52 protein-coding genes and 1 tRNA gene (1 of these 53 running past the window's edge) are annotated in these 57,671 nt (G+C 34.4%); 26 read left to right on the forward strand and 27 right to left on the reverse strand.

Annotation, left to right across the window (positions count from 1 at the left end; translation table 11 throughout):
* Positions 1-191: 191 nt before the first annotated feature.
* The 9 genes from AC4PRO_RS09795 to AC4PRO_RS09835 all read right to left on the reverse strand — a co-directional run bounded on the left by AC4PRO_RS09795 (position 192) and on the right by AC4PRO_RS09835 (position 7,256).
* Positions 192-320 (reverse strand): hypothetical protein, encoded by a 129-nt coding sequence (locus AC4PRO_RS09795; protein WP_492117231.1) that lies wholly within the window; start codon positions 318-320, stop codon positions 192-194.
* 95 nt (positions 321-415) lie between these two features.
* Positions 416-490: transfer RNA gene (locus AC4PRO_RS09800), tRNA-Val, on the reverse strand.
* Between the two features lie 87 nt (positions 491-577).
* Positions 578-1,798 (reverse strand): bifunctional folylpolyglutamate synthase/dihydrofolate synthase, encoded by a 1,221-nt coding sequence (locus AC4PRO_RS09805; RefSeq protein ID WP_492117232.1) that lies wholly within the window; start codon positions 1,796-1,798, stop codon positions 578-580.
* 173 nt (positions 1,799-1,971) lie between these two features.
* On the reverse strand, positions 1,972-2,769 hold the full coding sequence (locus tag AC4PRO_RS09810) for an energy transducer TonB (RefSeq protein ID WP_492117233.1): 798 nt from the start codon (positions 2,767-2,769) through the stop codon (positions 1,972-1,974).
* 34 nt (positions 2,770-2,803) lie between these two features.
* Positions 2,804-3,196 carry an ExbD/TolR family protein gene (locus AC4PRO_RS09815; RefSeq protein WP_492117234.1) on the reverse strand — a complete coding sequence of 131 codons (393 nt, stop codon included), beginning with the start codon at positions 3,194-3,196 and terminating at the stop codon, positions 2,804-2,806.
* Positions 3,197-3,198: 2 nt separating this feature from the next.
* Entirely contained in the window at positions 3,199-3,903 is a 705-nt protein-coding gene (locus tag AC4PRO_RS09820; RefSeq protein WP_074724576.1) for a MotA/TolQ/ExbB proton channel family protein, read from the reverse strand.
* 239 nt (positions 3,904-4,142) lie between these two features.
* Positions 4,143-5,369 (reverse strand): Glu/Leu/Phe/Val dehydrogenase dimerization domain-containing protein, encoded by a 1,227-nt coding sequence (locus AC4PRO_RS09825; RefSeq protein ID WP_074724575.1) that lies wholly within the window; start codon positions 5,367-5,369, stop codon positions 4,143-4,145.
* A gap of 89 nt (positions 5,370-5,458) precedes the next feature.
* Positions 5,459-6,043 (reverse strand): chalcone isomerase family protein, encoded by a 585-nt coding sequence (locus AC4PRO_RS09830; RefSeq protein WP_492117235.1) that lies wholly within the window; start codon positions 6,041-6,043, stop codon positions 5,459-5,461.
* 145 nt (positions 6,044-6,188) lie between these two features.
* A complete protein-coding gene (locus AC4PRO_RS09835) occupies positions 6,189-7,256 on the reverse strand; it encodes an anhydro-N-acetylmuramic acid kinase (protein ID WP_492117236.1) in 1,068 nt (355 codons plus the stop codon).
* A gap of 220 nt (positions 7,257-7,476) precedes the next feature.
* Between AC4PRO_RS09835 and AC4PRO_RS09840 the strand changes: the two genes are divergently transcribed.
* The 7 genes from AC4PRO_RS09840 to AC4PRO_RS09870 all read left to right on the forward strand — a co-directional run bounded on the left by AC4PRO_RS09840 (position 7,477) and on the right by AC4PRO_RS09870 (position 13,139).
* Positions 7,477-8,616: an acyl-CoA dehydrogenase family protein gene (locus AC4PRO_RS09840; RefSeq protein WP_492117237.1), complete on the forward strand. Its 1,140-nt coding sequence runs from the start codon at positions 7,477-7,479 to the stop codon at positions 8,614-8,616.
* 138 nt (positions 8,617-8,754) lie between these two features.
* The gene (locus AC4PRO_RS09845; protein WP_492117238.1) at positions 8,755-9,432 is read left to right on the forward strand and encodes a Crp/Fnr family transcriptional regulator; all 678 of its coding nucleotides are present in this window, start codon (positions 8,755-8,757) and stop codon (positions 9,430-9,432) included.
* 80 nt (positions 9,433-9,512) lie between these two features.
* Positions 9,513-10,109 carry a peroxiredoxin-like family protein gene (locus AC4PRO_RS09850; RefSeq protein ID WP_492117239.1) on the forward strand — a complete coding sequence of 199 codons (597 nt, stop codon included), beginning with the start codon at positions 9,513-9,515 and terminating at the stop codon, positions 10,107-10,109.
* A 162-nt stretch (positions 10,110-10,271) separates the two neighbouring features.
* Positions 10,272-10,760 carry a DinB family protein gene (locus AC4PRO_RS09855; protein WP_492117240.1) on the forward strand — a complete coding sequence of 163 codons (489 nt, stop codon included), beginning with the start codon at positions 10,272-10,274 and terminating at the stop codon, positions 10,758-10,760.
* Complete coding sequence (locus AC4PRO_RS09860) at positions 10,748-11,458, forward strand: NRDE family protein (protein WP_492117241.1); 711 nt, start codon at positions 10,748-10,750, stop codon at positions 11,456-11,458. Before AC4PRO_RS09855 ends, AC4PRO_RS09860 begins: the two co-directional genes overlap by 13 nt.
* Before the next feature lie 9 nt (positions 11,459-11,467).
* The gene (locus tag AC4PRO_RS09865; RefSeq protein WP_492117242.1) at positions 11,468-12,502 is read left to right on the forward strand and encodes a D-alanine--D-alanine ligase; all 1,035 of its coding nucleotides are present in this window, start codon (positions 11,468-11,470) and stop codon (positions 12,500-12,502) included.
* A 4-nt stretch (positions 12,503-12,506) separates the two neighbouring features.
* Positions 12,507-13,139: a hypothetical protein gene (locus AC4PRO_RS09870; RefSeq protein ID WP_492117243.1), complete on the forward strand. Its 633-nt coding sequence runs from the start codon at positions 12,507-12,509 to the stop codon at positions 13,137-13,139.
* Here the strand turns inward: AC4PRO_RS09870 and AC4PRO_RS09875 are convergent.
* Complete coding sequence (locus tag AC4PRO_RS09875; protein WP_492117244.1) at positions 13,132-13,701, reverse strand: GNAT family N-acetyltransferase; 570 nt, start codon at positions 13,699-13,701, stop codon at positions 13,132-13,134. The two genes, AC4PRO_RS09870 and AC4PRO_RS09875, sit on opposite strands and share 8 nt — an antisense overlap.
* Positions 13,702-13,833: 132 nt before the next feature.
* Here AC4PRO_RS09875 and AC4PRO_RS09880 point away from each other — a divergent pair, with 132 nt between their 5' ends.
* From AC4PRO_RS09880 to AC4PRO_RS09895, 4 genes are all read left to right on the forward strand, one after another.
* Positions 13,834-14,511, forward strand: a complete 678-nt coding sequence (locus AC4PRO_RS09880; protein ID WP_074724566.1) for an SDR family NAD(P)-dependent oxidoreductase — start codon at positions 13,834-13,836, stop codon at positions 14,509-14,511.
* A 38-nt stretch (positions 14,512-14,549) separates the two neighbouring features.
* On the forward strand, positions 14,550-15,794 hold the full coding sequence (locus tag AC4PRO_RS09885; RefSeq protein WP_492117245.1) for a hypothetical protein: 1,245 nt from the start codon (positions 14,550-14,552) through the stop codon (positions 15,792-15,794).
* A gap of 24 nt (positions 15,795-15,818) precedes the next feature.
* Complete coding sequence (locus AC4PRO_RS09890; protein WP_492117246.1) at positions 15,819-16,418, forward strand: SprT-like domain-containing protein; 600 nt, start codon at positions 15,819-15,821, stop codon at positions 16,416-16,418.
* A 301-nt stretch (positions 16,419-16,719) separates the two neighbouring features.
* Complete coding sequence (locus AC4PRO_RS09895; protein ID WP_492117247.1) at positions 16,720-17,658, forward strand: HD domain-containing protein; 939 nt, start codon at positions 16,720-16,722, stop codon at positions 17,656-17,658.
* Positions 17,659-18,128: 470 nt separating this feature from the next.
* Here the strand turns inward: AC4PRO_RS09895 and AC4PRO_RS09900 are convergent, their stop codons facing one another.
* The 8 genes from AC4PRO_RS09900 to gcvP form a co-directional block, all read right to left on the reverse strand.
* A complete protein-coding gene (locus AC4PRO_RS09900; protein ID WP_074724562.1) occupies positions 18,129-18,890 on the reverse strand; it encodes an ABC transporter ATP-binding protein in 762 nt (253 codons plus the stop codon).
* The gene (locus AC4PRO_RS09905) at positions 18,887-19,636 is read right to left on the reverse strand and encodes an MlaE family ABC transporter permease (RefSeq protein ID WP_074724561.1); all 750 of its coding nucleotides are present in this window, start codon (positions 19,634-19,636) and stop codon (positions 18,887-18,889) included. Before AC4PRO_RS09905 ends, AC4PRO_RS09900 begins: the two co-directional genes overlap by 4 nt.
* 87 nt (positions 19,637-19,723) lie before the next feature.
* Positions 19,724-20,575 carry a glycosyltransferase family 2 protein gene (locus AC4PRO_RS09910; protein WP_074724560.1) on the reverse strand — a complete coding sequence of 284 codons (852 nt, stop codon included), beginning with the start codon at positions 20,573-20,575 and terminating at the stop codon, positions 19,724-19,726.
* A gap of 112 nt (positions 20,576-20,687) precedes the next feature.
* Positions 20,688-21,209, reverse strand: coding sequence for a methyltransferase domain-containing protein (locus tag AC4PRO_RS09915; protein ID WP_492117284.1), 522 nt, complete (start codon positions 21,207-21,209; stop codon positions 20,688-20,690).
* Positions 21,210-21,391: 182 nt separating this feature from the next.
* Positions 21,392-22,450, reverse strand: coding sequence for a 3-oxoacyl-ACP synthase III family protein (locus tag AC4PRO_RS09920; protein WP_492117248.1), 1,059 nt, complete (start codon positions 22,448-22,450; stop codon positions 21,392-21,394).
* 436 nt (positions 22,451-22,886) lie between these two features.
* A complete protein-coding gene (locus AC4PRO_RS09925) occupies positions 22,887-24,428 on the reverse strand; it encodes a DUF6770 family protein (protein ID WP_074724557.1) in 1,542 nt (513 codons plus the stop codon).
* A gap of 19 nt (positions 24,429-24,447) precedes the next feature.
* Complete coding sequence (locus tag AC4PRO_RS09930) at positions 24,448-25,794, reverse strand: M48 family metallopeptidase (RefSeq protein WP_175460305.1); 1,347 nt, start codon at positions 25,792-25,794, stop codon at positions 24,448-24,450.
* Positions 25,795-25,894: 100 nt separating this feature from the next.
* The gene (gene gcvP, locus AC4PRO_RS09935) at positions 25,895-28,738 is read right to left on the reverse strand and encodes an aminomethyl-transferring glycine dehydrogenase (RefSeq protein WP_074724555.1); all 2,844 of its coding nucleotides are present in this window, start codon (positions 28,736-28,738) and stop codon (positions 25,895-25,897) included.
* Between the two features lie 135 nt (positions 28,739-28,873).
* Between gcvP and AC4PRO_RS09940 the strand changes: the two genes are divergently transcribed.
* A complete protein-coding gene (locus AC4PRO_RS09940; RefSeq protein WP_492117249.1) occupies positions 28,874-29,686 on the forward strand; it encodes a hypothetical protein in 813 nt (270 codons plus the stop codon).
* A gap of 110 nt (positions 29,687-29,796) precedes the next feature.
* On the opposite strand, the gene AC4PRO_RS09945 is transcribed toward AC4PRO_RS09940, so the two are convergent.
* Entirely contained in the window at positions 29,797-31,824 is a 2,028-nt protein-coding gene (locus tag AC4PRO_RS09945) for a M3 family metallopeptidase (protein WP_492117250.1), read from the reverse strand.
* A 223-nt stretch (positions 31,825-32,047) separates the two neighbouring features.
* Here AC4PRO_RS09945 and AC4PRO_RS09950 point away from each other — a divergent pair, with 223 nt between their 5' ends.
* A complete protein-coding gene (locus AC4PRO_RS09950; RefSeq protein WP_492117251.1) occupies positions 32,048-32,716 on the forward strand; it encodes a hypothetical protein in 669 nt (222 codons plus the stop codon).
* A 77-nt stretch (positions 32,717-32,793) separates the two neighbouring features.
* Here AC4PRO_RS09950 and purE read toward each other — a convergent pair whose 3' ends face one another.
* Both purE and AC4PRO_RS09960 read right to left on the reverse strand, forming a co-directional pair.
* Positions 32,794-33,282, reverse strand: coding sequence for a 5-(carboxyamino)imidazole ribonucleotide mutase (gene purE / locus AC4PRO_RS09955; RefSeq protein ID WP_074724551.1), 489 nt, complete (start codon positions 33,280-33,282; stop codon positions 32,794-32,796).
* Positions 33,283-33,331: 49 nt separating this feature from the next.
* Positions 33,332-34,489, reverse strand: a complete 1,158-nt coding sequence (locus tag AC4PRO_RS09960) for a 5-(carboxyamino)imidazole ribonucleotide synthase (protein WP_492117252.1) — start codon at positions 34,487-34,489, stop codon at positions 33,332-33,334.
* 1,264 nt (positions 34,490-35,753) lie between these two features.
* On the opposite strand from AC4PRO_RS09960, the gene AC4PRO_RS09965 reads away from it, so the two are divergent.
* Both AC4PRO_RS09965 and AC4PRO_RS09970 read left to right on the forward strand, forming a co-directional pair.
* On the forward strand, positions 35,754-39,164 hold the full coding sequence (locus AC4PRO_RS09965) for a T9SS type A sorting domain-containing protein (RefSeq protein WP_492117253.1): 3,411 nt from the start codon (positions 35,754-35,756) through the stop codon (positions 39,162-39,164).
* Between the two features lie 84 nt (positions 39,165-39,248).
* A complete protein-coding gene (locus tag AC4PRO_RS09970; RefSeq protein WP_492117254.1) occupies positions 39,249-40,082 on the forward strand; it encodes a hypothetical protein in 834 nt (277 codons plus the stop codon).
* A gap of 225 nt (positions 40,083-40,307) precedes the next feature.
* Here AC4PRO_RS09970 and AC4PRO_RS09975 read toward each other — a convergent pair whose 3' ends face one another.
* Positions 40,308-40,838, reverse strand: a complete 531-nt coding sequence (locus AC4PRO_RS09975; protein WP_492117255.1) for a HEAT-like fold family protein — start codon at positions 40,836-40,838, stop codon at positions 40,308-40,310.
* Positions 40,839-40,948: 110 nt separating this feature from the next.
* Between AC4PRO_RS09975 and hpt the strand changes: the two genes are divergently transcribed.
* From hpt to obgE, 4 genes are all read left to right on the forward strand, one after another.
* The gene (gene hpt / locus AC4PRO_RS09980) at positions 40,949-41,479 is read left to right on the forward strand and encodes a hypoxanthine phosphoribosyltransferase (RefSeq protein WP_492117256.1); all 531 of its coding nucleotides are present in this window, start codon (positions 40,949-40,951) and stop codon (positions 41,477-41,479) included.
* 22 nt (positions 41,480-41,501) lie between these two features.
* On the forward strand, positions 41,502-42,074 hold the full coding sequence (locus AC4PRO_RS09985; RefSeq protein ID WP_492117257.1) for an adenylate kinase: 573 nt from the start codon (positions 41,502-41,504) through the stop codon (positions 42,072-42,074).
* A gap of 122 nt (positions 42,075-42,196) precedes the next feature.
* Entirely contained in the window at positions 42,197-43,420 is a 1,224-nt protein-coding gene (locus AC4PRO_RS09990) for a hemolysin family protein (protein WP_245744989.1), read from the forward strand.
* Positions 43,421-43,489: 69 nt separating this feature from the next.
* Positions 43,490-44,491: a GTPase ObgE gene (obgE, locus tag AC4PRO_RS09995; RefSeq protein WP_492117258.1), complete on the forward strand. Its 1,002-nt coding sequence runs from the start codon at positions 43,490-43,492 to the stop codon at positions 44,489-44,491.
* A gap of 185 nt (positions 44,492-44,676) precedes the next feature.
* Here obgE and AC4PRO_RS10000 read toward each other — a convergent pair whose 3' ends face one another.
* Entirely contained in the window at positions 44,677-45,666 is a 990-nt protein-coding gene (locus AC4PRO_RS10000; RefSeq protein WP_492117259.1) for a glycosyltransferase family protein, read from the reverse strand.
* A 231-nt stretch (positions 45,667-45,897) separates the two neighbouring features.
* On the opposite strand from AC4PRO_RS10000, the gene AC4PRO_RS10005 reads away from it, so the two are divergent.
* From AC4PRO_RS10005 to AC4PRO_RS10030, 6 genes are all read left to right on the forward strand, one after another.
* The gene (locus tag AC4PRO_RS10005; RefSeq protein ID WP_492117260.1) at positions 45,898-46,590 is read left to right on the forward strand and encodes a tetratricopeptide repeat protein; all 693 of its coding nucleotides are present in this window, start codon (positions 45,898-45,900) and stop codon (positions 46,588-46,590) included.
* Between the two features lie 62 nt (positions 46,591-46,652).
* A complete protein-coding gene (locus tag AC4PRO_RS10010) occupies positions 46,653-48,008 on the forward strand; it encodes a UDP-N-acetylmuramate--L-alanine ligase (protein ID WP_492117261.1) in 1,356 nt (451 codons plus the stop codon).
* Between the two features lie 18 nt (positions 48,009-48,026).
* On the forward strand, positions 48,027-48,485 hold the full coding sequence (locus tag AC4PRO_RS10015) for a GNAT family N-acetyltransferase (protein ID WP_492117262.1): 459 nt from the start codon (positions 48,027-48,029) through the stop codon (positions 48,483-48,485).
* A gap of 11 nt (positions 48,486-48,496) precedes the next feature.
* Positions 48,497-49,192 carry a RadC family protein gene (gene radC / locus AC4PRO_RS10020; protein WP_074724357.1) on the forward strand — a complete coding sequence of 232 codons (696 nt, stop codon included), beginning with the start codon at positions 48,497-48,499 and terminating at the stop codon, positions 49,190-49,192.
* A gap of 12 nt (positions 49,193-49,204) precedes the next feature.
* Positions 49,205-49,894, forward strand: a complete 690-nt coding sequence (locus AC4PRO_RS10025; protein ID WP_074724356.1) for a YjjG family noncanonical pyrimidine nucleotidase — start codon at positions 49,205-49,207, stop codon at positions 49,892-49,894.
* 2 nt (positions 49,895-49,896) lie between these two features.
* A complete protein-coding gene (locus AC4PRO_RS10030) occupies positions 49,897-50,655 on the forward strand; it encodes a hypothetical protein (RefSeq protein WP_492117263.1) in 759 nt (252 codons plus the stop codon).
* Between the two features lie 70 nt (positions 50,656-50,725).
* Here the strand turns inward: AC4PRO_RS10030 and AC4PRO_RS10035 are convergent, their stop codons facing one another.
* Positions 50,726-52,003, reverse strand: coding sequence for a replication-associated recombination protein A (locus AC4PRO_RS10035; protein WP_492117264.1), 1,278 nt, complete (start codon positions 52,001-52,003; stop codon positions 50,726-50,728).
* 229 nt (positions 52,004-52,232) lie between these two features.
* Here AC4PRO_RS10035 and AC4PRO_RS10040 point away from each other — a divergent pair, with 229 nt between their 5' ends.
* A complete protein-coding gene (locus tag AC4PRO_RS10040) occupies positions 52,233-53,012 on the forward strand; it encodes a rhomboid family intramembrane serine protease (protein WP_492117265.1) in 780 nt (259 codons plus the stop codon).
* Between the two features lie 55 nt (positions 53,013-53,067).
* On the opposite strand, the gene rlmB is transcribed toward AC4PRO_RS10040, so the two are convergent.
* The 3 genes from rlmB to AC4PRO_RS10055 all read right to left on the reverse strand — a co-directional run.
* Positions 53,068-53,802: a 23S rRNA (guanosine(2251)-2'-O)-methyltransferase RlmB gene (rlmB, locus tag AC4PRO_RS10045; RefSeq protein ID WP_492117266.1), complete on the reverse strand. Its 735-nt coding sequence runs from the start codon at positions 53,800-53,802 to the stop codon at positions 53,068-53,070.
* Between the two features lie 84 nt (positions 53,803-53,886).
* On the reverse strand, positions 53,887-55,464 hold the full coding sequence (locus AC4PRO_RS10050) for a SusD/RagB family nutrient-binding outer membrane lipoprotein (protein WP_492117267.1): 1,578 nt from the start codon (positions 55,462-55,464) through the stop codon (positions 53,887-53,889).
* 12 nt (positions 55,465-55,476) lie between these two features.
* Positions 55,477-57,671 carry the 3' portion of a SusC/RagA family TonB-linked outer membrane protein gene (locus AC4PRO_RS10055; RefSeq protein ID WP_492117268.1) on the reverse strand. The gene runs 931 nt beyond the window's last position, so the window shows 2,195 of its 3,126 coding nt (coding positions 932-3,126); its start codon lies off the right edge, out of view; it ends in the stop codon at positions 55,477-55,479.

Below are 57,671 nucleotides of genomic sequence, written 5' to 3' on the forward strand. Positions count from 1 at the left end.
ACATTGAGTTTTTCCTTTTTAGGCTAACTAATATATATGCCTAATTTTTGCTACTCCACAGGTTTTCGTTATGATCCGTAAGCGTTTGTCAATAGTTGAAGCTTCGTCTCCAATGGAGAACTTTACACCATTGTGACTAACAAAGCAGGTATAGGAAAAAAAAGGTGCGATAGTGGCAATGATTGCTGGTGCTATAATAGCACGGTAATGGCTGCACTTGATAGAATAGCTCTTAAGTACATGAATTTAGTTACTGAAATAACGCTCGATATGGCAGCTAATATGGGTCTGATTGCCAAGAAATGTTTTTCAAATGCCATACGGGCTAAGGATTGTTCTTGCCTCTTGATTCTTATTTTTTTATTTTTGAAAATAAAAATAAAAAAAACTCCATTATTTATAATGGAGTTTTTTGTGGGCGATGAGGGGTTCGAACCCCCGACCCCCTCGGTGTAAACGAGGTGCTCTGAACCAGCTGAGCTAATCGCCCTAGTACAATTTGTTAATTTTCATTTCCTTATTGCGAGTGCAAATATAAGTCTCTTTTTTAGATATACAAGTAAAAAATAAAAAAAAATTATAATATTTCTGCAACCACAAAGGTACTGCCACCAATGTATATTAAGTCAGTATCTTCAGCAGATTGCAGCGCTTTTTTATAAGCTTCTGTAATTGAATTAAATACTGTTCCTGTTAAGCCATGTTGGTTTGCTTTGTCCGCTAAAATGGTCGCGTCTAATCCACGTGGATTATTTGGCTTCGAAAAATAATAAATAGCGTTTTTTGGAAATAAGGGTAGTATTTGATCTAAATCTTTATCATTGACCACGCCTAAAACGATATGCAATTTTTTAAATGTCTCTTTTTTGATTTGATTCAAGACAATCTCTAGTCCGTTTTTATTGTGTGCAGTATCACAAATGATTTTTGGCGATTCACCCAGTTGCTGCCACCTTCCTTGAAGACCAGTGTTTTTTACCACATTAAAAAGTCCAGTTTTAATATCATCTTTGGTAACTTTAAACTCTGATTGGGAGTTTAGTATTGCAATAGTCTGCAAAACAGCTTTTTTATTATGAATTTGGTAGTCGCCCATTAAATCGGAAGGATAACTTTCCGAAATCAATTCGGAAGCAAAATAGATTTCTGAGTTATTTTCTTTGGCTTTAGCCAAAAAAACGGTTTTGGTTTCAGAAGTGTATTCTCCAATAACAACAGGAATGTTTGGTTTTATAATGCCAGCTTTTTCAGCAGCTATAGATTTAATAGTGTTTCCGAGAAACTGCGTGTGATCTAAGCCAATATTTGTAATTATTGATATTAAGGGAGTGATGATGTTTGTAGCGTCTAATCGCCCGCCCATTCCAACTTCGATAATAGCGATATCTACTTTCTCTTTGGCAAAGTAATCAAACGCCATACCAACGCTCATTTCGAAAAAGCTGATGTCATTCGATTCAAAAAAAGATTTGTTTTCGTTTATAAAATTACAAACGAAATTTTCTGTGATATCAGCTCCGTTTATTTTAATACGTTCTCTGAAATCTTTAAGGTGTGGAGATGTGTATAACCCGACTTTATAGTCTGCTTCTTGAAGTATGGATGCGAGCATATGGGAAGTGGATCCTTTACCATTTGTGCCAGCAACATGTATGCATCGTACTTTCTTATGGGGATTACCGAGATGATTGATTAGTAAGTGCGTATTTGTTAAATCCTTTTTATAGGCAGACGCACCCTGAAGTTGGTACATAGGGAGTTGGTTAAACATCCAATCTGTAGTTTCTTGATACTTCATTTTGTTTTATTATTGGTTGGAGTCGTAGGGCAAACACTTTTCAAATTTAGAAAAATATATTTTTTAAAACCTTTAAGAAGTTAAGTTTTATTGCTTCTTAATTTTGTTAAGTCTAAAAATCTTGAAAGTGTCGGCTCTGATTGTATAAGTGAATCTGTAAACATCAAAAGAAATTATTCTCCTAATTTGAAATTAACGGTAATAAAGCCAATTTGTGTTGCAGGTGCATTGTCATCAGGTTGCCATCTGTATTTTCTGGCTGTTGCCAATGCTGGTTCTACTAAGCAAGGATTTGTGTTTGTTGTTCCTTTAGTGTATTTGGCAGCAATAACGTTTCCACTTCTGTTTACCGTTATTTGTACAACAACAGTACCAAATTCATTACATTTTTGTACTTCTTTCCCTCTTGAACTTATGCTTCTGCCATTTAAGCCCCATCCACTACCATTTCCGGTACCGCTTCCAGATCCATAATAGCTGTTGGCGTAAGGATCGCCATTTAAACTTCCTTTATCTCCTGCAATATTGTCGTTTCCTTCTCCGCCTTTTGCTTTTCCATCTGATTTGGGTCCGTTTAAGATGCTTGATAGTGCATCAGAGGTACTTTTTGAAGGTTGAGGGTTTTTTTTCGGTTTTGGTTTAATCTCTTCTTTTGCAGTTTCTTTTGATGGTTGTACTTTTTTGGTTTGCTTCATCACGACAGCATCTTCAATATCCTGCGAAAGAATATCGTCATTACTTGATGCAGCTTGCTTTGCAGCAGTTGCTATTGGTGCAGATTGAATTGGTTCTGTCGGTTGAATATTTCCAGATCCGAACTCAGAAGTTCCAAAGTTTATCGCAATTCCGTTCTCAGGAGGTGGGTCTAAAGAAGTTAATCCTAAATAAAAGAACAAAACAAATAGAATCACAAAAATGACTGATGTGATTGTAAATGATTTTTTTTCTTCTTTTGTTTCTATATATTTCATGTAGAATAAATCTATTTTTGAAGGATAGCTGCGATTATTTAGGTCTTACCGCTAATACAACTTTGATTTGGTTTCGATTTGCAATATCCAAAACATTTACTGCTTTTTCAATTGGCACTCCTTCTTCAGCTCTTAAAATAATTGCCTTGTCCTGATCAGCCGTAAATAGGGATAACAATTTTGATTCCAATTCAGCTTCTGAAACTGGTTCTTTATCAATGAAAAATTCTAATTTTTTATTGATACTTACTGCGATGTTTTTATTACTGTCTGTTTTTCCTTTTGCTTTTGGTAGTACCAAGTCTAAAGCATTGGTGGTGACCATAGTTGATGTTAGCATAAAGAATATCAGCAATAGGAAAACAATATCGGTCATAGACGACATATTGAATTCTGCACTAACTTTATTTCTTCCTCTTAAATTCATAATTATGCTGGGTCGTTTAATAAGTCTAAAAAGTCAACTGCATTGGCTTCCATCTGATGTACAATTTTATCTGTTTTTACAACCAGATGATTGTATCCAACGTAGGCTATAATTCCTACCACCAAACCAACAACTGTTGTAGTCATTGCGGTGTAAATACCTTCGGATAGTGCACCAACTTCTATTTGCCCGCCAGAACTGGCCATCTTGTGAAAAGCTTGAATCATCCCAACTACGGTTCCTAAGAAACCGGTCATAGGTCCTGCTCCTGAAATGGTAGCTAACATGCTCACGTTCTTTTCAAGTTTGTAAATTTCGAGTTTCCCAGCGTTTTCAATTGCGGTATTAATATCTTCAAGTGGCTTACCAATTCTTGAGATTCCTTTCTCAATTAATCTGGCAACAGGTGAATTGGAATGCGCGCAAGCAATTTTTGCATTGTCAATACGGCCATTTTTAATATTTTCTCTAATTTGTCCCATGAAGTTAACGTCGATTTTTGAGGCAGCATTAATAGCCATTAAGCGCTCAAAATATAAATAAAGCGCAACAAAAAACATTAGAAATAGCGATGCCATGATAATGTTACCTGCTAATCCTCCGCTTGTTAGTAATTCGATAATGGATAACGTTTTTTCAACTGGAACCGCTTCGGCTAAATTTTCTTGTGCAACAGATAGGGTATCTGCTTGTAGAAATATACTCATACAAATTTTCTTTATTATGGAAACGCTAATATATTATAAAAATTGTTAGTTTTTTAGATTAATATACTAAACAAATATTAAAAAAGTAGGAGGGAATGAAGTGGTAAAAAAGAATTTTTGTGAATGGAATAAAAAAAATCAGTTCGACGAATTCGCTTTTTTGGGCGGTTTTGTCGAACTGACTAAATAGTATGCTTTCAAACTAATCAGGATGAAAGATTTTAAATATATTTATGTGCTTATACTAACTGTTTTAAAGCTATTTCAAAAGCAGTAGCACTAATATTGGTTTTAGAACTGTTTAAAGCGTGTGCTTTTTCAATTGCTTTTTTTATGATTTCTGAGGTGTCTTGGAAAACAGCCTCGTCTGTCATTTGCACTTTTTTCTCCATGAAATAAGCAAATACACGAGCCATACCACAATTGGATATAAAGTCTGGAATCAAACTTACCTTGTGATCTACATCTTCCATTATCGGACCAAAAAAGATTTCTTTATCTGCAAAAGGAACGTTGGCACCACAAGAAATTACTTCTAGTCCATTAGCGATTAGGCTGTCAATTTGCGATTGAGCAACTAATCTTGATGCTGCACAAGGAGTAAATATTTCAGCACCGATTGTCCATATTTTTTCATTGATTTCTTCAAAAGGAATCATGTTTTGCGCAACCAGTTTGTTTCCGTCTTTGGCAAGGAATAAGGCTTTTATTTCTTCGAAAGTAAAACCATTTTCATTTATTAAACCTCCATCTCTGTCGATTATACCAATAATTTTCGCACCCATTTCAGCCAAATAGAAAGCAGCGGCTGAACCTACATTTCCAAAACCTTGTACAATAGCTTTCTTACCTTTCACGTCACCTCCATAAGTAGCGTAATAATGACGTACCGCTTCAGCAACACCATACCCAGTAATCATGTCTGCAATGGTATATTTTCTGGAAACATCAGGTGAGAATTTCGAGTTTTCGATTACTTTAACCACACCTTGGCGCAATTGACCAATTCTGTTAATTTTGTCCGCTTCAGTAGGTTTGAAATGACCATTAAATACTCCTTCTTGTGGATGCCAAACGCCGCATTCTTCGGTCATTGGGATAACTTCATGGATCTCATCGACATTTAAATCACCACCCGTTCCATAATAACTTTTCAATAATGGAGATACCGCTTTGTACCAACGTTGTAAAACGCCTTTTTTTCTAGGATCATTTGGATCGAAATTAATTCCAGATTTGGCACCGCCAATAGCCGGACCAGAAACTGTGAATTTTACTTCCATTGTTTTTGCTAAAGACAGAACTTCGTTCATGTCTAAACCTTTTCTCATCCTTGTTCCACCACCAGCTGCGCCACCGCGAAGAGAGTTGATAACTGTCCACCCTTCGGCTTCGGTTTCGGCATCTTTCCAATTAAAAACTATTACAGGCTCTTTATTTTCGAATTTCTTTAATAAATCTTTCATTTATTGCGATATGTTTATTTTTGACAAATATAAAAAAAGAAATTATGCGGATTGTTTATTCTTCTAATAATATGAAAAAGATTGATTTATTAATATTTTCCTAATAAATCTTCTTTTAATCCTTTGTCAACCGGATTGTCTGACAACCAGATTCCGTAGAAGGCTTTTTTAAACTCATAACCTTTAATTTTTCCTTTATAATCTTTGTTTTTAGTAATCCAAAGTGATTCGTCTAAAGGGTTAAATGTTAATTCAAAAACGTCTCCCGTTTTGGTTTCCTCTGTACTTAATAAAGCTTCAAGTTCTTCCAGTTCTTTACTAAATTTTTGTATTCCTTCTTCTCCTACAGATTTCTCCATCCCTTTTGCTAACGCTTTAGATAACTTTTTTGAGCTAATTAATCCTGATGTAATGTGCAAGGATATTGCCATCTCTGTGTTGCTGTCTAATATTTCTTTTGCGTCTTCAGATAATATCGTTAAATATAAAGCTTGAACATAAAGTTCTGTCCAGAATTTTGAACGCTGACCAACACCGTTTAGCGACATTGTTTTTCCTTTAAATTCCAATGTTCTTGGGATTTCTACGCCGTTAACAATAAATTGTTGTTGCGCCGTTGCGGTATTGAACTGCAAGGCTATGATAAGAGTAAGTAATGATAATAGTTTTTTCATACTAATTTTTTTTAATTGTTTAATTATAAGATAAGTGTAACGCACAAAATTAAACGAATCTTGTTAATTAATCGTAGAATTTTTGTGATACCTATAGAATTATCGATTTTATTTGATTTTAGCTTAAAAACAGATAAAAACGAATTTAAAATTCACAAATTACTCCTGAACTATGATTTTTTGAAGCTCCTGTTACGCTTTTTAAAACGTTGACTTTATTTTTTAATCTTAAAACGCCTAAAAGACCAAAGATTAACGCCTCTTTAAATTCTAAAATTTCGTTGTCTGGAATGATAATATTTATTTCGGGCAGGTAAAATTGTATACGAGATATAAGGTGTTGATTGTAAGCGCCTCCGCCTGTAATAAATAAGCTACCTTTTCTTGATGGAAGCGCCTCTGAGATTTGTTTTGCGATATGCTCAGTGAAGGTATTTAGTTTGTCTTTTATGGTTATTTCATAGGATTCGATAATTGGTAAAACCGTTTCTTTTACAAATTCAAAACCTAATGATTTGGGATGTGCTTTTTTATAAAATTCTAATTCATTTAGCTGTTTAAACAAATCAATATTTGTATTGCCTTGTTTTGCAATTTGGCCTTTGTCATCATAATCTAAACCCAGCTGATTTGCATAATAATTCAAAACCGTATTTACTGGCGAAATATCAAAGGCAATTCTGTTGCTGTTTTCTTCAAATGATACATTTGAAAAACCACCTAGATTCATGCAATAATCATATTCTGAAAATAAGATTTGATCACCAATAGGAACTAAAGGAGCACCTTGTCCTCCTAACTGCACATCTTGAATTCTAAAATCGCAAACTACCTTTTGGTGTATTAAAGATGCAATAATAGGTAGATTACCTATTTGTAAGGTTATGCCTTTTTGTGGTTGATGCAAAATTGTATGTCCGTGAGAGCATACCGCATCTAAGTTTGTTATAGCATGCTTTTCTATAAACACATTAATTATATTGGCTAATAATAAAGTGTATTCCTTATTTAGATTTGCTAATGCTATTTCAGAAAAATTAACAGCTGATTTTAAGGTATTAATCCAGTCCTTACTGTAAGGTATAGTAGCTGTTTCTTTGATTTTAAAATGCCACACATTATTCAAAATCGAAAATTCGATATGAGCTAAATCAACTCCGTCGAGAGAAGTTCCAGACATCACCCCGATAACGTTATAGTATTCTTCTTTCATTATCCAAAAATACAAATCAAAATTGATAATTTGATAAGAAAAAAGTATCTTTGACTACGTTTTTTAAACAATAGGCAAGACAAATTAAACAACGTGTAACAAGAGTCTATTCTAAACCCAAAAACAATGTAAACCAGGCTCGGATTTCATTTTAAATTCGATATTTTGAACATTTTGTTTTGTCTTTGGAATTAAATAAATTAATAAAAGAAATACAGTTATGGATTTTAATCTAACAGAAGAACAGTTAATGATTCAACAAGCCGCTAGAGATTTTGCTCAAAACGAATTGTTACCAGGGGTAATTGAGAGAGATGAATTTTCAAAATTTCCAACAGAGCAGGTCAAAAAAATGGCCGAACTTGGATTTATGGGTATGATGGTTGATCCTAAATACGGTGGCTCTGGATTAGATAGTATTTCTTATGTTTTGGCAATTACTGAAATAGCTAAAATTGACGCTTCGTCAGCAGTTATAATGTCTGTTAATAATTCATTAGTATGTGCAGGATTAGAAAAATACTGTAACGAAGAACAAAAAATGAAGTATTTAGTTCCTCTCGCTAAAGGAGACGTAATTGGTGCTTTTTGTTTGTCTGAGCCAGAAGCGGGATCAGATGCCACTTCTCAAAAAACAACTGCTATTGATAAAGGAGATCATTATTTATTGAATGGTACTAAAAACTGGATTACTAACGGTTCTTCGGCATCTACTTATATCGTAATTGCACAAACGGATGTCGAAAAAGGGCATAAAGGAATTAATGCTTTTATAGTTGAAAAAGGTTGGGCTGGTTTTGATATTGGAATAAAAGAAAAGAAAATGGGAATTCGTGGATCGGATACGCATTCTTTAATGTTTTCTGATGTGAAAGTACCAAAGGAAAATAGAATTGGAGCTGACGGTTTTGGTTTTGCATTTGCTATGGCCGTATTAAATGGTGGTAGAATAGGGATCGCTTCTCAGGCATTAGGGATTGCAACTGGATCTTATGAATTAGCATTAAAATATTCTCAAGAGCGTAAAGCTTTCGGAAAGGAAATTTTCAAACATCAAGCTATTGCATTTAAACTAGCTGATATGGCAACTCAAATCATGGCAGCTAAAATGTTATGTCTTAAAGCAGCTGCCGAAAAAGATCAAGGAATGGATATTTCTCAATCTGGTGCTATGGCAAAATTATTTGCTTCTCAAACGGCGATGGATACCACAATTGAAGCGGTTCAAATTCATGGAGGTAATGGGTACGTAGCAGAATACCATGTAGAACGTATGATGCGTGATGCTAAAATCACCCAGATATATGAGGGAACTTCAGAAATACAACGCATTGTAATTTCGAGAACTTTGGTTTCCTAGCATTCGAAATAAGCATTCAAAATAATTTAAACCATTAAGGGATTAAGAAATTAAGTAGTAAGTTACTTAATGACGCTTAACCTTTTAATGGTTTTTTAGTTGTAAAATAGCGCTACATTTACCGTCAAACTGTGTTTTATGGATGAAGATTTAAAATATTGGTATTTACGAGATCATAAATTGTTTAGAACTTTAAGTTTTAAACAAATGAAGCAGTTGTGCATCATCATGGGGTTTAAAGAAGCAAAAAAAGGGGAGATTATTTATTTTTCCTCTTCGGATGTACCAAGAATTTTTGTCTTGAAAAAAGGAAATATCAAAATCGTAGCTGTTGATGAAGATGGTAATGAAACAATTAAAGATATTATTAAAAAAGGAGATTTGTTTGGGGAACTTACTTTAGAAACAGATGGCGAAAGCAATGAATATGCTAAAGTACTTTCTGATGATGTAGCAATTTGCAGTTTTCTCCTTTCTGATTTTGAAGAGGTGTTATTAAAGAATCCTGGTTTAGCGTTGTCTTATACTAAAATTGTAGGATTGAAAATGAAGCGCATCAAGAACAGCTATTCTAATCTGATTTCGAAGGATGCTAAAACCAGATTGGTTTTATTTCTAAAAGATTGGGCAGAGAAAGAAGGAACGCAAATAGGAAATAAAGTGATTATTGAAAATTATCTAACACAAAATGATATTGCCCAAATCATTTGTACCTCAAGACAAACAGCGACACAATTGCTCAACGAAATGGAAGCAAAAGGGACGTTGCTCTATAATAGAAAAGAAATTATTATAGCAGATATTACCACATTATAAATTTTTTATGGGAATTGTAATCTAGCCGACATTTTAATTCAGAATTCAATAGTAGTTTTGTGATATAAAATTATAGAATCATGAAAAAAATACTAAGCTTCGTTTTATTAGCAATTGGATTAATGGTAAATGCGCAAAATGACTTGCCAAAGTCAGCTACAGATGCAGCTCCATTATTGATTGGAGAAAAAATTCCGAATATCACATTAAAAACAATCGACAATAATTCCGTTAGTTTAGAAACGCTTTTCAGCAAAAAGAAAACTGTTTTGGTTTTTTATCGTGGAGGTTGGTGTCCTTATTGTAACCTCCACTTGGCAGCATTGGCGGAAGCCGAAAAAGAATTATTAGATTTAGGATATCAGATTATTGCCATCAGTCCAGACTCGCCAAAGAACTTAAAAGCAACTGAAGAAAAGGATAAGATAAACTATCTTTTATTGTCAGACAGTACTGGAGAATTAGCAAAAGCAATGGGTATTGCTTTTCAAGCTCCTGGAAACTATAAGACTATTTTGGCAAAAGGATCAGATGGCATGAACAGCACTTTTCTACCGATTCCATCTGTTTTTATTGTAAATTTGGCGGGGGAAATTGATTTTGAGCACATTACGCCTGATTATAAACATAGAATTTCTAATGATTTATTGGTTGCGGCGGCAAAGTCTTTAAAATAGAGCGTGACGCTATTGTGTTACATCTTTTTGTCCTAGGAATTGAAGTCCAAAACGATGGAGGGACACTTTTTATTCTGGCATTGATTACCTTTCTTTGTCGTTCTATTTTAGTGTATCAAAACAGGAATAAAATACCCAATTTATTAAAATTAAAAATATAAGATGCTTATTCCTTCCATAAAAAATAGTTTGAACGAACTGATTGATTTACTCGAGCAGCTGTCAAATGCCGAGTTTTCTAAACCTTGTCAATTGTTAAGTAATTCCACCATTGGGGAGCATACCAGACATATTGTCGAAATGTTTCAATGTCTAGAAAATAATTATTGCTCTGGGATTGTAAATTATGATAAAAGACCAAGAAATATTCTAATTCAAACAGATGCTACTTTTGCAATTTCGCAAATTGTAACTATTCAGCGTTTATTGGAAAAAGAAAATAAAATAATCGAGTTGCAACAAATTATTGACAACGAAGAACTTAGAATTCAAAGTAACTACTTTAGAGAATTACTTTATAACTTGGAACATTGTATTCATCATCAGGCGTTAATAAAGGTAGCCGTTTTACAAAGTGAAACTATATTTGTAAATGAAAATTTTGGTGTTGCCCGTTCCACTATTGATTATAGAAATCAATGTGCACAGTAAGTTTTATAAAAACCGATACTAAAATTATCATTACGTCAAATCGGGACGAACAGTTAATGAGACCTAGTGCACTTCCTCCAAAAAACTATACGGTAAATGGCAAGAATGTTATTTACCCGAAAGATCCCAAAGCGGGGGGGACTTGGTATGTCGTTGATGAAAATGGTACGGTGCTGGTTTTGTTGAATGGAGCTAATGAAAAGCATGTCGCGGGCTTTAACTACAGGAAAAGCCGTGGGTTGATTGTTTTAGATATTATTGGTACTAGATCGCCACGAGATTATTGGAATACAATTGATCTGGATCGTATAGAACCTTTTACCATAGTGTTATTTCAGGATCAGGAACTTTTTCAACTTCGCTGGAATGGAGCTGATAAAGAAGCCATAAAGTTAGATGTAAACGAAAAGCACATTTGGTCTTCTTCCACTTTGTATCCAAAGGAAATCAGAGAAGAACGCGCTGATTTATTTCAAGCTTTTTTAGAAAAAAACAACATGTTATCAGAGGTCGAAATGTATGGTTTTCATCGGTATACTGAAGAGGGAGATCAAGAAAATGGCTTGGTTATTAATAGAAACGAAGGATTGAAAACCTTAAGTATTACCCAGACTATAATCGAAAAAAATAAAGCGACTATAGTACATCATGACTTGATTACCCAAGAAGATTTCAGTATCTCATTTATCACTATTTAATCTACGACATTGAAATTACTACTACATAAGGTGACGCATTGGGAATATTGGCCTTTTCAGGTTGTGTATATTCCTATTTATTTTCTTTGGGCTTTTTATGCTGTCAAAGCAAAATCCATTTTTTTCTTTAATGCATCCAATCCGACGATCAAAAACGGAGGATTTATTATGGAATCAAAAAAAGCAATTTATGATTTGATTCCGCAACAGTATTACCCAAAAACGGAACTTATAAAAGAAGGAACTGCCTTAGAAGAAATTAAGATAATAATCAAGAAATCGAATATCCACTATCCTTTCATTGCAAAGCCAGACGTAGGTTTGCGAGGTTCAGGGGTAAAGAAAATAAATACCCTAGAAGATTTACAACAATATGCATTAAAGGCAAATTTTGATTTTGTGGTGCAAGATTTGATTCCGTTTCAAAATGAAGTGGGAATCTTTTATGTTCGGTATCCCAATGAAAAAAAAGGCAAAATAACGGGTATCGTTTCTAAGGAGTTTCTAATTGTAACCGGAAACGGGGTTGCTACAGTTGAAGAATTGATAAAATCGAATCCGCGTTACGAATTACAGTTAAAAGTATTGAAGCGAGAATATGGTAACAGGCTTTTAAAGGTTTTACCAAAAGGTGAAAAATTAAACCTTGTGCCATATGGTAATCATGCCAGAGGAGCAAAATTTTTAGATGGGAGCCACTGGATTACTGAAAAGTTGGAAGAAACTATCAACGGAATGTGTTTGCAGATCCCAGGATTCTACTTTGGGAGAATGGACGTGATGTACAAGTCTTTTGACGAATTGGAAAACGGTAAAAACTTCGCTATTGTAGAATTAAATGGGGCAGCAAGCGAGCCAACACATATTTATGACCCAAGGCATTCTTTGTTTTTTGCCTGGAAGGAATTAGCGCGACACATTACCTATATGTATGAGATCAGTGTAGCTAATAATAAAAGTGGTGTGCCTTATTTAGAACATAAAGCGGGTATGAAAGAATATCGCATGCATCTTGAACAAAGCAATAAAATTGTAAATTTCTAAGAGAATGAAGGCAATCAAGAATATTCTAGTCGGTTTTATAGTGAGCTTTATAGGCTCGATTCCGTTAGGGTATTTAAATATTATTGGATTTCAAATCTACGCTGAATTTGGAATTGAAAACGTAGTTCAGTATTTGTTAGGGGTTATTTTTGTTGAAGCTTTCGTAGTTTACTTCACGCTAATTTTTGCAAATCGGTTGGTGAGTAATATCAAATTAATGCGGGTAATTGATGTTTTTGGTGTTTTCTTTTTATTATTTTTGGCGTACTCGTTTTACTCTTATTCGAATCAAACTGCAGCAAATTCTAATTATTTGCAAAAGTATATGATTTATTCTCCTTTTTTAATTGGACTGTTATTAAGTAGTATTAATTTTCTGCAAGTCCCATTTTGGACGGGATGGAATTTGTATTTGATCAATGGAAACTACATTACAACTACATTTAAATTTTATTACGTTGGCGGCACATTGGTGGGGACTTTTGCCGGAATGATGGGATTTGTCTTTTTTTTAAATACCATTGCTCAGAGCGGAGCTCATTTTTTAAAATGCCTATTCGCAATAATAATACCTTTAGTTTTTATTGTTTTGGCTTGTTTGCAAGGGTATAAAGTGTACAAAAAGTATATTAGATAGCTTTATTCATATCGTAAGCCAGTATGTTGTATTCATTGTTGTTAAATTGAAATTCGCCTATAATTGTCCAATTCAATTTTTCGGTATGTGCTTTTAAGGAAGGAATATTCTTTTTGTTGATGAAAGTCAAACCCAGCGAGAATTTGGCGACCATATTACTTCTCATTAATTCAAATAGTGGCCGTATTAAACCCTTTCCTCTATAATCAGCATGAATACAAATAGGACCATATTGAAAACTATTGGTTGTGGTGACGATTTTAAAATGTTCAAAAGAAAGAGTTGGAAATAATGTACACATATAAGTAAAAATAGGCCATTGATTAAAAAAGGTCCAACTTTCGGCAAATATATAAGCGATCACTTTGTTACCGTCTTTGGCTATAAACAAGCCTTGGTTGGCCATTACTTCTGTTAATTGTGCAACAGTAAAAGGTGTAGTTACAAAACCAGCTTTTTTTTCTTCGTCCGTTAAATTAGAAACAAGATACAATTCTTGCAATAACAAAACACTTTCAATGTCTTGAAGTGTTGCGATTTCTAATGCTATGTTCTCTATCATTTTACGGTTATGGATCAAGGTTGGTTTGTTCGACAAAATTAAAAATAATTTAATACGTTTGTCTCTTTCGATAAAAATAATAATCCCAAGTTTTAAGTAGTGGGTTTTAATGGTTTTGTTTATTTTTGCTAGATGAAAAAGATTATTATAACGGGAACAAGTAGAGGAATTGGCTATGAATTAGCATTGAAATTTGCTAATGCAGGATATCAAGTATTGGCCATTTCTAGAAAAACACCAAGGATACTAATAGAACATGAAAACATCAGCTGTATTTCAGTTGATTTATCAAGTGAATCCGACTTAGCGAAAGTCGAAAACGTGCTGTCTACATCATGGAAAACCGTAGATGCCATTGTACACAATGCAGGGAGTTTCTTGTCTAAACCATTTGCGGAGATCACGCAAGAAGATTTTGAAAATGTATATAAAGTCAACGTTTTTGCCGTTGCCAATCTAACCAGAATTTGCTTGCCTTACTTACAAAAAGGAAGTCATGTTGTAACTATAAGTTCAATGGGCGGGATTCAAGGCAGTTTGAAATTTCCCGGACTTGCTGCGTATAGCTCGAGCAAAGGAGCGGTAATCACCTTGTCAGAGTTGTTAGCCGAAGAATATAAAGAAAGAGGCATTTCATTTAATGTGTTGGCTTTGGGAGCAGTACAAACAGAAATGTTAGAAGAGGCTTTTCCAGGATACCAAGCGCCAATCAAAGCAAACGAAATGGCAGATTACATCTATGATTTTACGTTAACGGGGAATAAATATTTCAACGGAAAAGTATTGCAGGTTTCTTCGACAAATCCGTAATTTTGTAGTATAATTGTATTATTTATAAATTTTGAAATATGTTAAAAACAAGTAAAGTTTTATTTTTTTTATTTTTTAGTTCTTTAAGTCCTGTCTTATTGGCTCAGTCAGCAAAGTCTAATAATTTAAGTTTTTTTAATTATAGTTATCCTGAAGCGTATATACCACAACCATATGATTCTTATGAAGTTGATGTGAATTTGTCTAATAAACCCAAAAGTATAATTGTGGACGGTTTGCAAGTGCGCACTATTGAAGCCTTAAGTTTTAATACTTTTTTTAAAAAATCGCAGTTGTTGTTCTCTGTTAGAAATCTGGCCTTAAAAGATTATACAATTAATATAGTTCAGAAAAAGAACGCAAGTAATTTTATAGTAGATGTTTTGGTAGATAATGTTGCTTTTGTCGGAAAAATTAATAAAAGTGATTTAAGGGAGAACCCATATGCTTATAATGTTTCTTATCGATACGATCTTATCTATACTTTAAAAAACAGTTTAACAGGTGAGATTTTTTTATCAAAACAAAAAACAATTGAGAATAATTTTAATAGTTTTGACGTTGGAGATAATACCATTGCATCCTTTAAAACTGAAACTGAAGCCAAAGATTATTTGAGTAAATATTTAGACAAGAGTCTTATGGGGAATGATTTAATTCATTCAATTGAACAGAATGTTTCAGCGGAGCTTACTCAATGGTTAGACGTTAAATTTTATAATAGAAATTCTTCTTTTACTTTTTATAAAATATCTAAAGAAACAAAGCACCCAACGTTTGTCAAAATAAATACAGAGATTGATTTGTTAAAGGAAAAATCAAAAATTGAAGAAAAGATTCAAGAGGATTTTTCAAATAAAAAAAATAATATTAATTATATTGATAAATATAAAACATTAACGGGGTCTACTACAGATATGGTCAAAAACGAAAATGAAACTCAAGGTTTTCAATATACCACAAAAGTAACTGTGATTATGAAGGATTTTGTTTCAAAGATGAAAGAGTATGCTGCTGAATTTGATATTAATGACGATAAGCAAATTGTTGGAACTTGGGCTTGCTATATAAATATTGCATCAAGCTATCAAGTATTAAATAATTATAAAGGCAGCCTAGAATATATTCAAAAGGCTAAAGATTTAAAAATTGAAGAAAGAATTGTAAGACAGTTAGAAAATGGGGTTTTAGATAGCAGTAAGAATCATGATAATTTTTTCGATAAATTTGGTGTTCTTAAAAGTGATGTAAATGAGCGATATGGAAAATATTTAAAATATTAATTTTATCTCACAATATTTGTAAAATTGAGCGAAACCTTAATAAAATATCTTCCTGGTCACGCGGTCAAACCCGCTTTTGAACTGATTGTGACCCATGCGGTACATTTAAAAATAGTTAACGAACGTGCTACTCGTCATGGTGATTATCGAAAAGCCATGAACGGGAAACATGAAATTACCGTAAACGGAAGTTTGAATAAGTATCGTTTTTTGATTACGCTGATTCATGAAATCTCGCATCTCGTTGCTTTTGAAAAATTTGGTCGAAATATCAAACCCCATGGTAACGAATGGAAATATACCTTTCAGCAATTGATGGTTCCATATATCCGTCCAGAGATTTTTCCCAATCAACTTTTACCTTTATTGGCAAGACATTTCAGGAATCCTAGCGCCAGTAGCGATACAGATGCTACTTTGGCTTTGGCATTGAAACAATTTGACGCCAAGAACGACAAAAACTACATCTTTGAGATTCCTTACGGCAGCGTTTTCAGAATCGAAAACGGAAAAATTTTCAAGAAAATAGCGGTAAGAACCAAACGCTTTGAATGTCTCGAAATCAGCTCTGGAAAAATGTATCTTTTTAATCCAAATGCTGAGGTAGAACTGCTACCCAATTAATTAAAATTAAAGCACAGCCTAATAATTTTCAGGGCCTATTCCCTCCATTCACTGTAGCCCTCCTTCAAAAAGCTTTTTTTGCTAGGTTGCAGCAAGAGCTTCCTTTGGTCGCTTTGCTACTCCCGCAAAAAACAGCTTTTCTTCAGTCAGGGCTGTCGCTACTGTCAGGGGCAATTTCGGGTTTTGATTTCATATATAATTTAATTACCAGAAAAAACTTAAGGTTTATTGTGTTAAACATTGGGAAAGTTGCATATATTTGATGTTATGTACAAGTTGTGCGTAATTTTACAGAAACACCGTGCTAAAAGAAACATACATAGAACTTTTGACAAATTACTCAGACGACAATCGTTTAAAAAATGAACTATGGAATGAAATTGAACTGAATTATTTAGACAAAAAAAGACACTATCACACCCTTTCACACCTTGAAAATTTATTAAATGAACTTCTTGTAGTGAAAGACAAAATTGAAAATTGGAATACGATTTTGTTTACATTATTTTATCACGATATAATTTATAACGTTTTAAAATCAGACAACGAAGAACAAAGTGCTAAACTTGCAGAAAAGAGAATGAAACAATTAAATGTACCAAATCCAATTATTGAAAACTGTACATCTCAAATTTTAGCAACAAAAAAGCACGAAGACAATACTGATTTAGATACAAACTATTTTACCGACGCAGACCTTTCAATTTTAGGAAAACAAGAAGAAGTTTACAAAGATTATAGCAAAAATATTCGTTTGGAATTCTTATACTACCCTAGTGTAATTTACAATAAAGGGAGAATTGGAATTTTAAATCATTTTTTGAATTTAAATCAAATATTTAAGACAAAATATTTTCATTCTAAATTTGAAATTCAAGCAAAGCAAAATATTTTAAATGAAATAAATAATCTAGAAATTGTAAAAGATTCATATTATTTATCCCATTCAAATCAATGGAAGTTTAATATTGAAGAAGATGGAGATTATAGTGAGTTTTTAAATTTTGGAGCAGAACTATTAGATGAAACTTTAAATGTCGAAAAGATAACATATTATCCTGGATTCTTTGATTCTGGTTATTATAGATTCAAATTTAAAAATGTAAAACTTCATTTAGAATGGGAAGGTATGTTAGGTGTAGACTTGAGAACAGAACCGAATCCAACGGAGAACGATATAATTGTTGCGAAAGAAATTTATGAAATATTAAAACAAGTAAGAAATAAAAACTACGCCTAACAGCTAAGGATTCGTTGGGCTTGAAAAGCCAACAATGAAGCCGCGGTTGAACTGCCTGTCCCACTTTTCGGGAGAACCGCTTTACTTCCAATCCTATGGAGTTATCGTGAAATAATTTGAAGGATTTCAAGAGGATTTGGAGTCCTCTTTTTTTTTGGAGTGTACGTCAGGCCCATTTTATTGTGTTAGCTTTTACCTTTGCGCATACGTGCCCAAACTATCGCAAGCATCTTGCTTGTGACTCCAAAGATTAGTACCTATATATATCAAAAAGTACAGTCGTTTCTATTGCGCACTGTACTTTTTTATATTTTATTCTGGAAATGAAAAGTTGTTTTTAGCCCCGATAGTAGAGAAAATCCTTTTATCCTGATAAATAATTCGGGAGTCTAATATCGTTCCGGATAAAAGATTGTATCGAATAGCGGGAGGGAAGTTCTTATGACTTTAATAACGTGCTGCTCCTAAACTTACTCCTTTAAATACGCTTCTCTTACTTTCTTGAATAAATTAGAAGAATAAACAAAGTCTACAACCGCTTGATTGTCTGTTCTAAAAATTTCTTCTTTGGTTCCTTCCCAAGCTTTTAGTCCGTCTTTAAGGAATAAGATGCGCTCGCCTATTTCCATAACAGAGTTCATATCGTGCGTGTTAATTACGGTCGTGATATCGTATTCTTCGGTGATTTCTTTGATCAAATTATCGATTAATATTGCGGTATTTGGGTCTAAACCGGAGTTAGGTTCGTCACAAAACAAGTATTTAGGCTTGTTAACAATGGCACGAGCAATCGCGACACGTTTTTGCATTCCTCCAGATATTTGTGAAGGCAATTTATTATGAGCGTCTGTTAATGCCACTCTTTCTAATACAAAGTCCACTCGTTCTTTGATTATAGCTTTGTTGTCATTAGTGAACATCTTTAATGGGAATGCTACGTTTTCTTCGACGGTCATGGAATCAAATAAGGCGCTTCCTTGAAAAACCATTCCGATTTCAGTTCGCAGTTCTCTTTTTTCATCTGGTTCCAGTTCAGAATATACTCTGCCATCAAAACAGATTTTGCCAGATTCTGGAGTATGGATTCCTAAAAGACTTTTTAGTAAGACCGTTTTACCGGATCCACTTTGTCCAATGATTAGATTCGTTTTTCCAGTTTCAAATACAGTTGAAATGCCTTTGAGAATCATGGTGTCTCCAAATGATTTTTCTATGTCTTTTATTTCTATCATGATCCCAGTAACAATTGCGTTAATATATAATTGAATAATATTATAGAAACCGATGTCCAAACAAAGGCCACTGTACTGGCTTTACCTACTTCTAGAGCGCCACCTTTCATATAATACCCATGAAAAGACGGGATGGTTGCTAGTAACATCGCAAAAATTAAGGTTTTCAGGAAAGCATAAACAATATGAAAGGGAATAAAATCCATTTGGGCTCCAGTGACAAATTCAGCACTAGAAGTAAAACCTCCATATACGCCTGCCATCCAGCCTCCTAAAATTCCTAAAAACATACTGATACCAATTACAAACGGATACAATAACAAGGCGATGATTTTTGGGAAAACCAAATAATTTAAGGAGTTAACACCCATTACTTCCAGGGCGTCGATTTGCTCTGTAACACGCATCGTACCAATACTAGAAGTGATAAAGGACCCCATTTTTCCTGCCATAATCACCGAGATAAATGTAGGCGCAAACTCCAATATTACCGATTGTCGTGTAGCAAAACCAATAAGATACTTCGGGATTAAGGGATTGGTAAGGTTTAGTGCAGTTTGAATCGCGACCACTCCTCCAACAAAGAAAGAAATGAAGGCTACGATCCCAAGGGAATCAATGATTAAGTCGTCTATTTCTTTGAAGATTAATTTTTTCATAACAGACCATTTAGTCTGTTTGATGAAAATTTCTCTAAGCATCAGGCAGTATCTACCTATTTGCGTTATGTATCTAATGAGCATCATATGTTTACAAATATGGGCTAAATTAATAATTAGTAGCCAATTTACAGTTTAGAGTTGGTAGTTTTTTACTAAAAACGAAAATTCAAATTACTTAAAAAGCTTTTCTTTCATTTTCTCAATGCGATAATCTCTTATGAATTTAGCTTGTGTTTGGGTAACTAATAAAGGAATGTTAGCTGCTTTAGCTTTTAGGAAGCCTTGTATATAGTCAAAAAACAACAGTGGTTTCTTTTTCATGAAAGCCAATTTAGCCGAAGCGATTGCCGTAATTGTAAATCCATAACCCAAAGTATAAAAAGCTTCGCCTTGTTTGTAACGTGCTGTTTTGTTGTAATTAGCTCCGGTTGGTTTTAGGTGTTTTACAATTAGCGAAGGATCAGTAATTACTTTCCAGCCGTAGAATTTAGATAGTAATTCGTCTACAGTGTCCCAACCCATTGCCGCTTTTAATCCACCCATTTGTTTAAAGCACGCTTTGCGATATGCTTTAAAAGCACCACGAATATGGTCTTTGTCGGTTAAGTTTTCTAAGATCCACTCTCCATTTTTCTCAATGTAAGCAAATCCACCAGCCATTCCCGTTGTTGGATTTTCTTCGAAATGTTTCACAATAGTCTCAAAATAATTATTGGGTAAAATTAGATCGGCATCTAGTTTTACAATGATATCATAATTATCGTCTAGTGTTTCAAATCCTTTTTGGAAAGCCTGAATGACTTTACTTCCGGGTAAATGGATGGCACTTGATTTTTTTTCTACTAATGAGATAAACGGATTGTCTTTGGCGAAAGCCAGAACAATTTCGGAAGTTTTATCAGTAGAATTATCATTGACCACAACTACTTTTGAAGGTAAATGGGTCTGCGAAATCAAAGATTGTAGGGTTAATGAAATAAATGCCTCTTCATTGTGTGCTGGTATAACTATGTAGTAGTTCATGTTGTTTTGAATAAAATTCCAATTTTTAAAATTCTAAATTCCAAAATGGAGTTAGTTTCAAGTTGGAATTTGGAATTTATTTTTTGATATTCATCTATTGTGGAATTTGCCTTTAGGCTCTTTCCGCATATACGATGTAATACCTATTGGTAAAGTAACGTAATAAAGGACGAATACCAATTTTCTTAACGGGATTAGTCCATTTTTGGCGATCAATAATTTTCCAGCCTGCTTTTTCTAACAGCCAGTCTAATTGCCAATCTTCAAATTCATGATAATGTCTGTCCCACATGTCCGTTTTACTTCGGTAAGCAGGAGAAAACCACAAACGCATCGGAATAGAGATGAAAAGTTTGTCTGATTTTATTTCGCTTAAAATAGTGTAGGGATTCAATAAATGTTCGAAAATTTCAAAAGCGGTAACCACATCCGTTTTGGCTGTAGAAAATACGTTTTGATTTAGGTCTAAATCTTCACCGCTTGTATTTTTTACTGAGAACCCTTCTTCTTTCATGATTTTAGAAAAGGGGTTTTCGACACCTAAGTCTAAAATAGTTTCAGAGGTTGAAATGTGTTTGTTTAGAAATTCTAAAGTGTGTTTGAATCTTTTGTTAGGAAACGTTTTTTCGTACATAGTCATTGCTAGGAACGAAGTAACCCCTCGTTCATTATAGTTTATAAAGGTACAAAGATACAAACATATGGTTCTCATTTCACAGATTTATATGTAGATAGAAACGAAAAAACCACAGTTTAAAAAGGTGATTTTTTAACTGTGGTTTTATGCTGTAAAACTTGATTCTCTTGTCTAGAAACTTAGTATCTGTAAACAAATGCATTGACATTCATTCCACCTCCAACAGAAGCAAATAGTAGAACATCGCCTTTGCTGATTTTTTGATCTTTTATTTCGCCTCTAATTAATAGGTCAAAGAGAGTAGGTACTGTCGCGACGCTGCTGTTTCCTAACTCATGAATACTCATGGGCATAATGTCTTGAGGAACGGGTCTGTCATAAAGTTTATAAAAACGTTGTATGATTGCTTCGTCCATTTTCTCATTGGCTTGATGAATAAGAATTTTTTTGACATCGTCAATGGCAACACCACTTTTGTCCAAACAGCTTTTCATTGCAGCAGGAACTGTAGTTAATGCAAATTCATAAATTTTACGACCGTGCATTTTTATATATCTCGTATCGGTGTTTATTTCTGGGTTGTATGATTTTCCAAAAAATAAATAGTTAGCTTCCTCCATAGCATAAGTACCACTTTCATAGGAAAGCAATCCTGTTTCATCATCAGAAGCTTCTATAATGGAAGCACCAGCGCCATCTGAATAGATCATGGAATCTCTATCGTGGTCATCCACCACTCTTGATAAGGTTTCAGAACCAATAACCAAACAACGGCGTGCCATTCCTGATTTAATGTAGGCATTTGCTTGAAGCACACCTTCAATCCAGCCGGGGCATCCAAAAAGGATGTCATAGGCAACGCACTTTGGGTTTTTTATTTGTAATTTATTCTTAACTCGGGTAGCCAAGCTTGGAAGTGTGTCAGATTGGGAAGTACCATACTTTACGTCGCCAAAATTATGCGCAAAAATAATGTAATCGATAGTTTCAGGGTCGATAGCTGCGTTTTCGATTGCTTTTTTGGATGCCAAAAACGCTAAGTCAGACGAGTTCAAATTGTCGTTGGCATACCGCCTGTGCTCAATTCCAGTTATGCTTTTAAATTTTTTTATGACCACGTCATTCGGATAACCAAAAGGTGTACCATCTTCATTCAAAAAAACGTGATTACTAAAGTCTTTATTACTTACTTTTTTCTCAGGAATGTAACTTCCTATTCCAGTTATTTTTATTTTCATCGGTTTGTTTTCCAAAAAATTTATGCTAATTTAATGATAAAAAAATGATTATAGGCATGTTATTTACTATGCATGCATATAATTATAGAATAATAATTATTTGGCTAAAATACTGATGATTTTTTAATAATTATTCGAAAATACCATAGTTTTTTTAGTATTGATTTAGGGTCGGTTGATTACTGTTTTTTTTGATAGAAAAAACATGTGATATTTATAGGCGGAAAAATAAAAAAATAAAATGCCTCGATAGTCTCGAGGCATTTTATAGTTATTGGTAATGCTTGATACTACATATACGCTTCAATAGGAGCGCAGCTGCAAACTAAATTTCTATCTCCGTATGTTTCGTCTACTCGACGAACACTTGGCCAGAATTTAGTATTGGCTACATAGACTATTTGGAAATAACATAAATATAGTTCCTAAAGTACTATTATTTTATATTCAGCTTTTCTAAATGTAATAGTATTTCTTTAGATTTTTTATTGTATTCCAATAGCAATACATTTCCGATTTTAGCAGGCAAAATGCGAAAATTAGAATCGTTATTGCTTAAATATATTTTGTCTTCGGTTAATTTTCCTTCATCATAAATAATTGTTTTAAATGCATTTTTATTTTTTTCGCCTTTCAATCTTTCATAATCGATGAAACACGCGTAAAAACGATCGTTTTTTTTGTCTAATTGAGTGTATTCATAATCAAATGCACCGTAAGCTTTTAATGCGTGTGCGTTTAATTGAGGACTTCCAAAATCAGATAAACTAGGAGCTCTTGATTTTCCTTTTTCGAATTCTTGAATTCCAGTAAGTTTAAAATCGACATTAAATTTAAATATTACAGAGTTAGTTATAGTCAATTGTGTAACTGATGCTCCACCACCGCCACCACCTAAAACGGATAGCGCGGTAAGTGCTATACCACCAGCGCTTGCTGTTCTTTTGTAGAATTCTCCAATGGCATAATAATCGTTGCTTTTTGTTCTTACAATATTATGAAAATAGACATATCCTTTATCATCAATGTAATTACCATCTACCTTTGCGATTTTTGCAACATCTTCTTTCCAGCTAGTGAAGTTTTCTTTTAATGTTTGTCCTGAGGAATTTATAACTTCTGTAAATAATCCTAAACTTTTATCGTCAAAAATATTATCACCTTCTTTGAAGTACTCACCCATTAAAACAATATTACTGTCTTTGTCTAGAAATGCATTGTTTATTATCCTAGGCTTGCTAATTTTACTGTACTCTTTTTCGAATAATAATTTACCTGTTTTTACATCTATTACTTTAGTTTTTATTGTAAATTTCCTTGATAAAATACCTGGTTTGGATGCTTCTAAAGCAACAATTACTTTATCGTTTACTTCGATAGGATTTATGGATAAAATTTCTTTTGAGTCTTTTGGGGAACTATACTCCCATGACTGTCCGCCATCAGTAGGGTAGTATGCTAAAGAATAACCTATTTTTTTATTGTCGATAACTCTATTGAAAATGAATCCTTTATTTTCTACAGGAAATAATACGTTAAAATCTCCAGATTGCTGCATCGCTAGAATGTAGCGAATTTCTATAGATTCGAGAGGAATTTCAATGGTTGGCTTTTGTTCTGCTTTTTTGTCAAAGGTCAACAAGGTTATTTTTTTTTCTTTGATATTTGCCATAGCAAATATCATTGCTTGATTGTTAAAAACACTTTTCATTAAAAAAGTGTTTTTATTGTCAATGTATTTCTTTTTAGCAACTTCAACTAGATTTTTGTCTAAAATTTGAATTGCAAATTCGCGGTCTCCTTTTTTTAGTTTATCTAATTCATAGAAGAAATAATAACCATCAACATCTTTTTCTTTATCTAAAATTGAACCTGAATTTTTGACGATAAATGTATTGACCTGTTCTATTTTGCTGGTCTGCGAAAATGTTAAATTAGCCAAAATGCCTGTTAACAGTAGAGTAAGGGTTCTTTTCATAATTTGTTTGTTGATTGTATTAGTTTTGATTTAAATTTTTGAAGAAATTATAACTGTCCTGAAATTCAGGGTCGTTTTTAGATAGCAACTCGTTTTTTTTGCAAAAATAGTAGCCTATTTTTTTTATGTTTTTAAGTTCAAGATTGTTTAAAAATAGTCGTATTTCATTAATAGAATTTTCTTCAGAGAAAGAGTTTAATGGACTAATATATTTGCCAAAAAGATGCTTTTCTTTTAGATCATATAATTTTTTTAACAAGTTGGCCACCTCATTAATGTATTTTTTGTCATCTAGTAGGCCTTTTTCGTGAAGTGACAATAATTGGTATAAAGTGAAATCTAATTTTAAGTCGTCAGAAAATATTTGGATACTATTCTCATACGTTCTTTTTTGAATTGATTCGATTTCATTTGTATTGGAATTAGATGCAACAATTATATTATTCCGATTCAGTTTTTCAATTCTTAGGGGAATGTCGGGATGTGTTTTTATGGAATCTTTATCTATTTGTAAATCATTTGCACTTTCAGAGAGGTTAAATATCTTATCCTCCTTTTCTATCCAGGATTCTTTAAATGGGTATTGTTCAAAAGAAAAGTGAGTCGTTAAATTAGTTGGGTTATTAAAAATCATTTCGTCAGAAAGATCTAGCTTTTTAAGGATATCTACTGAAGCATGTTTATTGTATTTGGTCTTGTTAAACAAAATATATCCGAGAGAATCAGCTTGGGTCTCTGCAATTCTACTTCGCTTCATGAAATTAAATTTTAAGTCTTTCAGTAGCGATGTTATAGCTGATCTCCGACCGTATTTTTTATTGGAGGCCGTATTGATTTGTTGTTTGACGTCCTTAGAGCTGAATGTTTTGATGTAATTCTCAAGGGATTTGTCATTATGTTTCAAAATATGATGTGATAATTCATGACAAATAATATAAGCCATCTCGTCATCAGTTTTAATAAGATTGAACATACCTAGGTTAACAGTGTAGATGCCATTCCCATAACATGCAGCATTAGGAATTAGGGATTTGTTAATCAAGAAATAAAAATCCTGGGTTTGTATTTGGGGGTTAGAATGGTATATTTCTGCAAGAATTTTATTTAAATAGGTATGGATTTTTTCGTCAAAAATAAATGTACTGTCTTTAATGCTTTTTAAAAAATGAGTTTTTCTTTCTAGAAGTATTTCCTTTACCCTCTTTTGTTGCTTAATTTCGAAACTAAGTATTTTATTATTAGTTACCTTATTAAGGTAGTTTTCTATTGAGTCAACATTATTTGGGGAGTAACTAAAATCTTTTTTCTGCCCTTGAATGGAGCAAAACCATAAGATAAATAATAAGCAGCTTAGATTTTTTTTCACAGCGTTTTGTAAGAATTGATTTGCCAATGCAAGTGTAATAAAAAAGTCCCGATTTCTCGGGACTTTTTTAATTATTTATTTTGGGAATGTTAATTTAGTTTTACATATACGCTTCAATAGGAGCGCAGCTGCAAACTAAATTTCTATCTCCGTATGTTTCGTCTACTCGACGAACACTTGGCCAGAATTTGTTATCTGAAACATAGTCTAGTGGATAAGCTGCTTTTTCTCTTGAATACGGTAATGTCCAAGAATCAGCAGTTAACATCGATAAAGTATGAGGTGCATTTTTCAACACATTATTTGGTTCGTCTGCTGATGCTGCTTCAATTTCTTGACGAATTGAAATCATAGCGTCACAAAAACGATCTAATTCAGCTACATCTTCAGATTCAGTTGGTTCAATCATTAAAGTTCCTGCAACTGGGAAAGAAACGGTTGGCGCATGGAAACCATAATCCATTAAACGTTTTGCAATATCCGACACTTCAATACCATTTTCTTTGAAACTTCTACAGTCTAATATCATTTCGTGGGCTGCTCTTCCTTTTTCTCCAGAGTACAAAATTGGATAATGTGCTTCTAAACGTGCTTTCATATAATTTGCATTTAGAATCGCGTATTTAGTAGCGTTTGTAATCCCTTCAGATCCTAGCATACAAATGTACCCGTAAGAAATTAAACATACTAAAGCAGAACCATAAGGAGCGCCAGAAACAGCAGTAATCGCTTTTTCTCCACCTACATGAACTAATGGATTACTTGGTAAAAACGGAACTAATTTTTCGTTTACGCAAATTGGCCCAACTCCCGGTCCACCACCACCATGAGGGATAGCAAAAGTTTTGTGTAAGTTTAAGTGACAGACATCAGCGCCAATAGTCGCTGGATTTGTTAATCCTACTTGCGCATTCATGTTTGCACCATCCATATACACTAAACCACCATTATCATGAATGATTTGTGTGATTTCTCTAATAGCACTTTCAAAAACACCATGTGTAGATGGGTAAGTTACCATTAAGCAGGACAGTTGATCTTTATATTGAAGGGCTTTTTCTCTTACGTCTTCTACATCAATATTACCGTTTTCCATCGTTTTGGTAACGATTATCGTCATTCCAGCCATCGCAGCCGAAGCAGGGTTTGTTCCGTGAGCCGAAGCGGGAATTAAACAGATTTTTCTTTGGTCATCCCCTCTTGAAAGGTGATACGCCCTAATAGTCATTAATCCGGTATATTCTCCTTGCGCACCAGAGTTTGGTTGTAATGTAGTGCCGGCAAAACCTGTAATTACATTCAATTGATGCTCTAGTTTTTTAAGCATTTTAGTGTACCCTTGCACTTGATCTAATGGAGCAAATGGATGGATAGTATTCCAGTAAGGCATACTTAAAGGCAGCATTTCAGCAGCTGCATTTAACTTCATGGTACAAGAACCCAAAGCAATCATTGAATGGGTTAACGACAAATCTTTACGTTCTAATCTTTTGATATAACGCATCAAACTAGTTTCAGAATGATGATTATTGAAAACATCGTGTTTTAAAAACTCGGTTGTTCTGTTTAAGCTCGTTGGATAGTTATTTTCAATTGTGTATTCACTTACTTCAAAAGCTTCTTTCCCTAATGCTTCAGCAAAAACAGTAATTACTTCGTTAATATCTTCAAACAAAACCGTTTCGTTTAGCGAAATAGAAATCGTTTCGTCATCTATATAAAAGAAATTGATTTCGTTTTTTTCTGCAATTGCTTTAACTTTTTTAGCATCGGCTTTTACCACAATGGTATCGAAGAAATAGGTGTTCGTTTGTTGAACGCCTAATTTATTTAGCGCATCAGCCAAAGTCACTGCCATTGAGTTGACTTTGTTTGCAATGTATCGCAATCCTTTTGGTCCGTGATAAACAGCAAACATTCCTGCCATTACAGATAGTAAAACCTGAGCAGTACAAATGTTAGACGTTGCTTTTTCACGTTTGATGTGTTGTTCACGGGTTTGTAATGCCATACGCAAGGCACGATTTCCGTCAGCATCTTGTGATACACCAATGATTCTTCCTGGCATAGAGCGTTTGTACTCGTCTTTTGTAGCAAAATAAGCCGCGTGTGGTCCACCGTAACCCATTGGTACTCCAAAACGTTGCGTGGTTCCAACTACTACTGCAGCTCCCATTTCACCTGGAGGGGTTAACTTTACTAATGATAAAATATCAGCAGCAACAGCCACTTTTATGTCATTTTCAGCCGCTTTTTTGATAAAGTCAGCATAATCGTAAACTTGACCGTATTTTCCAGGATATTGAAGGATTGCTCCAAAAAATTCATTTGAAAAATCAAATTCCTGGTGATTCCCAACTACTAATTCTACGCCGATAGGTGCAGAACGGGTTTGTAAGACGGATAAAGTTTGAGGTAATATTTCTTCAGAAACGAAGAATCTATTAACATTTTTTTTCTTTTGATCTCTTGAACGAACATCAAATAATAAAGCCATTGCCTCAGCAGCGGCAGTACTCTCATCTAATAAAGATGCATTGGCTATTTCCATTCCAGTTAACTCAATAACTGTAGTTTGAAAATTTAAAATTGCTTCCAGTCTTCCTTGAGCAATTTCTGCCTGATACGGTGTATAAGCAGTGTACCATCCCGGGTTTTCAAAAATATTTCTTTGAATTGCCGGTGGGACAATTGTGGGGTGATAGCCTAAACCTATGTACGATTTGTAAACCTTGTTGGTGCGACCTAATAATCTAATATGATTAGCATATTCGTATTCAGTCATAATATGCTCCAAATCCAAAGGTTTTTTCAAACGAATATCAGATGGAATAGTTTCGTTAATTAGTTGATCTAAAGTTTCAACACCTATGGTTTCTAACATTTTAGGTAAATCGTGATCTCTTGGTCCTAAGTGTCTTAAAGCAAATGAGTCTGTTTTCATGTAAGTGTAGTAATGTTGTGTTTTCAGTAGTGCAAAAATAAGTATTATAAACAATCTAAATCAGGTTTTGGACTGATTTTTTATGAAATTTTCAACTAAATGGTGTATTTGTTTATAATTGATTAATTTTGTTTAATGATCAGTTTTAAAAAAGTATTTGATTTTTATATCAGGAGTAGCATTCACGTGGCTTTATCCGTGTATGCACTAGTGCGAATGACATATTTTATGTTCCACATTTCTGCTGATCAAGGCATGGCTAATTTTGCTTTTTTTGGAACGATAGTGGGTTATAATTTTGTGAAGTACGATGCTTTGGCAAGAGCCCAAAAAAAACAAATGCGAAATGAGTTAAAAATCATTGCCGGATTGAGTCTACTTTCGTTAGTGGGAGTAGGGTATTATTTTTTTCAATTGCAGTTAATAGCGCAACTGGTTTCTTTTGGTGTTTTAGCATTGACACTGTTGTATACACTGCCTTTTTTTCCAAATAGAAGGAACGCCCGAAATTGGGCAGGAGTGAAGATTTATATTGTGGCTTTGTGTTGGGTAGGGGTTACATTGGTTTTGCCTTTGGTTAATGCACATATTGATTTAGGACTCGATTTCTATCTCAAATGCATCCAACGTTTTATTCTCGTTTTTGTGCTGATTCTAATTTTTGAAATTCTTGATTTAGCTAATGATGATCCACATTTACAAACGGTACCACAGCAAATAGGAGTGAGAAAAACAAAGATGGTTGGTTTGTTATTACTGATTCCTTTCTATTTTTTAGAGTTTTTGAAAACTAATTTTATAAAAGAGCAATTAATCGTAAATGCAATTCTGGTTCTAATACTTTCTTTGTTTTTGGCTTTCGCCAATGAAAAAAGGTCTAGGTATTATTCTACTTTTTGGGTCGAAAGTATTCCTATTTTTTGGTGGTTGATGGTGGTGTTTTTTTAAGAAAATTGATTTGGTAGAGAATGATCTGTTTCATGACGTTTTTGAAATAAAAAAACCGAAGCATTTCTACTTCGGTTTGTATTAAAAAAAAATAACCTACTTGCTTAAATCTATAAAAGACCCGCTCTTTTCAACAAAGCGTCTGGACTTGGTTCATGACCTCTAAAGCGTTTGTATAAAATCATAGGATGTTCAGTTCCTCCTTTAGAGAGGATATTGTCTTTAAATTTATCAGCAACTTCTTTATTGAAAATTCCTTTTTCTTGGAAGAACTCAAAAGCGTCAGCATCGAGAACTTCAGCCCATTTGTAGCTGTAATAACCAGCGGAATATCCTCCTTGGAAAATATGAGAAAAAGAGGTGCTCATTGCATTTTCTTTTACTTCAGGATATAGTTTAGTGTCTGCAAATTGTTCGGTTTCAAAAGCTTTAATATCGGTTATCACCGAAGGATCTTGTCCATGCCATCCCATATCTAATAAGCCAAAGCTCAACTGGCGCATGGTTGCCATACCTTCTTGAAAATTGGAGCTTTCCTTTATTTTTTGAACTAATTCAATAGGTATGATTTCGCCCGTTTGGTAATGTGTTGCAAACAAAGCCAAAGCTTCTGGTTCGTAACACCAGTTTTCCATTACTTGGCTTGGTAGTTCTACAAAATCCCAATAAACAGATGTTCCGGATAGACTTGGATAAGTTGTGTTGGCTAACATACCGTGTAATCCATGTCCAAATTCGTGAAATAAAGTAGTCACCTCATTAAAAGTCAATAAGGAAGGTTTTGTCTCTGTAGGTTTCGTGAAATTACATACGTTTGAGATGTGCGGTCTTTCGTTAATTCCGTTTTTTACAAATTGTGATTTGTACGAAGTCATCCAAGCACCATTACGTTTTCCTTTTCGAGGGAAAAAATCGGCATAAAAAATAGCAACTAATTCGTTTTTTTCATCCGTTACTTCATAAGTAGTCACTTCTTCGTGGTACTTGTCGATATCAAAAACTTCGGTAAACGTTAAGCCGTATAATTTACCAGCGATAGCAAAAGCACCATTAAGCACTTTTTCCAGTTGAAAATATGGTTTTAATTTTTCATCATCTAAGCTGAACAGTTCTTGTTTTAGTTTTTCGGAGTAATATGCGCCATCCCATTTCTCTAGTTCTTCTAATCCATCTAATTTTTTGGCGAAAGCCGTTAAATCAGCAAATTCTTTTACCGCAGCGGGTTTTGCTTTTTCCAATAAATCCAAAGAGAATTTTTTTACTTTCTCCGGACTTTCAGCCATTCTTTCTTCTAGTACAAAATCAGCGTGAGTAGCATATCCTAAAAGTTGTGCTCTGTCGAAACGCAATTTGGCAATTTTAAAAACATTTTGTTGGTTGTCCAATTCATTGTTTTGAAAACCTTTGGCTCCAAAAGCAATCGCCATTTTTTTACGCAACTCCCTGTTATCAGCATAAGTCACAAATGGAACATAGCTAGGGTAATCTAAAGTGAAAATCCAACCTTCTTTTTCTTGGCTTTTCGCCAAAGAACGAGCGGCTTCTATGGTGCCTTCTGGTAAACCTGACAAGTCTTTTTCATCCGTAAGATGCATTTGAAAAGCTTGGGTTTCGGCTAATACATTTTCACCAAACTGCAAACTTGTCTTTGATAGTTCCTTGTCAATTGCACGTAGTTTGATTTTTTTGTCTTCGGTTAGATTGGCTCCATTTCGAGAAAAACTTTTATATTTTTCGTCCAATAAAGTAGTTTGCTCCGGGTTGAGGTTCAAAGTTGCTTCTTGTTCGTGTACAGCTTTAACTTTAGCAAATAACTCCGCATTCAATCTGATATCGTTCCCGAAATCGGATAATAACGGAGAAACTTCTTGAGCGATTTTTTGAATTTCGTCATTGGTTTCTGCTGAATTCAAATTGAAGAAAATGCTTGAAAGACGATCTAGTGTGTAGCCACTAAAATCTAAGGCTTCAATGGTGTTTGTAAAAGTAGGGACCTCTTCGTTTTGTACAATCGCATCGATTTCGGCTTTTGCCAAGGCTATTCCTTCGGTAAAAGCGGGAAGAAAGTCCTCGTTTTTTATTTTAGAAAAAGGTGCTGTATCGTATTTGGTATTAAATTTCGTCGTTAATATTTTCATTAGGTAGTCATTAATTTAATTCGTTGAAACGGAATGTTTCTAATTGCAAAGGTAGCGATTTATTAAAAAAAGGAGATTACAAAGCAGCAGTGTTTTCAAGCTTTAAGCTACAAAGGTTATGTTATAGAAATGTTATTTATTTTTCTAGGCACTTTAAAAAGCCTAAATTGTAAAATTAGATAAGGTTTTGAATAAGCTAATTAGTAACAATAATATATAAGTAATGAATTATCAAATTATAATAAAGCGCATTGATACTGTAAACGAAGTGGAAGGGTATTGGTCAGATGAAGATTATATCCAGTTATTAGAGAAATTTAATTTTCCAGATGCAGCTACAGCCGAAAAAAAGAATTTACCAGAATTACTAGAAATGGCCATATCTGATTATGAGCCAAATGAAGCTGCTGAAATTTTACTTGCTTACAAACTGGGGGAAGAATTAAATGAGGGGCAAATTGAGCAAATTTCGCATAATATGTTAATTGATAAAGTATGTGAAGAATATCCTGAAATTCATATGCAAGCAAGATTGTTTCATATCAATCAATTGCTTTATAAAGCCTATAACGGAAAATTTCCTAACACCAAAGCGTCTGTTGTTCATTTCTCAATGACACCAACTGATGGTGAAGTCAAAGAACTAACGGCTGAAAACGTATTGAAATTATTGAATAAAGGGTTATCTGATAGAAATTTAATCAAAAGATTATTTGAAGACCAGATGACTAAAAACATTCCTTTTCCTACTGCCGAAGGTATTGTTTGGGAACTAAACACAGCCGATAATGTAAACTTCAGCTTGGTTACCTCAGAGAATTGGATTAATAATGAAGATATAATAGCATCTGAATTTGAAAGTGTTCTTGAAGAAATTGAAGAAGAGGACTAATTTGAGGCAAAATATAAAACGCTTTAAAAACAACAAAGGCTTCCATAATAGGAAGCCTTTGTTTATATAAGGAAGTGTTATTTTTTTAGTAAACTTTCGGATGCAATAATTACAGATTCTTTTAGTCCTAATTTATATTGTATCACTTTTTCTAAGATTGCTTTATCATGGCTTCCTATGATCTGGGCGGCTAGTATTCCAGCATTTTTAGCGCCGTTTAAGGCTACAGTAGCTACGGGAACGCCTCCAGGCATTTGAAGGATTGATAAAATACTGTCCCAACCATCAATAGAATTACTTGATTTTACAGGAACCCCAATTACGGGTAATGGTGACATTGAGGCGACCATTCCAGGTAAATGAGCTGCTCCTCCAGCGCCGGCAATCACAACCGAAATTCCTCGAAGATGTGCGTTTTGACTAAAATCGAATAACTTTTCGGGTGTTCTATGTGCCGAAACAATATCTACTTCGATTTCGATTCCGAAGCCTTTTAATACTTCGATGGCGTCTTGCATTACGGGCATATCAGAGATACTTCCCATTATTATGGCTACTTTGCTCATTGTGTTTTTTGTTTGTAGTTTATTGTGTTTAACCGCTGCTGTAAATTGATTACTGCAAACTAATCACTCTAATTGTATTCTTTACCTCTTCGGCAATTCTTCTTGCTTCTTTAATATCGCTATTTACGATAGTTACATGTCCCATTTTTCTAAAAGGGCGTGTTTGTTTCTTGCCGTAGATATGTGGTGTAACCCCATTCCAACCTAATATTTTTTCGATGTTTTCGTAAATAACATTTCCAGAGAATCCTTCCGCACCCACTAAATTAACCATAATTCCGGCTACTTTACTATCTGTGTTACCCAAAGGTAAATCAAGAATCGCTCTAAGGTGATTTTCAAACTGTGAAGTGTAGCTAGCTTCAATGGAATAATGTCCTGAATTATGAGGTCGTGGTGCGACTTCGTTTATTAAAATTTCATCATCTTCTGTTTGAAACATTTCAACAGCCAATAAACCTACATGATTGAATTTCTCAGAAACTTGCAAGGCGATTGCTCTTGCTTTTTCGGCTACTTTGTTATCAATTCTTGCGGGACATATCACATATTCTACTTGATTGGCTTCTGGGTGAAATTCCATTTCGACCACCGGATACGTTCTGATTTCCCCTGAAGGATTTCGACAAACAATAACAGCCAATTCATTTTTGAACGGAACCATATCTTCGGCAATACATTGTACATTGGGAAGCTGGTCTATATCTGAGATTTGTCGGATCACTTTTACCCCGTTTCCGTCATAGCCAAATTCAGTACATTTCCATACAAAAGGCATTCTTAATTTAGAATCTAACATTTCAACAACTAGGCTTTTTAAATCATTAAAACGCTTATAATTTGCTGTTGGGATTGCATGTTCGGCATAAAAATCTTTCTGAGTCCCTTTATTCTGGATTAGTTTTAGTGTTTTTGGCGAAGGATATACTTTCAACCCTTCGTTTTCTAATTTTACTAAAGCGTCTAGATTAACGAGTTCAATTTCGAACGTTAAAACATCGACTTTTTTTCCAAAATTGTAAACGGTATCAAAATCCATCAAATCTCCTTTGAAGAATTGATCACAGGCAATTTTGCAAGGCGCTTCATCACTTGGATCCAAAACATAGGTTTGTATATCAAATTTTCGGGTATCAAACAAAAGCATTTTGCCCAGTTGACCACCACCTAATATTCCTAGTTTAAAATTAGAAGAAAAATAATTCATTTGTTTTAGTTATTGTTTGTTAACGGTCAAATGCAGTCGCTACGCTCGTGTCATTGTGTAGTTGTTTTTTACTGGCAAAGATACTTTATATACACCAAATGCGAAAATCCTATTTTATTTTCTTTAGTATTCTAGTTTTATCAATTATAGCCAGCGGATTGTTTATGGTAGGTCATAGATCATAGGCTTTTTAATTTTTAAGTTAATTAAATAGCTTGTGGAGTTTAAAAAAAGGTATTCATAACTGATTTAAATGAGTAGGTAGTTAATACTTTTGTTCGAAAGTCTAAACTAGTAGTTGTGTTGAAAATTTTGGTACACCTAAGAAATGATTGTTTTAAAAAGTGTAAATTTTAGTGTTTAAAAAGAATAGCAGTGCAATAATAAAGTTTTTACTGTTTTGGTAAGACGTTTGATAACAAAATAAGTTTCATGACAATAAATAGCCGTTTCGTAACATTTTTTTTCCTAGTCCCTCAACTGCGGTTTAATTTTGATTCATAAAATAAGACAAAAGTTCTTTTTTACAATAATTAAGCGTGTTTGATTTAAGAATACACTAACTACATTATTGTCAAGGTGATTTAATAGGTAAAAAAATATAATTTTTGAATTGAAGTATTTGATAAAAAGTTCTGTTTTGAAAGGGTTTTACACCAAAAAGAGGTGTGTTTTGTGAGAGGGTAATAGTGTCGGTGAAATAGGACTATGAAACTTCGAATAGTTGCCGCATTTTTAATGAAAGACAAACGCTACAATACGATAAGACGTCGGTGGTGAGGTTGTACTTGAAAAAGCAAGTATTAGCATGTCAGACTACTATAATTTAATAAACTTAAATTCATCTATTTAACAATAAGTTAACACAAAACGTATTTAATCAGTTTTATAGGTACTTTAACGATAATGTAGTTAAGTTAGGATAAGTTTTATATTATATGTAACGAATTGGTATAAAAACAAGAAAAAAATTACATATTTTTGTTATTCGAGATTTGTAAATTCATAAAATAAAAAGCTATGGCGCTACTAAGTTGTAAAAGTTTTTACTTTAAATACTATTCATTATTGATAGAAGTTAGAAGGCTGTTTTCTTTGAAAAAATTAGAAGAATGTTAAGCACATTCTCTTTTTGACAATTTTAATCTGTAATAGAGTGCGCGAATCTGGCTTACATATTTAAAAACAACAACAAAAAAAGTGTTATTCCTTTTTGTTGCTTGAAACAAAGAAGGAATGACAAGAAATAACTAAAAAAATTACTATGAAAAAAAAATTACTCAAAAAATTATTGATTGTATTACTGCTATTTATGGGAATGCCTGACATAGATGCTCACGGAGTACAAGTGGTTTATCGCGAATTAAGCAATGGGTATGTTCGACTTTACATCGAACATTGGCATGGACCTTTGGATTTCAGTATGTTAAGTGCTGCTGATGGTATGAATATTACTACAATGTATGGGTCTAATTCGAGTACTGCAGATGTTGCTCCTTCAGGTGTTGCTAATAACACGCCTTTTGCTAGTTTACCGGGTACAGGTACTGCGCTTACTGTATTAAGTTCTTGCGCCGTTGAAGCAAATAGTAATAACAATTGGGTTTATTACGATTTTGCTCCAGCTGTTTGTGGAGTTCAAATCACGATCACTTTAAATTATGGACTTAGTGCGACTTTACAAGAAGCGTGTGCTAATTTGTATCCAGTTTCTTTCAGTAAAACTTTTGTTGACGTGCTTCCTCCGGTAATAACTAGTCCAGATGTAATAGTGGATAGTTGTATCCCTGCAAGTGCGGTCTATACTGCAAGTGCGATTGACGCTTGTGATGGAAGTCCAATTATAACATACGATTTACCTTCAAGTTCGATATTTCCATTGGGAATAACTCCTGTTACAGTAACGGCTGAAGATAATCTCGGTCATAGATCTTCTAGTATCTTTAATGTTGTTGTTGGTGATATATCTGCTCCAGTGGCAAATTTAGTTACTTTAGGAGACATAAAAGCAGAATGTAGTGTAACAAGTTTAGTTTCACCAACAGCCACAGACAACTGTTCAACAGCTACCATATTAGTAACAAACGACGCTGTTTTCCCAATTACAGGAGAAGGAACAACGACAGTTGTAACATGGACTTACGATGATGGAAACGGTAATAGGAGTACACAAACTCAAAATGTTATTATTAATGATATTACAGCTCCAGCTCCAATTTTGCTTTCTGGAAGTGTTACACTTACACCAACTCCTGGATCAACATCTGGTTGGTCACCATATGTTTGGAGTTTTGTAGATCCATTACCTGTTGGGGCAGTAGTTGTAGGAATTGATATTGACTATACTGCGGTAGACCAAGGGTGGGGAGGTACTGGTTTGTATAGCAATTTGAATGTTGCTGGACAATATATTGGTGGCGGACAACTTTTTCATACCGCTAATAGTTTTAATTTAAGTTATTCGGGTTCCGTTAGTGCGTATAATTATGGAGGGACAAATTCTTTAGAAATGTACTTTGTTGGTTGGGGAGGCTGGAGAGCAGATTGGTTAAGTGGAACAATAACGATTCACTATATTTATAGTCAATTACCTACAATATTATCAGAATGTAGTGTTGTAAGTTTAGTAGCTCCAATACCTACAGATAATTGTACTGCGGATGTAATAGTTACGAATAATGCTGTTTTTCCAATTACGGCACAAGGAACGACTGCTGTAACTTGGACTTATGATGACGGAAACGGAAATACAAGCACACAAGTTCAAAATGTTGTTATTAATGATGTTACTGCTCCAGTTGCGGATGTTATGATATTAGGAGATGTTATCGCAGAATGTAGTGTGACAAGTTTAGTGGCGCCAACAGCAACTGATAACTGCTCTGGGATTGTGTCGGTATCCCACAATGCGGTTCTGCCTATGACATTGCAAGGATCAACAGTTGTAACTTGGACTTATGATGACGGAAACGGAAATACAAGTACACAAGTTCAAAATGTTGTTATTAATGATGTTACTGCTCCAGTTGCTGATGTTACGATATTAGCAGATGTTATCGCAGAATGTAGTGTAATAAGCTTAGTTGCTCCAACAGCAACTGATAACTGCTCTGGCATTGTTTCGGTATCGCACAATGCGGTTCTGCCTATTACATTGCAAGGATCAACGGCTGTAACTTGGACTTATGATGACGGAAACGGAAATACAAGTACACAAGTTCAAAATGTTGTTATTAATGATGTTACTGCTCCAGTTGCGGATGTTACAATTTTAGCAGATGTTACCGCAGAATGTAGTGTTACAAGCTTAGTTGCTCCAACAGCATCTGATAACTGCTCTAGCAATGTGATGGTATCACACAATGCAGTTCTGCCTATCACATTGCAAGGAACAACGGTTGTAACTTGGACTTATGATGATGGCAATGGTAATACAAGTTCACAAACACAAAATGTTGTTATCGATGATATAACTCTTCCTTCAGTACTGGGACAGAGTATCACTGTAGCTTTAGATGCTACAGGAAATGTGACGATTGCCGTAGCAGATATTGATAATGGTTCAACGGATAATTGTGGAATCAGCCGAATTGAACTTGATAAAACTGCTTTTACATGCGCTAATATTGGAGATAACACCGTTACTTTAACTGTTACCGATAATAGCGGAAACGTTGCTACTCAAACAGCAATTGTAACGGTTGAAGATAAAGTAGCGCCAGTAGTTCTTACCAAAAACAGTACAATTCAACTAAACGCCTCAGGAAACGCCTCTATAACTGTAGCTAACGTAAACAATGGCTCATCTGATGCTTGCGGCATTACTACTTTGACATTAGATAAAACAACTTTTACTTGTGCTAATGTTGGCGCTAATACAGTTATATTAACGGTTACAGATAAAAACGGAAACGTTGCTACTCAAACAGCAATTGTAACGGTTGAAGATAAAATCGCTCCAGTAGTGTTTACTAAAAATATTACAGTTCAACTAGATGCTTCATCAAATGTATTGGTAGCTGCTGCCGCAGTAAACAATGGTTCAACAGACAATTGTGGTATAGCTTTATTAGAACTTGATAAGTCTTTATTTAGTTGTTCCGATGTTGGAGTGAATACGGTTACTTTAAAAGTTACTGATAACAGCGGGAATATTTCTTATGGAACAGCTACGATAACAGTTGTAAATAGCCAACCTAATTTAATTAGAAAACATTTTGATGATGTTATCTTTTTTGATAATAGTTCTAATAGTTTTAAAGCGTATAGCTGGTATAAAAATGGAGTTTTAGTTTCGGGTCAAACGGCTCAATATTTTAAAGATAACGGAGTTTTAAGCGGAACATATTATGCCATGGCTACAAAAGTTGATGGTACAGTAGTTACTACTTGTCCTTTGACATTCTCTCCTTCAGTAGAAGTAGAATATTTAAAGATTGCACCTAACCCTGTTAGAAGTAATTCAGTGTACCAACTTATTGCTAACGTTGAGGCGGCTAAATTGCAAAATGCGCGTGTTACGGTGTTTAATATACTTGGAACGCTAATGATAGATACGGTTGTTGATAATAACACAGTAGAGATGGTAGCGCCAAGTGTTGAGGGGATTTATATTGTAAAACTAACCTTAGCAAATGGTAAATATTTTACAAAAAACCTTTTAGTTAAAAATTAAAAAAAATCAAGTTATTAAGAGTAAGAAATCCTCATTTTATAAGAATGGGGATGGATTATTCTAATAGTAAAAATAGAAAAACATATGAAATTTGATGTTAAGTATATAGTAGGAGTTGCGGTAATTCTATTCTCTACGGGAGTAAAAGCGCAGTTTTATGTGGGTGTGCAATCTGGAGTTGCAAATATTCAAAGTGATGTAAAAGGAGTTACGGCAGCGCATGAAATTGGAGGAGCAATAAAAGTAGGGTACATCTATTCATTGACAGATCACATAGGGATTGGATCAGGAGTAGAGTTTGCACAATACAAGCAAAAAGTATCTTTAAATCAAGGATCAACAACATTAACCAATTATGAAGTTGATCAAACGGGCTCTGCATTTGCTTATAGTGTGACAACAGGGAATTATAAAGAATCTCAAACACTGCAAGCTATTCAGATTCCGCTTTTTTTGCAGTACAAAAAGAATATCAACAAAGGAGTTGATTTTAATTTTAGAGCAGGTGTTAAGTATTTTCTACCTGTAAATTATAAGATTGAATCTTCGGCAGTATCTGTAAAAGGGAGTGGGTATTATCCTGATGTTAATTTATACATTGATAATTTGCCTGAATATGGTTTTGGGAATCAAACTAATTATTCTGCATCTGGAGAGTACAAAACCAAAGGTATTTTGATGAGTACTTTTGAGTTGGGGTTTACGTTTGAAATGGGCGCAAAGAATGCTTTGTATGCTGCGATGTTTTTGGATAGCGGGTACGGATCAATCATTGACCAAAAACAAAATGAGTCCTTTGTAGGTTATAATCCAACATCAGCCACTGATAGAAAAGCAAACGGATTGTATAGCACGGACAAAGATGCAACTGTTAAACCTGTTGCATTTGGTTTAACATTGGGATTGAATTTTCAATAAACAAAGTGTTATTATTTAAAACAAAGTAAAGCTAGAAACGCGCCAAAGAATTTCTAATTCATTTTAAGTGTTAAACGAGTGATTGTTTTGGAAATAGTTTTTGTTTTTATTTAAAAATATTTAGAGGCTACCTGTTTATTCGGGCAGCCTCTTTTTTTGAAGTAGTTTCTCAGGGTAGTGTTTGTTGGTTAAACGTCTTTTTATACCCTTCGGTTAGGGAAAATCCTATTTTATTTTCTTCAAAATTTCTCTAGCAACGGCTTTGTAAGCAGCAGAATGTTTGTGGTAGTCTTCAATAAGAATGCGCCGTAATTCAGGATAAATCCAATCGTATTTTTTACCTTGTAAGTACAAAGCCCTAATGGAGTAGGCTTTTGTAGCTACTTTGCGGTCTTGGCTAATCAGCCAGTCAAAGCAGCTTTCGGTAATTTGTTGTTCTTGCGTATTTGTTAAAGTAAGGTGCGTACACAAGAACATGCAAATTTTTGAAACAGCACGTGTGGCACTTTTATTTCTAAATTTTAAAAGACTAAGACAAAATAGAGGAAGATGATTCGTAAGTAGATGGGGTTCTTTTTCGAGAACTAATTCTAGAATCCAACAGGCTTTGTGGTGGTTCTTGTCGGCTACGTTTAAAGCCAGTTCGAGTAAACCAGGAAATAAGTCGGGATTGGCTAAAATGTGTTGGGCATTTTCGTCTCTACTGATCCGATAGGCAGAGCTATTGGCTATATTTTTATAAAGTTCGTTATTCATCTTAGGGTAAAAACATATTATTTTCAAATGTACGGTATTCTTCTGGTTCTAAATCTGGATTCTCAACTCAGAAATTCCTATATTTGCGAATTATTTTAAATAGGATAATAATGATTCAACTTCACGATAAACAATTTGTTCCGTTTATTTCTGCTAAAGAAATAGAGTTTGCAATAACAAAAATGGCAGCGCAAGTAGAAGCCGATTTTGGCGATGAAATTCCTGTATTTGTAGGGGTTTTAAATGGTGCTTTCATGGTTGTTTCTGACTTTATGAAAGCCTATAAAAAGCCCTGCGAAGTTAGTTTTTTAAAAATGGCTTCTTATGAAGGAACCTCTTCGACAAATGAAGTAAAACAGCTAATCGGCTTGAACCAAGACTTGACAGGACGCTCTGTTGTTATTATCGAAGATATCGTTGATACGGGTAATACATTGGTGGAATTAAAAGAATTATTCAAAGCGCAAAATGTAAAGCATTTTAAAATAGCAACTCTTTTCTTTAAACCAGAAGCCTACAAAAAAGATATCAAAATCGATTATGTTGGAATCAGAATTCCAAATAAATTTATAGTAGGTTTTGGTCTTGATTATGATGGATTAGGAAGAAATTTACCAGAAGTATATAAACTAAAACAATAACTACAACTACTCAACACACATTATGATCAACATTGTCTTATTTGGAAAACCAGGAGCGGGAAAAGGTACTCAAGCAGAATTTTTGAAAGAAAAATATAAATTAACTCACATTTCTACTGGTGATGTTTTTCGTTTTAATTTAAAAAACGATACGGAGTTAGGGAAACAAGCCCGAGTTTTTATGGATGCAGGAGATTTAGTGCCTGACGAATTGACAACTAAGATGCTTATTGATGAGGTGAACAAACACCCGGATACGAATGGTATTTTATTTGATGGATATCCAAGAACGATTTCACAGGCTACTGCTTTAGACGAGTTTATGAAATCGATTAATTCTAAAGTTACTGCTACGGTAGCATTAGAAGCTGATGATGAAATTTTGATTCAACGTTTGCTCGAAAGAGGAAAAACAAGTGGAAGAATTGATGATCAGGATGAAGATAAAATTAGAAATCGTTACCAAGAATATAATGAAAAAACAGCGCCTTTGATGCAGTATTACAATGAGCAAGGGAAGTTTTATGCCGTTAACGGAATAGGAAGTATTCAAGAAATTACGGAGCGTTTAAGTACCGTTATTGATAATTTGTAAGAGGCATTTCCCGCTGTACGCTACTCTCGACCTAAAAGGCGAGATTCACTGTCATCTGTGCCAAAAAATATATGGAGATACTAATAATACTTTTTCTAATTCTATTGAACGGAGTTTTTTCCATGTCGGAGATAGCATTGATATCTGCCAGAAAGAATAGATTAGAAACATCAGCAAAAAAAGGGAGTAAAAGTGCTCAAGCCGCATTGGATTTGGCTAATGCTCCCAATAAATTTTTATCTACTGTACAAATAGGAATAACCCTAATAGGGATTCTTACGGGTATATATAGTGGAGATAAAATAACGACAGATGTACAAACATTCGTCGCTGGTTTTGTAATATTGAAACCGTATGCCGCTTCTATAGCAGTAGGAGTTGTAGTAGTAGTATTAACTTTTTTTTCATTGGTTTTAGGGGAGTTACTTCCTAAAAGAATTGGGCTAAACCATCCAGAAGCCATTGCTAAGAAAGTAGCGATGCCTATGAAGTATGTTTCAATTGTTACGGCGCCATTTATTTGGTTATTGACGCATTCAACAGAGTTTTTATTAAGGGTATTGCAAATAAGACCGACTGCAGATGGTAAAGTAACCGAAGAGGAAATTAAAGCCATCATTAAAGAAGGTACTGAAGGTGGAGAAGTTCAAGAAATAGAACAAGACATTGTAGAGCGTGTTTTTCATATTGGTGACCGAAAAATAAATTCATTGATGACTCACAGGAAATCAGTTGTTTTTATACCGTTGCATTCTGGAAAAAGCGAAGTAAAGAAAGCCATGCTTGAGGAGTTACACTCGATATATCCTGTTTATGATAAGGATGATGATGATATTGTAGGGGTTGTAAACTTAAAAAATATCTTTGCTCATATAGATGATGAAGATTTTAATTTAAAAGATATTATGACTGATGCTCCTTTTATGATGGAGTATACCACTGCTTATAAAGCGCTGGAGAAGTTTAAGAAAACGGGTATTCATTATGCCTTTGTATCTGATGAATATGGTGTTTTTCAAGGGGTAATCACTTTAAACGATATTCTGGAAGCACTAGTAGGAAACGCATCTGATTTTTATAAAGATGATTTTCAGTTGGTAGAGAGAGAAGACGGAACTTGGTTAGTGGACGGACATTATTCGTTACATGATTTTCTTACGTATTTTGAATTGGATGATTTGGTAGGGGATTATGATGTAACTACCGTTAGTGGTTTAATCATGACGGAACTCTCGCATATTCCAAAACAAGGAGAGAAGCTAATTTGGCAAAAATTTGAGTTAGAAGTCATTGATATGGATGGCATAAAGATTGATAAAGTAATGGTGAAATCATTGCGAATATAAAATAGTTTGCAGTGTTTAAAGTGTTAAAAAAGTGCTGAATACTGCAGCTCAACATTGAATATTTAAAAGATGACAGAGGGAAATTTTGTAGATTACGTAAAAATATTTGTTTCATCCGGTAAAGGAGGAAAAGGATCTACGCATTTACATAGAGAGAAATTTATTGAAAAGGGAGGTCCTGATGGAGGTGATGGAGGTCGTGGGGGACACGTATATCTAGTAGGAAACAAAGGACTTTGGACTTTATTTCACCTTAAGTTTGCACGTCATATCAAAGCTGGAAGCGGCGGTGATGGTAGTGGGGACAGAAGTACAGGAGCTGATGGTGAAGATAAATTCATTGAAGTGCCCTTAGGTACTGTTGTAAAAGACAAAGAAACTGGTGAAACCTTGTTTGAAATCACTGATGATGGAGAGAAACAAGTCTTGTCCAGAGGGGGTAAAGGAGGTTTAGGAAACTGGCACTTTAGAAGTTCTACAAACCAAACTCCAAGATATTCGCAACCTGGATTACCAGGAACGGAGATGGACGTAATTCTAGAGCTTAAAGTTTTAGCAGATGTAGGTTTAGTAGGTTTCCCAAATGCAGGAAAATCAACACTATTGTCTGTTCTAACATCAGCTAAACCAAAAATTGCTGATTATCCGTTTACAACTTTAAAACCAAATCTTGGAATTGTAGCCTACAGAGATTTTCAATCTTTTGTAATTGCAGATATTCCGGGGATTATAGAAGGTGCTGCAGAAGGAAAAGGATTAGGACATTATTTCTTGAGACATATCGAAAGAAATTCAACGCTATTATTCTTAGTTCCTGTGGATACGCCAGATATTAAAGGAGAGTATGATATTTTGGTAAACGAACTAACAAAGTACAACCCAGAAATGCTTGATAAAGAACGTATGGTTGTTATCTCTAAATGTGATATGCTGGACGATGATCTAAAAGCAGAACTGAAAGAAGAATTAGACGTTTCCTTCAAAGGTATTCCTTATATGTTTATTTCCTCTGTTGCCCAGCAAGGATTAACAGAATTGAAAGACAAACTTTGGAAAATGTTGAATGATTAATCTAAAGTCTGATTATATTAAAAACCACTAATAAGTATTGACTTGTTAGTGGTTTTTTTTTTGGATGAGGGATAGTAGTGAAAATCCTTTTTTAAGGGCTTTTTTTGCCCTAAAAAAGATTGTAGCGAATAGCCCGACCCGCTTTTTAGCGGGACAGCCCCAAATAAAAAGTAGTCGGGAGTTTCTTAGTCTTTGTAAGTGTCAAATAGATATTGCAATGTTTCAGGAATGTTATTGGCTTTTATTTGAGGGTTTAAAGTTTCAGTGTTTAGCCAGTTCTCGATTATTAAATTAAAGTCATCGTCTACCTCATAAACAACTGGAACGCCCAGTTTTTTTAATGCCGCGGCATTGCATTCTTGTTCATAGTGATTCCTTATGGGGATGCTAAGTATTTTCTTCTCGAGGTATAATGCCTCAGCCGGAGTTTCAAATCCGCCACCTGTTATTATACCGTGGCAGCTTATTAGACTTTTATTGAAGCTTTTTTGATGTACGGGGTAATACGTGATATTGCCAATGGTATGCGTGACTGTAACATCACTGAGAAACCAATGAAATTGTACGTCGCTTACTTTATTGAACGCTTTTTCTAAACAATCTTTGTCAAACGAGGGAAGGTAGACGGTGAGGTGATTTAAATTTGTAGGTGTAGCTTCTATTATATTGTCTTTTATAATGGGCGGAAGGATAAAGGAGTCGTATTTTTTAAAGTGTAATCCAATATTTTTGGACGAAGAAGCGTAGTGTTTTAGTATCATTTCCCCCATCAGACTTTTTTTCTCCGGTCTAGGTGTTTCTTTAGAAATAAAACTGGCTTGATGTCCAAATTGTACCGAGTGTACATTTTGTAATTTACAGGCAAGGGAAGTAATGGAATCAAAATCATTGATAACGACGTCATACGCTTTTAAAGGAAGTGCATCAGCTTCTTTATACATTTGTCGAGGTCTGATATTTTTTACAATGTCCCAGTAATCGAGACCGCCACATTTGCTGTAATGAAGGCTACATCCTTTGCTTTTAAATTTTATAGGCAGCTCAATGTCTAAAGTTGCATTATTGCCACTTAAAAAAAAGTCTACAGATCCGAATTTCTTTAAATAAGGGTACAGTTGTATAGCTCTACTTATATGTCCGTTACCGGTAGCTTGAATTGCGTAAAATATTTTCATATATCGTTATTGTAATAAATTAGATCAAAATTTCAGGTTAGGTAAGTATGCGTTATTGAAATGTTTTTTAGATCTGTATTAGGACAGATTTCGGTTGTAAATTTACATGCCCCATGTTATCTTAGGATTGTTTTAAGTTTTCCATTTCATTACAATTTCAATTCGGGCAGCCTATTTTTATAAGTTTGTTAAAACTTTTCTAATCCTTTAAAATTTCCTTATTTTTGAAAAATGAAACAAATTGTATTACTCTTTTTATTCTTTCCAATGATGATTTGGTCGCAATCTAATTTTGACAAAGCAGAAAAATTATTCAAAGAGGAGAAGTACGAACAGGCGCAACCCATTTTTGAAGTATTGTTAAAAACGGATCCAACTAATTTAAAAATAATTGAGTATTTGGGTGATATCGCAGGAAGTCTTAAGTCGTGGGAAGAAGCAATCCGTTATTATGAAAAACTGAAGGATTTAAAGCCTACGGAGGCAAATTATTTTTATAAATATGGAGGTGCAACTGGGATGCGTGCTTTGGAAGTAAATAAATTTAGAGCGCTTGGAATGATCGACGAGATTAGAGAATCTTTCGAAAAAGCAATAAAACTGGACCCAGGACATATTGATTCCAGATGGGCTTTGGTTGAATTGTACATGAAATTGCCAAGGATTGTGGGAGGAAGTGAAGGTAAGGCTATACGATATTCGAATGAATTGTTAAAGTTGTCGCCAATTGATGGTTATATGTCAAGAGGCCGTATCGAAGAATATTATAAAAGATATCATTCAGCAGAGTTACAATACAAAAAAGCAATTGCTATTGGGGGCTCTGTAAGAAGCTATCAAATGCTCGCTGACTTATATAAAAATAAGATGAATCAACCGGAAAGAGCCAGAATAACCTTAGAAGACTTAAAGAAGAGAAATTAGATCAGTAAATAATATTTTATCTGATTAAATTAAAGTACAAACGCATAATCGAATTAATATAAATGAGAACACATTTCATCGCCATAGGAGGGAGTGCTATGCACAACCTAGCATTAGCATTACATAACAAAGGATATAAAGTAACAGGAAGTGACGATGCGATCTTTGAACCCTCTAAATCACGTCTCGATAAAAAAGGAATTTTACCAGCTGAATTGGGTTGGTTCCCAGAAAAAATCACAAATGATATTGAAGCAGTAATTTTGGGAATGCACGCTAAAGCGGATAACCCAGAGTTATTGAAAGCACAGGAATTAGGACTTAAAATTTATTCCTATCCTGAGTTTTTATATGAACAATCCAAAAACAAAACACGTGTAGTTATAGGTGGTTCTCATGGTAAAACAACCATAACATCGATGATTCTTCATGTGATGCATTACCATGATATTGCTGTTGATTATATGGTAGGGGCACAATTAGAAGGTTTTGATACGATGGTTCATCTTACCGAAGAAAATGATTTTATCGTTTTAGAAGGAGATGAGTATTTGTCTTCGCCAATTGATAGAAGACCAAAATTCCATTTGTACCAACCAAACATCGCATTGATATCAGGAATCGCATGGGATCATATCAATGTCTTTCCTACATATGAGAACTATGTAGAACAGTTTGAGATATTTGTCGAAAAAATTACCCGTGGCGGTATTTTAGTTTACAATGAAGACGATGCAGAAGTGAAGCGTGTAGCTGAAGCAGCGATAAACCCAACTCGAAGATTACCCTATACTACTCCAAATTATAAAGTAGAGAACGGAACGACTCTGTTAGAAACTCCCGAGGGAGATATGCCCATTGAAGTTTTTGGTGCTCATAATCTAAATAATTTGGCTGGAGCCAAATGGATTTGCCAAAATATGGGCGTTGATGAAGCTGATTTCTATGAAGCGATTGCTAGTTTTAAAGGAGCTTCAAAACGATTAGAAAAAATTGCTGAAAGTAAAACTACAGTAGCCTATAAAGATTTTGCCCATTCACCAAGTAAGGTGGCCGCTACGACTAAAGCGGTAAAAGAACAATACCCAGATAGAACATTAGTAGCTTGTTTAGAATTGCATACCTACAGTAGTTTGAATTCAGAATTTTTAAAAGAATACGAAGGAGCATTAGAATATGCAGATGTTGCCGCTGTTTTCTATTCTCCAGATGCGGTAAAAATCAAACAACTGGAAGAAGTGACTTATGATCAAATTGCACAAGCTTTTAATAGAAAAGACTTGATTATCTATACAAATCCAAAAGATTTTAAAGACTATTTATTTAATTTGAATCTGGATAATTCAGCATTGCTATTGATGAGTTCAGGAAATTATGGCGGATTGAATTTTGAGGAGGTAAAAGGACTGATTGAGTAATTTTTCAAGGTACTACAAATGAAGAATGACATAAGAATCAGTAGAACGACCAGTGAAAATACAGATTTCATAAGTTTAGTAGCAGTATTAGATGAAAGTCTATGGGAACGGTATCCAGAGCTAAAATGGGATTATTGGGGAAATAACATTTTAGAAATCAATCCTAATGTAGTCATTATATATATTGATAATAAGGCAGTTGCTTGTGGGTGTTTCAAGAAAAAGAACGAAAATACAATTGAAATAAAGCGTATGTTTGTTTTGCCAGAAGCTAGAGGTAAGGGTTTTGCCCAAAATATCTTGCGGGAACTAGAACTATTAGGTGTGGAGTTGGGTTTTTCTTTTTCAGTTTTAGAAACCTTATACAAGCAGACAGAAGCTATTGGTATGTATGAGAAATGTGGATATACAATAGTTGATAATTATGAGCCTTATGTGGGTTTGAAAAATAGTATTTGCATGCGGAAACAAATTTAAAGAATTAGCCAATGTCTGAAAACGCTTTTTTCCCTATTACTAATTGGTCCGAAGACGATAAACCACGTGAAAAGCTAATGCTGAAAGGCAAAAGTGCGCTGAGTGATGCCGAATTAATCGCTATTTTAATTGGTTCTGGAAGTCGGAATGAAACGGCGGTAGATTTAAGTAAAAGGATTTTAAAGAGTGTGGACAATAATCTGAATGCATTAGGGAAGTTGTCTATTTCTCAATTAATGAATTTTAAAGGGATAGGGGAGGCCAAAGCCATTTCTATTATTGCCGCTTTAGAATTAGGGAGGAGAAGAAGGTCAGAAGATGCGGTCGAATTGATTAAAATTACTTCTAGTAAAATGATTTTCGAGATTATGCAGCCTATAATTGGTGAATTGCCGCATGAGGAATTTTGGATCGTTTATTTGAATAATTCAAATAAGATTTTATCAAAAGCGCAATTGAGTAAAGGTGGAATAACAGGAACTTTGGTTGATGTACGATTGGTTTTTAAAACAGCACTTGAAATGGGAGCAACTGGACTAATACTATGTCACAACCATCCGTCAGGTACTTTGGTGCCAAGTGAAGCAGATAAGCAAATTACCAAGAAATTAAGAACTGCCGGAGACAGCCTAGAAATAAAAGTATTGGATCATTTAATAGTGACTGATTTTGGTTATTTTAGTTTTGTTGACGAAGGAATATTTTAAAAAAAAAGTATAATGAAAATTACGAATATAAAAGATGTCTTTTTTGACTTAGATCATACACTTTGGGACTTTGATAAAAATTCAGAGATGACCTTTGAAGGGATCTTTCAAAGAAATCACCCCGAAGTAGAAATTAAGATATTCATTGAAAAATACGTGCCCATAAATCAAGCTTGTTGGAAGTTGTATCAATACGATAAGATTTCACATGAGGAATTGCGTTACAATAGATTGAAGCATTCTTTTGATGCAATCAACTATTCCGTTTCTGATGCGCAAATTGAAAGTATTGCCGAGGAGTATATTCAATTATTGCCAGAGAATAACCATTTGTTTGATGGGACTTTTGAAATTTTGAACTATTTAAATGAAAATTATAAGCTGCACATCATCACTAATGGTTTTGCAGATGTGCAACATAGAAAAATCAAAAATTCTAAGTTGCATGACTATTTTCATACCGTTACAAATTCTGAAATGGCCGGAGTTAAGAAGCCAAATCCTATTATTTTTGAATACGCATTAGATTTGGCCAAAGCCAAAAAAGAAAATAGCATCATGATTGGCGATTCTCTGGATGCAGATATACAAGGAGCTCTGGATATGGGACTAGACGCTATCTTTTTTAATGAAAATAAGACGCAGGTTGGTGATGATATCAAGCAAGTTAACCATTTATTAGAACTAAAAAAATATTTATAATTATGAAAAAGTATATTCTTTTTATTGCATTATTTGTTACAGTGTGCTCTTTCGCTCAATCTGTGAATGATTACAAAGCGGTTATTGTGCCTTTGAAATATGAGTTTATGAAATCAGAAAATCAGTACCGTCTTACAACCTTGTCAAAATTCAATTTAAAGAAAGCTGGTTTTGAAGCTTTTTATAGCAATGAAACAACGCCAAAGGGGTTTAGCGAAAGATGTGATTTGTTGTATTTTGATTTGGAAAAAGAAAGTGGTTTTTTAGTTACTAAACTTTTCATTACTTTAAAAGACTGCAATGGAAAAATCATTTTTCAATCAGTTACCGGAAAAAGCAGAGAAAAAGATTATGAAGCGGCTTATGCAGAATGCTTAAATCAGGCTTTTGCTTCTTTACAAGCTTTAAATTATAAATATAATGACAGTAAAGCTGCATCGAAGGCCGTAGTTAAATCAATCGCAGAAGAAGTAATCGAAGGAAGAGCAGTGGCAGTAGAGGAAGTTGCTGTTGGTGGTAAGGAAAATCAATCAGATACAGGAGTCAAATACCTATACGCGCAGCCCATCGTTAATGGATATCAATTAGTAGATAGTACACCAAAAGTGGTCATGAAAGTGTTTAAAACATCGAGTCCTAGTTGCTATATTGCTGAGAAAGGGGAAGATCAGGGAGTTTTAATTGCTAAAGGTGCAGAGTGGCTTTTTCAATATTATAAAGATGAAAATTTAATTTCAGAAAAAATCCCAGTTAAATTTTAAATACATTTAAAATCAAATAAATAAGGTTCTAAGAAGTACATCTAAGTGGTACTTCTTAGAACTTTTTTCATTAATAACCATATTTGTCTTTCCAACGGTTTTTTAAAAATTCTCTGGTTGTGTTTTCTCTGGAATTGTTACCAGGAACATATATGGGAGTATTTTTGACGGCATCAGGTAAAAATTCCTGATCGGCAAAATTATTAGCAAAATCATGCGAATATTTATACTCGTCACCATATCCTAATTCTTTCATTAGTTTAGTAGGTGCATTTCGCAAATGGATAGGAACGGGTAGGTCACCAGTCTGTTTAACGAGTTGTTGGGCAGTTCCAATGGCTAGATAAGAAGCGTTACTTTTTGGAGAAGTAGCTAAATAAACCGCACATTGGCTTAGGATGATTCGGCTTTCTGGGTAGCCAATGGTGGCAACTGCTTGAAAAGTATTGTTAGCCATTATAAAAGCAGTAGGGTTTGCGTTTCCAATATCTTCACTTGATAGAATAAGCATACGTCTGGCTATGAATTTGACGTCTTCTCCACCTTCTATCATTCTGGCGAGCCAATAAACAGCTCCATTAGGATCACTTCCCCGAATTGATTTTATAAATGCCGAAACGATATCATAATGTTGTTCGCCACTTTTGTCATATAGAACGGTATTTTGCTGTACCAGTTCAAAAACCCTGTCATTGGTTATGATGATATCATTCTCAGCGGAGGCATTTACGACCAGTTCAAATATATTCAATAACTTACGTCCGTCGCCGCCAGAAAGTCGCAATAGCGCCTCTGTTTCCTTTAATTTAATGTTTTTAGACGCCATAAAAATATCCGTTTTCAAAGCGCGTTGTAATAAAGACTCTAAATCGTCCTTTGTAAAAGCATTTAAGATATATACTTGGCAGCGCGATAATAAGGCAGGAATAACCTCAAAGCTCGGGTTTTCGGTTGTGGCACCTATTAACGTGATCCATCCTTTTTCAACGGCGGCTAATAAAGAATCTTGTTGTGATTTGCTAAAACGATGAATTTCATCTATAAATAAAATCGGATTCTTAGTAGTGAAAAGACCGCCGCTCTGTTTCGCTTTTTCGATGACATCCCGAATATCCTTCACCCCTGAATTGATGGCGCTTAAAATATAAAAAGGACGTTTTGATTCTTGCGCAATGATTTGTGCTAAGGTCGTTTTCCCCGTTCCCGGTGGTCCCCATAGTATTAGCGAAGGGATGATTCCTTTTGCTATTTGTTGCGTCAATGAACCATTTGGCCCCACAAGATGGGATTGACTGATGTAATCTTCTAGTTTTTGCGGACGTATGCGTTCTGCTAATGGTGCTTCCATCGTGTAAAATTACTATTTTTATTTGAAGCTATTCCAGCTCTTCACTATATCTTTTGTTTCGTTAAGAAACGAAACAAAAGGATGCCGTTTCGATCTGGGCTAGTTTTGTATAGTGTATTTCAAGAGCTAGTGTATTTCATTTTTAGATAGGTTTCCACATTATCTGACAAAATAGCATTAAATTGCTTTTGGATATATATTTGAGTTAGGTTATGGATATAAAAATACTATGATAGACAATCAATTTAAATTTACTAATGCTGTTGTAGGCGTGCCACTTTTTTTTGTGCTATTCCTTTGGTTTGTGTATTGGTTGGAAATACGCTTTGGTTTCGATTTTGATAAAAACGGAATCTATCCGCGTACCTTATCTGGATTGCAAGGTGTCTTTTTTAGTCCATTCATTCATTCAGATTTGAACCATCTTTATAATAATTCAATGCCCTTGCTTGTGCTGTTGGCAGCTTTGCAATTTTTTTACGCAAAACAATCATATGCAGTCATCGGCTATGGCATTTTATTTAGTGGAATCCTTACGTGGTTGATTGGTAGGTCAAATTATCATATTGGTGCCAGTGGGTTGGTATATGTTTTAGTGGCGTTTATTTTTTTTAAAGGAATTTTGAGCCAGTATTACCGCTTAGTAGCATTGTCGCTAACTGTTATAATACTATATGGAGGTGTTCTTTGGTATGTATTCCCAAAGGTAGATGATACTATTTCGTGGGAAGGACATTTAGCAGGATTGATAACAGGAGTAGTGCTTTCCTTTGTTTACAAAACGCCTGAATATACGAAGCCAATAAAATACGATTGGGAGAAAAGCGATTTTAATCAGTCAGAGGATAAGTTTATGCAACGATTTGACGAAAACGGTAATTTTGTGAATCTGCCAAAAGTAGAAGAAGTGGAGGAGCCACAGTCAAATCTAAGCTATTTTACTTCAAATTGTGCTGTTGCGTATACTGTCGTAGAAAATAAAAAAAACGAATCAGAACCAAAGTCCTAATTCGTTTATATATTACTCTACTATTTGCTAGTTCCCCTAGGGGAGCTAGGAGGAATTAAATTCTTTGTCGTACCGCTTCGTATAAAAAAGCACCACAAGCAACCGATACATTTAAAGAACCTATGGTTCCAAACATGGGTAATTTTGCTTTTTCGTCGACAATTTTCAAAACAGATGGGTTTACTCCACGATCTTCGGATCCCATTATGATGGCTACAGGCTCGTTTAAAGAGATGTCATAAATAGTGGTATCTGTCTTTTCGGTAGCGGCAACCGTTTTTATTCCACTTGCTTGCAAAAGAAAGATGGCGTCTTTTATATGTTCTACTTTACAAATCGGGATGTTAAACACCGCTCCTGCTGATGTCTTTACAGTATCTCCATTTACGGGTGCCGATCCTGCTTTTTGAACAATAATTCCGTTTACCCCAGTACATTCAGCTGTTCTGATAATAGCACCAAAATTACGTGCATCTGATATTTGATCCAAGATAAGGAATAATGGTTTTTTTCCGTTTTCAACCACAGTATCAATCAAGGTCTCTAGATCAAAAAAAGAAATAGGAGAGATACTTGCTACGGCGCCTTGGTGGTTGTTAGGTGTTAATCTGTTTAATTTTTCTACAGGAACATAGGAGAAGTTTACATTGGCACGCTTCATCACTTTCATTAAGTCTTTCATCAATTCGCTGCTCGCTTCTTTTTGAATATAGACTTTGTCTACTGTTGTCCCCGCTTGAATAGCCTCGATTATTGCTCTAATCCCAAATATTTGATGTTCTTTTTCCATGATGCAAATATAGGTATAATGTTTTTATAAAAAAAAACCACTCCGATTGAACGGAGTGGTTAATATTTTAATTTGAGTTATAAATTATTGTTTAGCCCAGATTAATTTTGTGTCTAATTTATCACCTCCAATTGCAGTAGCTGCAGCAGCAAGATTGTCGCCGTTTAACTGCGATAAGTTAACTGGGTAAGTGAATCTTGCAGGAATAGCTGTTAAGTTATTTAACGCCTTGAAAGTGTACGTTGTTTCACCGTCAACTGCATTGTTAAATTTGTAAGTTCCTTCTGGTTTAAGAAGAGTATTTGGATAACCAGTTCTTCTGTACTCAGAAAATGCTTCGTAAGGTTGCATGAATAAAGCAATGTATTTTTGAGTAATTACATTCTCCATGTTTGCAATAAGCAAAGTGGCAACATAAGTGTTAATTTTTGCAGTAGCAACGCCCCAACGTTCCATAGAAGCTCTTACTCCTTTTTGGTAGTTTACTAGGTTCCAACTATTGTTTTCAGATAACAAAAACTCTACTTCAGCATATTCCATCAAGATCTCAGTATAGTCTTGTTTTAAAACATTTGAACTCCAGTAAGAAGTACCTGTTCTTTGACTAGCTGCCTGAGCACTAGTAATACCGTAAGGCATACCAACATATTGTGTCAAATCATCAGTTTCCACATATGTTTTTGCTTTAACTGAAGCTTTACTAGCGGTTTTTGGTGCTGCATACTTTTGTAATCTTGGATCAACTCCAAAAGTACCTAGCTCTCCCTTTAGTAAGTCAACAAAGGTATTTGCTATTGCAAAATCAGTTCTGTTTGTAATAAAGAAGTCTCTGTAAAATGGACTAGGGTTAATATCAGTTGCTTCATATTTAACACCAACATTGTCAGCGTTAGAAGTCATAACTCCGCTAGCAATAGCATCCGTAATATGCGCCTCAGCTCCTGGAACTACACCTTTAACTCTATTTGCAATACGCAATCGTAATGAATTTGCGAATTTTTTTAGTTTTGCAGGAGTTTTAAAAAGTTGGTCACCTGTAGTAAAAACTTTTGCCTCTGTCGTTACAACCATTGCAGCTGCTTCTTTCAATTCTTTCATAAGATCTGTATAGATCTTTACTTGAGAAACAAATTTTGGTTTTTCAAATTGTGCCAATTGCAATGCTTGAAAATCTGCGTCATTGTTTCCGTAAGAATAATAAGGAACATCGCCATAAGCCTCTACTAATTGCAAAAAAGTATAAGCTAACATAACTCTTGCCGCAGCAATTTGGTTGTTGTTATTTCCGTAGGTTGAATTCACTTCTTTTGTAGCAGGATTCGTATTTAAATCAATTACAGTTTTAAAGTCTTTTGCCAATAAATAGTAATCTCTGTACAAGTTTGAGTTTGTTCCTTCTCTAAATTGGAACCTATCTTCCTCCGTGTAGTTTCTTTGAGCAGAATATTGCACCCAAGGTAACGCCATTCTCCCAGAAGAAAAGCTTCCTCTTGAGTCATCTGTCAGAGAGACTGAAGCATCATTGAAGAATGCGTATGCTGGAATACTGTTAACAGCAGGAGAGTTAGGATTTATGTTAAAGTCTTCTAATTGATCACTACAACTTACAGTAGTTGTAAGTAACGCTGTAATCGATAATATCGATATAATTATTTTTTTCATCTTGATTTTTTTTTAGAATTTAAATTCTAGATTCATTCCGTATGTTCTAGTTGATGGTAAAGAACCACCTTCAAGACCTTGAGTATTACCACTACCATAAGATGCCATCTCTGGATCCATTCCGTCCCAAGCTAATCCCCATGTAAATAAGTTTCTAGCAAACAAAGAGAATCTAACATCAGTAAATAATGAACCAATAATATTTTTAGGTACGCTGTATCCAAGTGTAACTTCTCTTAATTTTATGTAATCAGCATCAAATACGTTCATTGCATCAAGTCCGTAATGTTGTTGAGCCCAAGCTTGGCCAGGTAAAACAGAAGTGTTTTTAGTTCCATCTTCGTAAACTGCATCTACAATGATTCCGTTTTCTCTAATTCCATTAGCAGCTGTTGCTTCTAGCATACCTGCGTAAGAACCCCACATGTGAGTAGTAGAAAAATAACTACCTCCTTTTTGGATGTCAATTAAGAAGCCGAAAGTTAAGTTTTTGTATTTGAAGGCATTTCTAATCCCCATGTTGTAATCTGGCGTAATTGTACCTAATGATTTTCTAGCTGTAGGAATGTAAGCTCCATCAGCATCAACTACTTTATTTCCGTTAGCATCATAAGTAAAGTCAGTTCCATAAATTTGACCATATGGTTGTCCTGTTACTGCTAATAATGTTGCTTGAAATGGAGCTGAACCAATGATTAACTCGTTAAGTCCAGGAGATAATTCAAGTAATTTGTTATTGTTTTTGGCAAAGTTCCAAGTTATATCCCATCTAAAATCTTCTGTTCTTACTGGATTAAGAGTTAATGAAGCTTCAAAACCTTTGTTTTGTAATTGACCAGCGTTTTTAAGTGCAAATATACCTCCAACTGCCGGGTCAACTTGAACAGGTGTAATTAAATCAGTTGTAAGTACATCATAGTATGAAAAGTCTAATCCAACTCTTCTGTTGAATAAGCTTAATTCTAATCCAATCTCTTTAGTCGTTTTTAATTCAGGAACTAAATTAGGGTTAGCAGCTGTATTTGGAAAGCTGTATCTGATGTCACCGTTATAAGGAGTGTCAGCTAGTCCGTTATCAGATGTTCTGTATGGAAGAGTAGCATTACCTGCTTGAGCCCAACCTCCTCTAATCTTACCGTAATTTAACCAAGATATATCAGTTAATTCTGAAAAAATAAAACTTCCAGTTACAGAGGCGTAATTTACATCTTTATTAACGGTACTAAACCAGTCGTTTCTATCAGTTACCTCTAAGAATAAGAAATCATCATACCCTAATGAAAGGAAACCGTAAACACTATTTGTTCTTGTTTTCTCTTCGTAATTCGTTGATTGTGCAGCAGTTGAACTATTCGATAAGTTGTAGATGTTAGGAAGAACTAATCCTCCAATAGTTTCTCCAGTAACTCTTGTTAAGTTATAGCTTCTTCTGTTAACTCCAGCAAATGCATTTACACTAAACTTATCTAGTCTTTTGTCGAAATGCAAACGACCTTCGTAATTAAAATCTGTTAAAGTTCTTGCTGTAGTTGAAAAGCTAGATGTCGCTTGAGAACCAATTGCAACTCTTTCGTTGATGTTTAAAGAGTAAGTGTCTCCATATACGTTACCTACTGCGTATAAATCAGGTGTGATGGTATAAGTAAGTTTTCCATTACCATAAACTCTGTTTCTTGTATCAGCAGAAGTGTTCTCATTTATAATCCAATATGGATTATCTGAGTAGTTTGGAATAGCGTTGTCAAAAGCAATTCTATTCCATGATCTTTGTGATCCATTAGATAATTTGTAGTCTTTCAGAACGTTGTAGTCTAGTTGTCTTTGACCCCATTGAAAGAATTTTTGAGCTAAACCATTATCACCGTATCCAACTTCTGGTCTGTTAAAACCTCTTGTTTGAACGTAAGTCATCATCCCTTCAACTTTAAGCCTATCTGTTAATTTTGCGTTAGCATTAAGAGAAAATGTGTTCTTAGTTAATGTAGAATTTGGAATAATACCCTCTGTTTTTTGATTGGCATAAGAAAATCTAACGCCTGAATCTAGAGCTGCCTTCGTGAATGATACAGAATTGTTTCTTGTAATTCCTGTGTTGAAGAATGATTCAACACCGTTCTTTGGAGCTACCCAAGTGCGTTCTTTTAAATAATCATCAGCAAACTCTGGATCAAAAGCATTCCAAGGTAAGTATTTTAAGTTTGTATCAT

It is taken from the genome of Flavobacterium sp. DW-iso2 (assembly GCF_058725285.1).

Excerpts from the sequence above, each read along its gene's own strand:
- AC4PRO_RS09795 (WP_492117231.1), bottom strand. The coding sequence starts at position 320 with ATGGCATTTGAAAAACATTTCTTGGCAATCAGACCCATATTAGCTGCC.
- AC4PRO_RS09805 (WP_492117232.1), bottom strand. The coding sequence starts at position 1,798 with ATGAAGTATCAAGAAACTACAGATTGGATGTTTAACCAACTCCCTATG.
- AC4PRO_RS09810 (WP_492117233.1), bottom strand. The coding sequence starts at position 2,769 with ATGAAATATATAGAAACAAAAGAAGAAAAAAAATCATTTACAATCACA.
- AC4PRO_RS09815 (WP_492117234.1), bottom strand. The coding sequence starts at position 3,196 with ATGAATTTAAGAGGAAGAAATAAAGTTAGTGCAGAATTCAATATGTCG.
- AC4PRO_RS09820 (WP_074724576.1), bottom strand. The coding sequence starts at position 3,903 with ATGAGTATATTTCTACAAGCAGATACCCTATCTGTTGCACAAGAAAAT.
- AC4PRO_RS09825 (WP_074724575.1), bottom strand. The coding sequence starts at position 5,369 with ATGAAAGATTTATTAAAGAAATTCGAAAATAAAGAGCCTGTAATAGTT.
- AC4PRO_RS09830 (WP_492117235.1), bottom strand. The coding sequence starts at position 6,043 with ATGAAAAAACTATTATCATTACTTACTCTTATCATAGCCTTGCAGTTC.
- AC4PRO_RS09835 (WP_492117236.1), bottom strand. The coding sequence starts at position 7,256 with ATGAAAGAAGAATACTATAACGTTATCGGGGTGATGTCTGGAACTTCT.
- AC4PRO_RS09840 (WP_492117237.1), top strand. The coding sequence starts at position 7,477 with ATGGATTTTAATCTAACAGAAGAACAGTTAATGATTCAACAAGCCGCT.
- AC4PRO_RS09845 (WP_492117238.1), top strand. The coding sequence starts at position 8,755 with ATGGATGAAGATTTAAAATATTGGTATTTACGAGATCATAAATTGTTT.
- AC4PRO_RS09850 (WP_492117239.1), top strand. The coding sequence starts at position 9,513 with ATGAAAAAAATACTAAGCTTCGTTTTATTAGCAATTGGATTAATGGTA.
- AC4PRO_RS09855 (WP_492117240.1), top strand. The coding sequence starts at position 10,272 with ATGCTTATTCCTTCCATAAAAAATAGTTTGAACGAACTGATTGATTTA.
- AC4PRO_RS09860 (WP_492117241.1), top strand. The coding sequence starts at position 10,748 with ATGTGCACAGTAAGTTTTATAAAAACCGATACTAAAATTATCATTACG.
- AC4PRO_RS09870 (WP_492117243.1), top strand. The coding sequence starts at position 12,507 with ATGAAGGCAATCAAGAATATTCTAGTCGGTTTTATAGTGAGCTTTATA.
- AC4PRO_RS09875 (WP_492117244.1), bottom strand. The coding sequence starts at position 13,701 with ATGATAGAGAACATAGCATTAGAAATCGCAACACTTCAAGACATTGAA.
- AC4PRO_RS09880 (WP_074724566.1), top strand. The coding sequence starts at position 13,834 with ATGAAAAAGATTATTATAACGGGAACAAGTAGAGGAATTGGCTATGAA.
- AC4PRO_RS09885 (WP_492117245.1), top strand. The coding sequence starts at position 14,550 with ATGTTAAAAACAAGTAAAGTTTTATTTTTTTTATTTTTTAGTTCTTTA.
- AC4PRO_RS09900 (WP_074724562.1), bottom strand. The coding sequence starts at position 18,890 with ATGATAGAAATAAAAGACATAGAAAAATCATTTGGAGACACCATGATT.
- AC4PRO_RS09905 (WP_074724561.1), bottom strand. The coding sequence starts at position 19,636 with ATGATGCTCATTAGATACATAACGCAAATAGGTAGATACTGCCTGATG.
- AC4PRO_RS09910 (WP_074724560.1), bottom strand. The coding sequence starts at position 20,575 with ATGAACTACTACATAGTTATACCAGCACACAATGAAGAGGCATTTATT.
- AC4PRO_RS09915 (WP_492117284.1), bottom strand. The coding sequence starts at position 21,209 with ATGTACGAAAAAACGTTTCCTAACAAAAGATTCAAACACACTTTAGAA.
- AC4PRO_RS09920 (WP_492117248.1), bottom strand. The coding sequence starts at position 22,450 with ATGAAAATAAAAATAACTGGAATAGGAAGTTACATTCCTGAGAAAAAA.
- AC4PRO_RS09925 (WP_074724557.1), bottom strand. The coding sequence starts at position 24,428 with ATGAAAAGAACCCTTACTCTACTGTTAACAGGCATTTTGGCTAATTTA.
- gcvP (WP_074724555.1), bottom strand. The coding sequence starts at position 28,738 with ATGAAAACAGACTCATTTGCTTTAAGACACTTAGGACCAAGAGATCAC.
- AC4PRO_RS09940 (WP_492117249.1), top strand. The coding sequence starts at position 28,874 with ATGATCAGTTTTAAAAAAGTATTTGATTTTTATATCAGGAGTAGCATT.
- AC4PRO_RS09945 (WP_492117250.1), bottom strand. The coding sequence starts at position 31,824 with ATGAAAATATTAACGACGAAATTTAATACCAAATACGATACAGCACCT.
- AC4PRO_RS09950 (WP_492117251.1), top strand. The coding sequence starts at position 32,048 with ATGAATTATCAAATTATAATAAAGCGCATTGATACTGTAAACGAAGTG.
- purE (WP_074724551.1), bottom strand. The coding sequence starts at position 33,282 with ATGAGCAAAGTAGCCATAATAATGGGAAGTATCTCTGATATGCCCGTA.
- AC4PRO_RS09960 (WP_492117252.1), bottom strand. The coding sequence starts at position 34,489 with ATGAATTATTTTTCTTCTAATTTTAAACTAGGAATATTAGGTGGTGGT.
- AC4PRO_RS09965 (WP_492117253.1), top strand. The coding sequence starts at position 35,754 with ATGAAAAAAAAATTACTCAAAAAATTATTGATTGTATTACTGCTATTT.
- AC4PRO_RS09970 (WP_492117254.1), top strand. The coding sequence starts at position 39,249 with ATGAAATTTGATGTTAAGTATATAGTAGGAGTTGCGGTAATTCTATTC.
- AC4PRO_RS09975 (WP_492117255.1), bottom strand. The coding sequence starts at position 40,838 with ATGAATAACGAACTTTATAAAAATATAGCCAATAGCTCTGCCTATCGG.
- hpt (WP_492117256.1), top strand. The coding sequence starts at position 40,949 with ATGATTCAACTTCACGATAAACAATTTGTTCCGTTTATTTCTGCTAAA.
- AC4PRO_RS09985 (WP_492117257.1), top strand. The coding sequence starts at position 41,502 with ATGATCAACATTGTCTTATTTGGAAAACCAGGAGCGGGAAAAGGTACT.
- AC4PRO_RS09990 (WP_245744989.1), top strand. The coding sequence starts at position 42,197 with ATGTCGGAGATAGCATTGATATCTGCCAGAAAGAATAGATTAGAAACA.
- obgE (WP_492117258.1), top strand. The coding sequence starts at position 43,490 with ATGACAGAGGGAAATTTTGTAGATTACGTAAAAATATTTGTTTCATCC.
- AC4PRO_RS10000 (WP_492117259.1), bottom strand. The coding sequence starts at position 45,666 with ATGAAAATATTTTACGCAATTCAAGCTACCGGTAACGGACATATAAGT.
- AC4PRO_RS10005 (WP_492117260.1), top strand. The coding sequence starts at position 45,898 with ATGAAACAAATTGTATTACTCTTTTTATTCTTTCCAATGATGATTTGG.
- AC4PRO_RS10010 (WP_492117261.1), top strand. The coding sequence starts at position 46,653 with ATGAGAACACATTTCATCGCCATAGGAGGGAGTGCTATGCACAACCTA.
- AC4PRO_RS10015 (WP_492117262.1), top strand. The coding sequence starts at position 48,027 with ATGAAGAATGACATAAGAATCAGTAGAACGACCAGTGAAAATACAGAT.
- radC (WP_074724357.1), top strand. The coding sequence starts at position 48,497 with ATGTCTGAAAACGCTTTTTTCCCTATTACTAATTGGTCCGAAGACGAT.
- AC4PRO_RS10025 (WP_074724356.1), top strand. The coding sequence starts at position 49,205 with ATGAAAATTACGAATATAAAAGATGTCTTTTTTGACTTAGATCATACA.
- AC4PRO_RS10030 (WP_492117263.1), top strand. The coding sequence starts at position 49,897 with ATGAAAAAGTATATTCTTTTTATTGCATTATTTGTTACAGTGTGCTCT.
- AC4PRO_RS10035 (WP_492117264.1), bottom strand. The coding sequence starts at position 52,003 with ATGGAAGCACCATTAGCAGAACGCATACGTCCGCAAAAACTAGAAGAT.
- AC4PRO_RS10040 (WP_492117265.1), top strand. The coding sequence starts at position 52,233 with ATGATAGACAATCAATTTAAATTTACTAATGCTGTTGTAGGCGTGCCA.
- rlmB (WP_492117266.1), bottom strand. The coding sequence starts at position 53,802 with ATGGAAAAAGAACATCAAATATTTGGGATTAGAGCAATAATCGAGGCT.
- AC4PRO_RS10050 (WP_492117267.1), bottom strand. The coding sequence starts at position 55,464 with ATGAAAAAAATAATTATATCGATATTATCGATTACAGCGTTACTTACA.